The organism is Phycisphaerales bacterium AB-hyl4 (assembly GCA_041821185.1).
GTDB classification, from domain to species: domain Bacteria; phylum Planctomycetota; class Phycisphaerae; order Phycisphaerales; family Phycisphaeraceae; genus Natronomicrosphaera; species Natronomicrosphaera hydrolytica.
Map to the genome: position 1 here is coordinate 57,672 of JBGUBD010000001.1, position 56,628 is coordinate 114,299.

The 56,628-nt window shown below is 64.8% G+C and carries 55 protein-coding genes and 1 tRNA gene (2 of these 56 running past the window's edge); 18 read left to right on the forward strand and 38 right to left on the reverse strand.

The genetic code is table 11. The features are described from left to right. Positions 1-80, forward strand: partial view of a proteasome assembly chaperone family protein gene (locus ACERK3_00215; protein MFA9476704.1) — the 3' portion only. 787 nt of this gene lie to the left of the window's left edge; 80 of the gene's 867 nt are visible here — the last part of the coding sequence; the start codon falls outside the window, past its left edge; its stop codon occupies positions 78-80. A gap of 230 nt (positions 81-310) precedes the next feature. On the opposite strand, the gene ACERK3_00220 is transcribed toward ACERK3_00215, so the two are convergent. From ACERK3_00220 to ACERK3_00255, 8 genes are all read right to left on the reverse strand, one after another. Then, on the reverse strand, positions 311-1,261 hold the full coding sequence (locus ACERK3_00220; GenBank protein ID MFA9476705.1) for a phosphoribosylaminoimidazolesuccinocarboxamide synthase: 951 nt from the start codon (positions 1,259-1,261) through the stop codon (positions 311-313). 127 nt (positions 1,262-1,388) lie between these two features. After that, positions 1,389-2,405 carry a phenylalanine--tRNA ligase subunit alpha gene (gene pheS / locus ACERK3_00225; protein ID MFA9476706.1) on the reverse strand — a complete coding sequence of 339 codons (1,017 nt, stop codon included), beginning with the start codon at positions 2,403-2,405 and terminating at the stop codon, positions 1,389-1,391. 100 nt (positions 2,406-2,505) lie between these two features. Then, positions 2,506-3,117 (reverse strand): hypothetical protein, encoded by a 612-nt coding sequence (locus tag ACERK3_00230; GenBank protein MFA9476707.1) that lies wholly within the window; start codon positions 3,115-3,117, stop codon positions 2,506-2,508. A 25-nt stretch (positions 3,118-3,142) separates the two neighbouring features. After that, entirely contained in the window at positions 3,143-4,441 is a 1,299-nt protein-coding gene (purD, locus tag ACERK3_00235) for a phosphoribosylamine--glycine ligase (protein MFA9476708.1), read from the reverse strand. 103 nt (positions 4,442-4,544) lie between these two features. Further along, complete coding sequence (locus ACERK3_00240) at positions 4,545-5,780, reverse strand: lipoyl synthase (GenBank protein MFA9476709.1); 1,236 nt, start codon at positions 5,778-5,780, stop codon at positions 4,545-4,547. 49 nt (positions 5,781-5,829) lie between these two features. After that, positions 5,830-6,141, reverse strand: coding sequence for a hypothetical protein (locus ACERK3_00245; protein ID MFA9476710.1), 312 nt, complete (start codon positions 6,139-6,141; stop codon positions 5,830-5,832). Then, positions 6,138-6,431: a hypothetical protein gene (locus ACERK3_00250; protein ID MFA9476711.1), complete on the reverse strand. Its 294-nt coding sequence runs from the start codon at positions 6,429-6,431 to the stop codon at positions 6,138-6,140. The genes ACERK3_00245 and ACERK3_00250 overlap by 4 nt, the downstream gene beginning before the upstream one ends. A 7-nt stretch (positions 6,432-6,438) precedes the next feature. Further along, positions 6,439-6,711 (reverse strand): YqjD family protein, encoded by a 273-nt coding sequence (locus tag ACERK3_00255; protein MFA9476712.1) that lies wholly within the window; start codon positions 6,709-6,711, stop codon positions 6,439-6,441. Between the two features lie 290 nt (positions 6,712-7,001). On the opposite strand from ACERK3_00255, the gene ACERK3_00260 reads away from it, so the two are divergent. From ACERK3_00260 to ACERK3_00270, 3 genes are read left to right on the forward strand one after another with little or no spacing between them, the layout of a single operon-like run. Then, positions 7,002-7,457 carry a hypothetical protein gene (locus ACERK3_00260; GenBank protein ID MFA9476713.1) on the forward strand — a complete coding sequence of 152 codons (456 nt, stop codon included), beginning with the start codon at positions 7,002-7,004 and terminating at the stop codon, positions 7,455-7,457. A 38-nt stretch (positions 7,458-7,495) separates the two neighbouring features. Beyond that, the gene (locus tag ACERK3_00265) at positions 7,496-8,290 is read left to right on the forward strand and encodes a hypothetical protein (protein MFA9476714.1); all 795 of its coding nucleotides are present in this window, start codon (positions 7,496-7,498) and stop codon (positions 8,288-8,290) included. Between the two features lie 17 nt (positions 8,291-8,307). After that, on the forward strand, positions 8,308-9,594 hold the full coding sequence (locus tag ACERK3_00270) for an RluA family pseudouridine synthase (GenBank protein MFA9476715.1): 1,287 nt from the start codon (positions 8,308-8,310) through the stop codon (positions 9,592-9,594). 610 nt (positions 9,595-10,204) lie between these two features. Here ACERK3_00270 and cysC read toward each other — a convergent pair. Together cysC and ACERK3_00280 are read right to left on the reverse strand one after the other, a co-directional pair. Continuing rightward, entirely contained in the window at positions 10,205-10,822 is a 618-nt protein-coding gene (cysC, locus tag ACERK3_00275; protein MFA9476716.1) for an adenylyl-sulfate kinase, read from the reverse strand. 102 nt (positions 10,823-10,924) lie between these two features. Beyond that, positions 10,925-11,986, reverse strand: coding sequence for a tetratricopeptide repeat protein (locus ACERK3_00280; protein ID MFA9476717.1), 1,062 nt, complete (start codon positions 11,984-11,986; stop codon positions 10,925-10,927). A 57-nt stretch (positions 11,987-12,043) separates the two neighbouring features. Between ACERK3_00280 and ACERK3_00285 the strand changes: the two genes are divergently transcribed. The 4 genes from ACERK3_00285 (at position 12,044) to lpxA (ending at position 16,213) form a co-directional block, all read left to right on the forward strand. Then, positions 12,044-12,772 (forward strand): OmpH family outer membrane protein, encoded by a 729-nt coding sequence (locus ACERK3_00285; protein ID MFA9476718.1) that lies wholly within the window; start codon positions 12,044-12,046, stop codon positions 12,770-12,772. A gap of 52 nt (positions 12,773-12,824) precedes the next feature. Next, the gene (gene lpxD / locus ACERK3_00290; GenBank protein ID MFA9476719.1) at positions 12,825-13,844 is read left to right on the forward strand and encodes a UDP-3-O-(3-hydroxymyristoyl)glucosamine N-acyltransferase; all 1,020 of its coding nucleotides are present in this window, start codon (positions 12,825-12,827) and stop codon (positions 13,842-13,844) included. A gap of 100 nt (positions 13,845-13,944) precedes the next feature. Further along, positions 13,945-15,255: a UDP-3-O-acyl-N-acetylglucosamine deacetylase gene (lpxC, locus tag ACERK3_00295; GenBank protein ID MFA9476720.1), complete on the forward strand. Its 1,311-nt coding sequence runs from the start codon at positions 13,945-13,947 to the stop codon at positions 15,253-15,255. A gap of 112 nt (positions 15,256-15,367) precedes the next feature. Beyond that, complete coding sequence (gene lpxA / locus ACERK3_00300) at positions 15,368-16,213, forward strand: acyl-ACP--UDP-N-acetylglucosamine O-acyltransferase (GenBank protein MFA9476721.1); 846 nt, start codon at positions 15,368-15,370, stop codon at positions 16,211-16,213. A 183-nt stretch (positions 16,214-16,396) separates the two neighbouring features. Here lpxA and ACERK3_00305 read toward each other — a convergent pair. The 4 genes from ACERK3_00305 to ACERK3_00320 all read right to left on the reverse strand — a co-directional run bounded on the left by ACERK3_00305 (position 16,397) and on the right by ACERK3_00320 (position 18,362). Further along, a tRNA-Leu gene (locus ACERK3_00305) sits at positions 16,397-16,483 on the reverse strand. A gap of 79 nt (positions 16,484-16,562) precedes the next feature. Further along, a complete protein-coding gene (locus tag ACERK3_00310) occupies positions 16,563-17,255 on the reverse strand; it encodes an HAD family hydrolase (protein MFA9476722.1) in 693 nt (230 codons plus the stop codon). Between the two features lie 116 nt (positions 17,256-17,371). Continuing rightward, positions 17,372-17,800 carry a peptidylprolyl isomerase gene (locus ACERK3_00315; protein MFA9476723.1) on the reverse strand — a complete coding sequence of 143 codons (429 nt, stop codon included), beginning with the start codon at positions 17,798-17,800 and terminating at the stop codon, positions 17,372-17,374. A gap of 199 nt (positions 17,801-17,999) precedes the next feature. Continuing rightward, entirely contained in the window at positions 18,000-18,362 is a 363-nt protein-coding gene (locus tag ACERK3_00320; GenBank protein MFA9476724.1) for an RNA recognition motif domain-containing protein, read from the reverse strand. 355 nt (positions 18,363-18,717) lie between these two features. Between ACERK3_00320 and msrA the strand changes: the two genes are divergently transcribed. Continuing rightward, positions 18,718-19,401: a peptide-methionine (S)-S-oxide reductase MsrA gene (gene msrA, locus ACERK3_00325; protein ID MFA9476725.1), complete on the forward strand. Its 684-nt coding sequence runs from the start codon at positions 18,718-18,720 to the stop codon at positions 19,399-19,401. A gap of 65 nt (positions 19,402-19,466) precedes the next feature. Here the strand turns inward: msrA and gspD are convergent, their stop codons facing one another. The 14 genes from gspD to ACERK3_00395 all read right to left on the reverse strand — a co-directional run bounded on the left by gspD (position 19,467) and on the right by ACERK3_00395 (position 33,873). Continuing rightward, entirely contained in the window at positions 19,467-21,653 is a 2,187-nt protein-coding gene (gene gspD / locus ACERK3_00330) for a type II secretion system secretin GspD (protein ID MFA9476726.1), read from the reverse strand. A 45-nt stretch (positions 21,654-21,698) separates the two neighbouring features. Continuing rightward, positions 21,699-22,457, reverse strand: coding sequence for a hypothetical protein (locus ACERK3_00335; protein MFA9476727.1), 759 nt, complete (start codon positions 22,455-22,457; stop codon positions 21,699-21,701). Continuing rightward, a complete protein-coding gene (locus ACERK3_00340) occupies positions 22,454-23,011 on the reverse strand; it encodes a GspMb/PilO family protein (protein ID MFA9476728.1) in 558 nt (185 codons plus the stop codon). The genes ACERK3_00335 and ACERK3_00340 overlap by 4 nt, the downstream gene beginning before the upstream one ends. A 7-nt stretch (positions 23,012-23,018) precedes the next feature. Next, a complete protein-coding gene (locus ACERK3_00345) occupies positions 23,019-24,398 on the reverse strand; it encodes a hypothetical protein (protein ID MFA9476729.1) in 1,380 nt (459 codons plus the stop codon). Then, on the reverse strand, positions 24,395-25,762 hold the full coding sequence (locus ACERK3_00350; GenBank protein ID MFA9476730.1) for a type II secretion system protein GspK: 1,368 nt from the start codon (positions 25,760-25,762) through the stop codon (positions 24,395-24,397). Before ACERK3_00350 ends, ACERK3_00345 begins: the two co-directional genes overlap by 4 nt. Beyond that, a complete protein-coding gene (locus tag ACERK3_00355) occupies positions 25,759-26,445 on the reverse strand; it encodes a type II secretion system protein GspJ (protein ID MFA9476731.1) in 687 nt (228 codons plus the stop codon). Before ACERK3_00355 ends, ACERK3_00350 begins: the two co-directional genes overlap by 4 nt. Further along, the gene (locus ACERK3_00360) at positions 26,445-26,846 is read right to left on the reverse strand and encodes a prepilin-type N-terminal cleavage/methylation domain-containing protein (protein ID MFA9476732.1); all 402 of its coding nucleotides are present in this window, start codon (positions 26,844-26,846) and stop codon (positions 26,445-26,447) included. The genes ACERK3_00355 and ACERK3_00360 overlap by 1 nt, the downstream gene beginning before the upstream one ends. Before the next feature lie 73 nt (positions 26,847-26,919). Continuing rightward, positions 26,920-27,510 (reverse strand): prepilin-type N-terminal cleavage/methylation domain-containing protein, encoded by a 591-nt coding sequence (locus tag ACERK3_00365; GenBank protein ID MFA9476733.1) that lies wholly within the window; start codon positions 27,508-27,510, stop codon positions 26,920-26,922. Next, positions 27,485-27,892: a type II secretion system major pseudopilin GspG gene (gene gspG, locus ACERK3_00370; protein ID MFA9476734.1), complete on the reverse strand. Its 408-nt coding sequence runs from the start codon at positions 27,890-27,892 to the stop codon at positions 27,485-27,487. The genes ACERK3_00365 and gspG overlap by 26 nt, the downstream gene beginning before the upstream one ends. 71 nt (positions 27,893-27,963) lie before the next feature. Beyond that, entirely contained in the window at positions 27,964-29,178 is a 1,215-nt protein-coding gene (locus ACERK3_00375; GenBank protein ID MFA9476735.1) for a type II secretion system F family protein, read from the reverse strand. A gap of 124 nt (positions 29,179-29,302) precedes the next feature. After that, positions 29,303-31,027 carry a GspE/PulE family protein gene (locus ACERK3_00380; GenBank protein ID MFA9476736.1) on the reverse strand — a complete coding sequence of 575 codons (1,725 nt, stop codon included), beginning with the start codon at positions 31,025-31,027 and terminating at the stop codon, positions 29,303-29,305. Positions 31,028-31,286: 259 nt separating this feature from the next. Continuing rightward, positions 31,287-31,871 carry a hypothetical protein gene (locus ACERK3_00385; protein MFA9476737.1) on the reverse strand — a complete coding sequence of 195 codons (585 nt, stop codon included), beginning with the start codon at positions 31,869-31,871 and terminating at the stop codon, positions 31,287-31,289. 122 nt (positions 31,872-31,993) lie between these two features. Beyond that, positions 31,994-33,292, reverse strand: coding sequence for a diaminopimelate decarboxylase (lysA, locus tag ACERK3_00390; GenBank protein MFA9476738.1), 1,299 nt, complete (start codon positions 33,290-33,292; stop codon positions 31,994-31,996). Positions 33,293-33,357: 65 nt separating this feature from the next. Next, positions 33,358-33,873 (reverse strand): NUDIX domain-containing protein, encoded by a 516-nt coding sequence (locus ACERK3_00395; protein ID MFA9476739.1) that lies wholly within the window; start codon positions 33,871-33,873, stop codon positions 33,358-33,360. Between the two features lie 85 nt (positions 33,874-33,958). Here ACERK3_00395 and ACERK3_00400 point away from each other — a divergent pair, with 85 nt between their 5' ends. After that, positions 33,959-35,161, forward strand: coding sequence for a cysteine desulfurase family protein (locus tag ACERK3_00400; GenBank protein MFA9476740.1), 1,203 nt, complete (start codon positions 33,959-33,961; stop codon positions 35,159-35,161). A 137-nt stretch (positions 35,162-35,298) separates the two neighbouring features. After that, entirely contained in the window at positions 35,299-37,563 is a 2,265-nt protein-coding gene (locus tag ACERK3_00405; protein ID MFA9476741.1) for a glutaminase domain-containing protein, read from the forward strand. A gap of 44 nt (positions 37,564-37,607) precedes the next feature. Here the strand turns inward: ACERK3_00405 and ACERK3_00410 are convergent, their stop codons facing one another. Next, a complete protein-coding gene (locus ACERK3_00410; GenBank protein ID MFA9476742.1) occupies positions 37,608-38,072 on the reverse strand; it encodes a hypothetical protein in 465 nt (154 codons plus the stop codon). A 186-nt stretch (positions 38,073-38,258) separates the two neighbouring features. On the opposite strand from ACERK3_00410, the gene folP reads away from it, so the two are divergent. Beyond that, positions 38,259-39,140, forward strand: coding sequence for a dihydropteroate synthase (gene folP / locus ACERK3_00415; GenBank protein ID MFA9476743.1), 882 nt, complete (start codon positions 38,259-38,261; stop codon positions 39,138-39,140). Between the two features lie 96 nt (positions 39,141-39,236). Here the strand turns inward: folP and hisD are convergent, their stop codons facing one another. Continuing rightward, positions 39,237-40,562, reverse strand: a complete 1,326-nt coding sequence (hisD, locus tag ACERK3_00420; GenBank protein MFA9476744.1) for a histidinol dehydrogenase — start codon at positions 40,560-40,562, stop codon at positions 39,237-39,239. Positions 40,563-40,655: 93 nt separating this feature from the next. Next, positions 40,656-41,849 carry a DNA-processing protein DprA gene (gene dprA / locus ACERK3_00425; protein MFA9476745.1) on the reverse strand — a complete coding sequence of 398 codons (1,194 nt, stop codon included), beginning with the start codon at positions 41,847-41,849 and terminating at the stop codon, positions 40,656-40,658. Between the two features lie 857 nt (positions 41,850-42,706). Between dprA and nadA the strand changes: the two genes are divergently transcribed. Both nadA and ACERK3_00435 read left to right on the forward strand, forming a co-directional pair. Further along, positions 42,707-43,897, forward strand: coding sequence for a quinolinate synthase NadA (gene nadA, locus ACERK3_00430; protein ID MFA9476746.1), 1,191 nt, complete (start codon positions 42,707-42,709; stop codon positions 43,895-43,897). Positions 43,898-43,979: 82 nt separating this feature from the next. Beyond that, positions 43,980-44,213: a putative signal transducing protein gene (locus ACERK3_00435; protein MFA9476747.1), complete on the forward strand. Its 234-nt coding sequence runs from the start codon at positions 43,980-43,982 to the stop codon at positions 44,211-44,213. A 154-nt stretch (positions 44,214-44,367) separates the two neighbouring features. Here the strand turns inward: ACERK3_00435 and ACERK3_00440 are convergent, their stop codons facing one another. Both ACERK3_00440 and hpnH read right to left on the reverse strand, forming a co-directional pair. After that, the gene (locus ACERK3_00440) at positions 44,368-45,270 is read right to left on the reverse strand and encodes a serine protease (protein MFA9476748.1); all 903 of its coding nucleotides are present in this window, start codon (positions 45,268-45,270) and stop codon (positions 44,368-44,370) included. 43 nt (positions 45,271-45,313) lie between these two features. Then, the gene (gene hpnH, locus ACERK3_00445; protein MFA9476749.1) at positions 45,314-46,453 is read right to left on the reverse strand and encodes an adenosyl-hopene transferase HpnH; all 1,140 of its coding nucleotides are present in this window, start codon (positions 46,451-46,453) and stop codon (positions 45,314-45,316) included. Positions 46,454-46,678: 225 nt separating this feature from the next. On the opposite strand from hpnH, the gene ACERK3_00450 reads away from it, so the two are divergent. Then, positions 46,679-47,878 carry a type III polyketide synthase gene (locus ACERK3_00450; GenBank protein ID MFA9476750.1) on the forward strand — a complete coding sequence of 400 codons (1,200 nt, stop codon included), beginning with the start codon at positions 46,679-46,681 and terminating at the stop codon, positions 47,876-47,878. Here ACERK3_00450 and ACERK3_00455 read toward each other — a convergent pair. The 4 genes from ACERK3_00455 to ACERK3_00470 form a co-directional block, all read right to left on the reverse strand. Beyond that, on the reverse strand, positions 47,850-48,764 hold the full coding sequence (locus tag ACERK3_00455) for a metallophosphoesterase (GenBank protein MFA9476751.1): 915 nt from the start codon (positions 48,762-48,764) through the stop codon (positions 47,850-47,852). The two genes, ACERK3_00450 and ACERK3_00455, sit on opposite strands and share 29 nt — an antisense overlap. A 171-nt stretch (positions 48,765-48,935) precedes the next feature. Continuing rightward, positions 48,936-49,289 (reverse strand): hypothetical protein, encoded by a 354-nt coding sequence (locus ACERK3_00460; protein ID MFA9476752.1) that lies wholly within the window; start codon positions 49,287-49,289, stop codon positions 48,936-48,938. Positions 49,290-49,317: 28 nt separating this feature from the next. Beyond that, a complete protein-coding gene (locus ACERK3_00465; GenBank protein ID MFA9476753.1) occupies positions 49,318-50,253 on the reverse strand; it encodes a TonB family protein in 936 nt (311 codons plus the stop codon). Next, positions 50,250-50,744 carry an ExbD/TolR family protein gene (locus ACERK3_00470; protein MFA9476754.1) on the reverse strand — a complete coding sequence of 165 codons (495 nt, stop codon included), beginning with the start codon at positions 50,742-50,744 and terminating at the stop codon, positions 50,250-50,252. Before ACERK3_00470 ends, ACERK3_00465 begins: the two co-directional genes overlap by 4 nt. Before the next feature lie 318 nt (positions 50,745-51,062). On the opposite strand from ACERK3_00470, the gene ACERK3_00475 reads away from it, so the two are divergent. Then, positions 51,063-51,362: a DUF4870 domain-containing protein gene (locus ACERK3_00475; protein MFA9476755.1), complete on the forward strand. Its 300-nt coding sequence runs from the start codon at positions 51,063-51,065 to the stop codon at positions 51,360-51,362. Between the two features lie 165 nt (positions 51,363-51,527). Here the strand turns inward: ACERK3_00475 and ACERK3_00480 are convergent, their stop codons facing one another. Beyond that, entirely contained in the window at positions 51,528-52,586 is a 1,059-nt protein-coding gene (locus ACERK3_00480; protein ID MFA9476756.1) for an NAD(P)H-dependent glycerol-3-phosphate dehydrogenase, read from the reverse strand. Between the two features lie 288 nt (positions 52,587-52,874). Between ACERK3_00480 and ACERK3_00485 the strand changes: the two genes are divergently transcribed. Together ACERK3_00485 and ACERK3_00490 are read left to right on the forward strand one after the other, a co-directional pair. Continuing rightward, positions 52,875-54,290, forward strand: a complete 1,416-nt coding sequence (locus ACERK3_00485; GenBank protein ID MFA9476757.1) for a polysaccharide biosynthesis/export family protein — start codon at positions 52,875-52,877, stop codon at positions 54,288-54,290. Positions 54,291-54,768: 478 nt separating this feature from the next. Next, a protein-coding gene (locus ACERK3_00490) for an exosortase/archaeosortase family protein (protein ID MFA9476758.1) crosses the window boundary here: on the forward strand, positions 54,769-56,628 show its 5' portion. It continues 225 nt past the right edge of the window; the window shows 1,860 of its 2,085 coding nt (coding positions 1-1,860); it begins with the start codon at positions 54,769-54,771; the stop codon falls past the right edge of the window.

The following is a 56,628-nucleotide window of genomic DNA, read 5'->3' on the forward strand; positions in this document are numbered from 1 at the left end:
ACTACGACCACGAAGTCTTCGACACGCAGATGGGCGACCTGAAAGACTGGCTCGAACAACAGGGCATCCAGGTGGATTGACGGCCACCATGCCCGGCGGGCGTGGGCTTTCGTTACGCGCCATCACGTCGCCTCGTTTAACGGCTGCCCCGCAGGGGGGCACACGTGCACGCCCCGCCACGACCTTCGCACTTCAACACCTCACCGCACCCCAACCTCACGCGCAAAAAAAACGAGCCCACGCGTGGCGCGTCGTGGGCTCGTGGGGTCGGCAACATGACGTTGCCGATGTGTTTCGTGTTACCCATGTTTTAGATGTTCAATGCACCATCCGTCAAGCGTCGATAGGCATCGAGATATTTACTTCGCGTGTTCGCAACAATCTCCTCCGGCAGCTCCGGGCCCGGGGGCTCTTTCTTCCATCGACCGGCATCGACCAGCTCTTGAAGATAATTGCGCACATACTGCTTGTCGAAGCTCGGCTGATCGTGCCCCACTTCATACGAATCAGCCGGCCAGAAGCGCGAACTGTCCGGCGTGAGCACTTCGTCAATCAGAATCGGGCGATCAACCTTGCCATCCAACGGCAAGCCGAACTCGAACTTCGTGTCCGCGAGAATGATGCCGCGCTGCACCGCATAGTCATGCGCCATCTGGTAAATCGTCAACGAAAGCTCGCGAAGCTGCTCCATCAGGTCCTTACCGACCAGATCGCAGGCTTGCTCGAACGTGACGTTCTCATCGTGGCCTTCATCCGCCTTCGTCGACGGCGTGAAGATCGGCTCGGGAAGCTTTTGACATTGCTTCAAACCCTTGGGTAGCGAGATGCCGCAGACCGTGCCCTGCTTCTTGTATTCCTTCCACCCCGAGCCGGCGAGGTAGCCGCGAACGATGCATTCGATCGGGATGACCTTCGCCTTTCGGCCGACCATCACCTGCCCGCGCAGCGTCTGCACGTCGGCATCGCTGAGCCCGTCGACGTCCGCCGGGTCGGTGGAGATCAGGTGATGTTCCAGTTGATCGCCGAGCTTTTCGCCGATCATGTCGAACCAGAACTTGCTCAGTTGCGTGAGCACCTTGCCCTTGTCGGGGATGCCGTTGGGCATGACCACGTCGAAGGCGGAGATGCGGTCGGTCTGGACGATGAGCAGCACATCGTCGCCAGCCGTGGTTTTCGCATCGTAGATGTCGCGTACTTTGCCCTGGCGTCGGCCGGGCAGCGGTAGATCGGTCTGGAGCACGACAGCGTTGGACTCGGGCATGACGGTCGTCTCGTTGCGTTGGGTGATGAATGTAGAAGCTCGGCGCGCGTAGCATCGCGGATTGATGCGACCGTTGCAAGTAGTTGACGGTCAACCGCCACGCCCCCGCCTTTCGACGGGCGATCATTTAGAACTGCCGCAGGAACCGGACGTCGTTCTCGAACAGCCAGCGGATATCGCTGATGCCGTACTTGCGCATCGCGATGCGTTCGATCCCCAGCCCGAACGCGAAGCCGGTCCACTGCTCGGGGTCATAGCCCACCGCTTCGAACACGTTGGGGTCGACCATGCCGCAGCCGCCGATCTCCATCCACTGCCACTCCCCGCCAAGGTTGGTCTTGATGTACAGCTCAGCGGACGGCTCGGTGAACGGGAAGTAGCTCGGCACGAGTCGTACGTCCGCCTCCGGGCCGAAGTAGGCATGCGCGAACTGCAGCAGCGTGGTCTTGAGGTCGACCATGCTCACCTTCTTGTCGACGTACAACCCTTCGATCTGGTGAAACATCGAGTAATGCGTCGCGTCGTGTTCGTCCGGCCGATACACCCGGCCGGTGGAGATAATCCGCACCGGCGGCTTCGTATGCTCCATCACGCGAATCTGCACCGTCGACGTCTGCGACCGCATCAGGTTCGGGTTCGCCTCGTCCGGGTCGGTGATGTAGAAGTTGTCCAGCGGATCGCGAGCCGGGTGCTCCTGCGGAATGTTCAACGCGACGAAGTTGTGATGCTCGTCTTCCAGTTCCGGGCCCGTCGCGACGTCGAACCCCATTCGGCCGAACACGTCGATGAGTTCGTCCACCGTCTGCGTGATGATGTGCTCACGGCCGAGCCCGCCGGCGATCGGCGACAGGCCAGGCTCGGTGACATCAACCCGAGGCTTACGGCTGGAGGTTTGCGGCTTGTCGCCGAGCGTCTGCTTCTTGTCGTTGAACGCCTGCTCGACCTGCTTACGCAGCACGTTGGCCTTCTGCCCGAAGGCGGGCTTGTCCGCTTTGGGCACGTCCTTGAGCTTGCCCATGAGCTGCTTCAGCGCGCCCTTCGAACCGAGGTATTTGATGCGGAACTGCTCCAGCTCGTCAGACGACGAGACGGCGGCAAGGTCGGCATTCACGGACGCTTCAAGCTGGTCGATCTGTTCGAGCATAAGGCATGACAGGATAACGCAAAAATGTCGCCAAGGTTAGCCGCGAAGCGCAGCGGAGCGCGTCGCGTGGGTGTTGTCGTCTTACGAGCGCGCTTCGCGGCTAACGCAACGTGGTGGTTTCGGCCGCGGCGGCGTGTCGTACCACGGTCCCGCATTCGGGGCAGGTGTCGCCGGTGCTGCCCCGCAGGTCGTAGCGGCACTTGGGGCAGGTGTCCATGCCGTCTCCGAGTACGACGCCGATGTGGCGTTGCAGTTCCGCGAGTTGACCATCGCTCAGCGAACTGAGGTCGACGATGATCTGGTCACCGCCGAGATTCATTTCAAGCAATCGATTGTTGATCCTGGCATCGATCAGCACCTGCCATGCGTAGCTCACGACGAAGTGATCACGGGCCCCGAGTTCGACCTGTTCGTCGGTGAAGTGAACGAACATCAGCAGACGCGATCCGCAGCGCGCCACGAGTCGGCGAAGCGATCTGCGCCGCTTACGGTATGCGGCTAACAGCGACACCACGGCGAGAACGCTAAACAGCAAGGAGACTAAAAAAAGGTCTTCACCAGTGACGAACGTCAGCAGAAACAGGCACAAAATCATGCCGCCGACCAGCCCCCACGGCCGAGCCGACGATTGCACAATGTTATAGGGCGTGCGGCCCCGGCGATCCCAGAATGGACCATCGAGCCGAACGTCTTGTTCGATGAGGATGTCCATCGCGTCTCCCCTTGGTCGGGGCCGGCTACTTCATCACCCGGTTCCCAATATCCCGCCGGAAGAACGCGCCGCGGAACTGGATCTTGTCGCACGCGGCGTTGGCTTTCTCCTGCGCTTCCTTGAGCGTTTTGCCCATCGCGGTGACGTTGAGCACGCGCCCGCCGGCGGTGACGAGTTCGCCCTTGACCAGCTTCGTGCCGGCGTGGAACACCTTCACGTCCGGGTCGCTTTCCGCGTCCTCAATACCCGTGATCGGGATGCCCGTCTCATACTTGCCCGGGTAGCCGCCGGAGCACATCACCACGCAGCAGGCGACGCGCTTGTCCCAGTCCAGTTGCACTTCATGAAGCCGACCGCCCTTGGGATCACACGTCGCGGTCATGATCTGGAACAGGTCGCCCTTCAGCCGCATCATCAACGGCTGACATTCCGGGTCGCCGAAGCGCGTGTTGTATTCGAGCACCTTCGGCCCGCCAGCGGTGAGCATCAGCCCGGCATAGAGCACGCCCTGAAACGTGATGCCATCACGACGCATCGCGTCCACCGTAGGCACGAGCACTTCACGCTGGATGAGCGTCATCTGTGCATCGTCGACCAACGGCGTCGGGCAGTACGCGCCCATGCCGCCGGTGTTCGGGCCGGTGTCGCCTTCATTGACCTGCTTGTGGTCTTGCGAGGGGTCGAGCACGTAGATGTTCTTGCCATCGACCAGCGCGAGGATGGAGACTTCCTGGCCGACGAGGCGTTCTTCGATAACGACGGTGTTGCCCGCATCGCCAAACTCGCGCGTTTTCATGCAGCGGTTGACCGCGTCGATCGCCTGCTCCTGGTTATCACAAACGATCGCGCCCTTGCCCTTGGCCAGGCCTGCCGCCTTGACGACGACGGGGGTTTCGTGATTTTCGACGTAGCGGATCGCCGCTTCGTAGTCGGTGAAGATGCGTGCCTCGGCAGTGGGGATGCTCGCCGCTCGCATGAGCTGCTTGGCGAAGGCCTTGTCGCCTTCCAGTCGAGCGCCAGCCTGCACGGGGCCGAAGACGTATCGGCCGTCGCGTTGCAAGCGGTCTGCCAGGCCGTGGGCCAGCGGGTCTTCCGGGCCGATGACGATCAGGCCGACCTTGTTCTGTCGGCAGAAATAGTCGATCGCCTCTGCGTTTTTGGTGTTGACCGGCTCGACGTCGAGTTTGACGTTTTCGCCGATCGCCGCCGTGCCGCCGTTGCCGGGCGCGAAGTAGATTTTGCCCGCGTGTTTGGACTGTTTGAGCTTCCAGCCGAGGGCATGTTCGCGCCCGCCGCTGCCGATGATGAGTACGTTCGTCGCCATAGGCGAGTCAGGGTAGCGAGGGGATTGCCGATTGCCAATTTCGAATGGCTGATTGCTAATCGCTGATCGCTGATTGAGGTCCGATCCAATCAGCAATTAAAAATTAGAAATCAGAAATTCCTTTCCCCGCCGCCTGCATCTGCAACACCTGATCGTCCGCGTGATAGCTGGAACGCACCAGCGGACCGCTTTCCACGTGGCGGAAGCCCTTCGCTTCGCCGACGCGCTTGTACTCGGCGAACTGGTCGGGCGTGACCCAACGGCTGATCGGCAGGTGGTTGCGCGTCGGCTGAAGGTACTGGCCAACCGTGAGAATGTCGCAGGTCTCGTGCACGCCCGGGTAGCTGGCCTGCGGGTAGCTGATCTGCGCAACACGGCTGGCCATGTCGGGCGCCATCGTCGGCCCCGGGTGATGCCAGTGCGGGTTGGAGTGCGTGATATGCGATCCACCTCGCTTGAGCTTGTCCGGCGCGGCGTCCGGCCGAGCCGCGCCCGACACGGCATGCGCAGACTTACCCGGCGCTGGCGGCGAATCAAACCCACGGTTCGGGTTCGGCGGCAGGTGATGGTCCGCCACGTCGGTCGCAGCATTGCTCCGGCCCACGCCCGCGACGCGCGTGCCGGCGACGACGTCGTCCATGAGCTGTTCGATTTCCTCATCCGTCTCGCCGATGCCGACCATGATGCCGGTCTTCACCGTCAGCCCCTGCGCCTTGGCGATGCGAAGCAGCTCGATCGACCGCTCATACTTCGCCTGCGGCCGGACGACGCCGTAGAGTCGCGGGACAGATTCGAGGTTGTGATTCAGAATCTCCGGCCGTTCGTCGAGCACGAGTTGCAACGCATCCCAGTCCCCACAGAAGTCGGGGATGAGCACTTCCACCTGCGTGCCCGGCGACTGCCTGCGAACCTCGCGGATCGTTTCCGCCCAGATCTCGGCACCGCCATCGGGCAACTCGTCGCGATTCACGCTGGTGATGACCAGGTGTTTGAGGCGCATGATGGCGGCGGTTTCGCCCACGCGCCTCGGCTCGTCGGCGTCATACTCCGGCGGCCGACCGGTCTTGATGTGGCAGAAGCCGCATGAGCGGGTGCACACGTCGCCGAGGATCATCAGCGTGGCCGTGCCGCGCTCCCAGCATTCACCGAGGTTGGGACATTTCGCGCTGGAGCAGACGGTGTGCAGGTTGTGCTCATCGAGCATCGCCCGCATGCGCTGAAAGCCCGGGCCGCCGGGCAGCTTCGCACGAAGCCACGAAGGTTTTTTGCGCTTGACAAAATCGCCCGGCGAGCCGGGGGCGTTGTCGAGAATACGATCACTGAGGCTGAGTCTGGTCACAATAAACACAGTCTAGCACGGTTCGCCAGCCAGCACAGCCGCGGCGGACTCACCGGCCCGCGCCGCGCATCTGCTTCAGCAGATACCGCTTCGCCGCCCACACGCCGCCGGTGACGACAAGCTTTCGCAGCACCGACACGCGAGCGACAACCAGCCCCGCGCCCAGCGCCGCACCCGCGGCGACATAGGGGTGATCTCGCAAAAAATCGTTGATTTTATGGGTTGGCTTAGTCAAATCGACTTTCTCCGTGGCTGCAAGCAGCCTGGCTTTGGCCGCAGTGATTTCGTCCAGCAACGGCTCGGCTTTGGGCGGAACGTCGTCAGGCGGCGGCGGTGGGGTCATGCCCGGTTGGTTACTCATGGCTTACTCGCTTTCTTGTCTCGCAACTGCACCGCCGCCAGCGCGCCGCCGGCCGCGAGCAGCAGCATCGCGGCCCCCATCACGGCAAACGTGCCCGCGGGGGTGAGCAACTCGCTGAGCACGAGGAAGATCGCAACGATGAAAAACGCCCCCGCCGTCAGCATCAACGCCAACACCGCCACCATCACCAGCAAGGCCGCGAACAGGCGAAAAATCGCGCGCTTCGCCGCCCGCCCCTCGGCTTCGAGCAGGTCCATCACCCGGACGATGAATTCGCTGATTGCCTTCAAGTCCGGCTCACCTTCGGAAGATCATGCCCGCGACCAGACCGGCCAGAAACGCGCCAAGCACCACATGCAGCGGACGGTCTTGCACATACTGCTGAAACTGCTCCGCGCCGCTGTCCCACTGCTGCCGGGCGTTCTCCCCCGCGGCACGCGCCGAGTCTCGGCCGACGTCCACAATCGTCTGCCCCAACTCGCGCAAATCCTTCTGCACCTTCTTCAGGTCGTCACGCAGCGCGTCCATTTCATTGTTCAGATCATCGCTCGATTTATTCTTCTCAGCCATGCTGCATCTCCCTCACTTCGGTTTGACCGCCGACACATCCAGACTTATCGCCTCGCCGCACAGCAAAGCGACTGGAAGATGTTCTAGGCACGCGATCGCGCAAATTCAACCCTCATCCTACTCCACACCAGCCGACCGCGGGCCGACGAGGGGCCGACGACGTGCCAACTCTGGCAAGTTCGGTATGATAGGGAGCATTGGCGGAACCGGACCGACAATGTTGCGACAACTCCAATGTGGGCATAAACTTTTCTTCTGCCCGCCTGTATCTGTCAGCAGGAAACACGGATATGCACCGATCAGCCATGGCCATGTTGCTCGTCGCCCTCGTCGCGACCCTCGGAGCGTGCACAGAGCAGTCCGTGCCGCGTATCGCCTATAGCGACGACGGCCAATACCTCCGACCCGCCGCCGGGCCCGGGCTGGTCGCCAAAGACACGTCGCCCATCCCCGACGTGCCGCTGCCCATCGGCTTCGTCGGCGTGCCCTCACGCAGCCAGGCGGACTTCGACGGCCAGGTCCGTCACGTCCACCACGTCTACCAGGGCCGCGCCAACACCGCCGAGGTCGTCAACTTCTACCGACGCCAGCTGCCCCGCAAGGACTGGGCCTCGCTCGGCCGCGAGCAGGAAGACGACGGCACCACGGTCATGCGCTTCACCAAAGGGCATGAATCACTGAACATCCGCGTCGGCGTCCGCCACAGCGTGGTCACCGTCATCGTCAACATCGGCCCACGCAACTGACGCTCAACGCGCCTCAATCAAGCGAATTTGCCAGAACCATGGATAGCGAAGAACGCCACGAATTAAAAGAAAACGAACTTGCCGAGTTTTTCTCCAACTTCGGCGAGTGGTGGGAAAAGTACGGCAACATCGTGCTGCTCGTGCTCGTACTCGGCGCCGGCAGCTTCGCCGGCTACCGCCTGTACAACCACTGGACCTACGGCGCTCAGCAGGCCGCCTTCGGCGAGCTTGCCGCCACAAGCAGCGTGCAAGGCTACGCCCTCGTCGCCGAGGAGCATCGTCAGCCGACCGTACGATCGCTGGCGTATCTGCGCGGCGGCGACCTCGCGCTCGACGCGGCGGTCCGTCCGCAGGATGAAGCCGACGAAGATAACGACACCGGCATGGCCGCGATGAGCCGGGACGAAGCGCTCGACCGTGCCCAGGCCATGTACAGCCGTGCACTGGAAACCGCGCGGCAGGCCCCGTTCCGCGTGAACGCCCTGATCGGCCTCGCCCAGGTCGCCGAGACGCGCGACGACTGGGAGCAGGCCGTCACCCACTACCGCGAAGCCGAGCAGCTCGCCACCGACGCCCACCTGCCCGGCCTCGCACGCCAGGCCAACCAGCGGCAGGCCCTGATCGAGCAGCTACGCCAGCCGGTCGTGTTCGCCCCCGAGTCGGCCGCGCCGGAGCTGCCGGACCTCGGCCCGACGGGTAGCTTCCTCGGCGAAGACGGCGAAGAAATCGACTTCGGCGAACTGCTGCCCGGCATCGACGCCGACGAGCAGCCCGCCGACACCGAGCAGCCCGGCCAGCCTGTCGAGCCCGTGCAGCCCGACGACACCGAATAACGCTGCCGGCGTACGCCATGCCCCCCCGCTTCCATAAAAAACGAAACCTTCCCCCGCCGCGCGCGGACAAGGCCACCCTCGCCGCCGGTGTCGACGAGGCCATGGAAGCCGCCGCCGAGCTGACCCACAGCGATCTCGAAGACGAGTCGCCCGACCACCTCCGCTACCGCCTTTCCCGCGACGCGAAGGAGCGGCTCGACAAAAACCTCCAGGCCCACATCCGCCACGCCAGCCGACACCAGATCCAGAAGCTGATCGCGCTCGGCGGCGTCCGCGTCAACGGCAAGTCCGCCAAGCCCTCCACCAAACTCAAGGCCGGCGACATCGTCGACGTCATCGTCCCGCCACGTCCGACCAAAGAGTTCAAGCCCGAGCCGATCCCGCTCGACGTGCTCTACGAAGACGACTCATTCATCGTCGTCAACAAGCAGGCCGGCCTCATCGTCCACCCCGCCCGTGGACAGATGACCGGCACACTCATCAACGGCCTCGCCTACCACTTCCAGCAACAGGCTTCGAATACCCCCTCGACGCCCAAAGTCTCCCACGAAGACGGCTCCGTCGAAGGCCTCTCATCCCTCGGCGTCGACGACGCCCGTCCCGGCATCGTCCACCGCCTCGACCGCAACACCACCGGCGTCATGATCGTCGCCAAGCAGGACGAGCCCCACTGGAAGCTCGCTCGCCAGTTTGAAGACCGCACGAACCTCAAAGCCTACCTCGCCGTCGTGCACGGCTGCCCCGACCCGCCGGGCGGCGCGGTCGAACAGCCCATCGCCAAGCACCCCACCATCCGCGAAGCCATGGCCGTCCGCAACGACTCGACCGCCAAACATGCACTGACGCTCTACCGTGTCCGCGAACGCTACAAGGGCTACTCGCTCGTCGAGCTGGAACTGAAGACCGGCCGAACGCACCAGATCCGCGTCCACCTCTCGTTCCTCGGCCACCCCATCGTCGGCGATATCCTCTACGGCGGCGAACCCATCGGCGACCGCGAACTCGACACGCCCCCCCTGCCCGCCGCCCATCGCGCGATGATGACCTACGCCCGCCCCAAAGCCGAGGGCGACAAACTCGAAGCCGACGCCCTCGCCCGCGATGACATCTACATGACCACCCCCGCGCTGCACGCAGCGCTGCTGGGCATTCGTCATCCGATGCGCAACGATGAAGAAATGATCTTCACCGCGCCGATCCACTCGTCAATGCGCACGCTGATCGACAAGCTCCGCGAGCGCCCCGACGAGGGGCCCGTCGTCACCTCCGGCTACTGGGTCGACCTCGACCGGGCGCTGCCTTAAGCGCGACGACCCGTCACGATGCGCAAGCGCATCGTCAATGATCAAATGTTTAGCCCACGCGCCCACGCGTGAGCGCGTGGGCTAAACGCCGATACGTCGGTCGCCGGCATGCGCAACGGCGGCCCGCTGCCCCAAAACGCACCAGACTCATTTGACGCCCTGAAACGCGAGGCACCCGCCGCCCCGGACCGCCGGGTGCGCAGCAGCGCGACGCGGCGACCCCTCATCGAAGGCGGCGATCGCCGACCTTCTGCGACGGTTTGACGCGGCGGCGGCGCGGCGGCCGGGCGAATGCGGAAGTAGTGAATGGGCAGGACCGCAATCGCCACTCGGCGGCAACGCACCTCGGCCGATGACCGACGGGACCTCCGACCACTCGGCGACCGCGCCGAGCCGACGCCTGCAAGCCGACTCACGCGCTCACTCGCGCGCGGGCCGACTTGCAGCGAGGGGGCTTGCGTGTTGAGCCTACCTGCCCGGGCAACAGCACACCACGATCCCATGATCTTCCGTAACGGGTCGGCCAGCCGACCGTCGCATTGCAGACAACACAAAAAAAGCCCGCGCAGTTTGCGCAGGCTTTGGGGTTGCGTCATGTTGTCGATCGCGATCAGCCGTTAAGCAGGCCGCGCGATTCGAGCAGGTCGAGAATCTTCTGCACTTCTTCTTCCAGCGACAGTTGATCGCTGCGAAGCACGAGTTCCGCGTTTTCCGGCTCTTCGTACGGATCGTCGATGCCGGTGAAGCCCTTGATCTCGCCGGCGCGGGCCTTCTTGTACAGGCCCTTGGGGTCACGCTTCTCGGCTTCTTCCAGCGGGCATTCGACGTAGACCTCAAGGAACGGCAGCTTGGCTTCGTCGTGCTGCTGACGGACGAGGTCGCGGTCAGCGCGGTAAGGGCTGATGAAGCTGTTGATGGCGATGATGCCCGCGTCCGCGAAGAGCTTGGAGACTTCGCCGATGCGACGGATGTTTTCCGTGCGGTCTTCAGCGGAGAAGCCGAGGTTCTTGTTCAGGCCGTGGCGGATGTTGTCGCCGTCGAGCCGGTAGGCATGCTTACCGCGTTCGAGCAGGGCGCGTTCGAGAGCGACCGCGACCGTGGACTTGCCCGAGCCGGAGAGGCCGGTGGTCCAGATGGTGACGCCCTTTTGGCCGAGGGCGGCCTGCCGCTGGTCGCGTGAGATTTCGCCTTCGTGCCAGGTGATGTTCGTTGCTTTCTGTTCAGCCATGATGCGTCTTTCCTGCTCCGTAGGGGGTGAGTTGGGGGACAGACAGGCGATCGTAGCGTATTGACCGCCGGCTGCAATCGGGTGTCTGGTTAGGGCGGCTGGTCAAGTCTCGGGTTCGGCGGCCGTTTGCTGGTTTTCGTTGAGCCTGGCTTCCAGCGGCGGCAGGGCCGGGCTTCGGGGGTTGAGCCGACGCAGGACTTCGATGCGCTGCCGGGCCTCGTCGAACTGGCCGGCCTGGAGATGCCAGTTGGCGGCCTCGGCGGCGGCGATGTCGTCGCTGGGGTCGAGACTGAGCATGTAATCATAGTGCTCCGCCGCCCGCTCCGGCTGGCCGAGCATGACCCAACTGCGGGCCATCCCTTGCGCCACGGCGATCTGCACCTGCTGCTCGGCGGGCAGGTCGCGAAGCACAGCCAGCGCATCCTCCGGCCGATTCGCCCGCCGCAGCAACGCCGACTGCCTGAGCACATACGTCAGCCGCCGCCTGACGTCCGACTCCGGCGCCAGCTCGACCGCCCGGTCGATGTGCTCCAACGCCATGTCCAAGCGATTCTGCCGGGCATATAGGTCGGCCAGGCCCAGGTGGGCCGCGTGTTGCGACGAGTCTCGCCGAAGCGATTCCAGCAGCAGCCGACGTGCCTCGTCGAACCGCTGCTGCTCGGTCAGCGACTGGGCCAACCGGATGCGAAACCGCTCCGAATCAGGCTCAAGATCACTGCCCCGCGAGTAATGCCGTTGCGCCTGAGCGTATTGCCCGGCCTGCATGGCGGAGTCGCCTACAAGAATGCGCAGCTCCGGATCGTCGGGGTTCAACTCGGCGGCGACCTCAAGCTGCTCATAGGCACGCTCGAACCGGCGCTCGACCTGCAACGCCTGAGCGTAGAGTCGGCGGGCCTCGTAATGGTCCGGGTTACGCTGGACGAAGTCGTCCATCTCCGTCAGCAGTCGGCCGGCGTCGGCTCGGCCCTCGACCAGTTGGCCGAAGCGTTGCTCGAAGCCGAGCAGTTCATGCTCGATGGCTTCGTGGTCCGGCTCGGCGTCCGCCGCGCCATCGGCCCCCGGATCGGACCGCTCACACCCGACCGCCAGCAGCAGCATCGCTGCCGGGGCGAGGAGGAAGCTGGCACGTAACCGTTTCCACGGACTGTACGTATTGCGTATCATGGCCGTCAGCGTACCGCAATTGGCGTTCGCTGCAACGTCGCCTGCGGGCTTCCCGCCATGCCGTATGATTCTGCGAGGCGGCGCGGCGTGCCAACTGGCATCGCCGGGCCTGCCGTGATAGAACACGCGTCTGCGTTCGCCTTCCGTAACCAGATTTACCTCACCCCTTGCCTGGAGCGATCCATGCGTTTGAGCCGACTGACTGTTTCCATCTTCGCCCTCGCCTTCGTGCTGGTCGGCATCGCCGGCGTGGTCACGGCGAACAACGCCCTGCGTGCCGACCCGACCGCGATCGCCGTGGTGAACATCGAGCATGCGTTCAACGAGTTGAGAGAGAAAGTCGCCGTCGAGAACGAGATCCGTTCGCGCGGTGAGCAACTCGGCCAGGAAGAACAGCAGCGGCGGCAGCAGATCCGCCAGTTGCGCGAAGACCTCGACGTCCTCGCCGCGGGCACGAGCGCCTATCGCCAGAAGGAAGAAGAGCTCGGCCGGGCCGTCATCGAGTTGCAGACCTGGACGCAGTTCCAGCAGCAACGGCTGGCCCGCGAGCACGTGCTCCAGACCGAACGGCTGTACCGCAAGATGAACGACGCCATCGCCGAGCTTGCCCAGGACGAAGGCTACGACGCCGTGCTGTTCCGCGAAGGTGAGATCAACTTCCAGGCCGAGCAGCCGCAGGAACTCGTCGCCCAGATCCAGATGCGCAAAGTGCTCTACGCCAGCGACAACATCGACATCACGCAGCAGTTGATCCAGCGGATGAACAACGCGTACGAGGCCCAGTGAGCCCGCGTATCGCCCTTGCATTTTGCCCCTGCCCTCGCACCAGGTGAATGGTTTGAAACGGATTTCGCTGCAGGACATTGCCCAGCAGATTGACGGGGAGGTCGTTGGCGACGCGACGCTGGAAATCGACGGCGTGGCGGACCTTGCCTCGGCGCGATCGGGTCAGTTGAGCTTCGTCGGCTCGGACAAATACATCCCGCAATGGCCCGACAGCCAGGCGTCGGCGGCCATCGTGCCAGGCGAGCTTGAGCTTGCGATTGAGCCAGGCGACGGCCGGGCGCTGGTGCGGGTGGCCAATGTGGATCTGGCGATGGCGCGCGTGCTTGAGCTGTTCGCCCCGGCCTGGCCGGAGCCGGGCAAGGGCGTGCACCCCTCGGCCGTGGTCGACCCCTCCGCCGAGTTGGGGGATGACGTGCAGGTCGGCCCGGGCTGCATCATCGGGCCTCGCGTCCGCGTGGGTGCAGGCTCGATCCTCCAGGCCAGCGTCAACCTCATGGCCGACGTGAGCATCGGCGAAAACTGCGTGCTCTGGCCCGGCGTGGTCGTCCGCGAGCGGTGCACCCTGGGCGATCGCTGCATCCTCCACCCCAACGTCAGCATCGGGGCCGACGGCTTCGGCTACCGCCCCTCGGCCGACGGGGGGCACGTGGTCAAAGTCCCGCAGATCGGCACGGTTGAAATCGGCCACGATGTGGAAATCGGCGCCAATAGCTGCGTCGACCGCGGCAAGTTCGCCGCCACCGTCATCGGCGACCACAGCAAGCTGGACAACCTCGTGCAGATCGGGCACAACTGCAAGATCGGCCGATGCGTCATCATGGCCGGCTGCGCCGCCGTCGCCGGCTCGGTCATCATCGGCGACGGCACGGTGCTCGGGGGCATGGTCGCCATCAAGGATCACATCACCATCGGCAAGGGCGTTCGCCTCACCGGCTGTGCCCAGGTGATGAACGACATCCCCGACGGCGAAACGTGGGGCGGCGGGCCGGCGCTGCCCATCCGCGACGCCATCCGCGTCGTCCAAGCCATGCGCCGCCTGCCGGATCTGGTGAAGAAGTTCAAATCCCGCTAGAATCGCCCTGCTAACCGCCGCTTCCCACAACACCCAGAAACACCGCATGGGCAAGGCGGCGCTCACCGGGACGGTACCAATCTGGGGCGGATGATCGTACATGGATGTGCAGCAGACAATTGCCAAACCTGCAACCCTCGAAGGCAGAGGACTGTTCGGCGGACATCCCGCGACGCTGACCTTCCGCCCGGCGCCGACGAACCACGGCGTGGTGTTCGTACGCACCGACATGGGCAAGGCCGAGATCCCCGCACTCGTCCAGTACGTCGTCAAACGCGCCCGCCGAACCGCGCTTAAATGCGGCGAAGCCAGCATCGACACCTGCGAGCACTGCCTCTCCGCCGTCGCCGCCCTGCAGATCGACAACCTGATCATCGAGGTCACCGGCCCGGAAGTGCCCGCCCTCGACGGATCCGCCAAACCATTTTTCGACGCCCTGACCGATGCGGGCATCGAAGCCAGCAGCGAACCCCGCCAACGCCTCATCGTGACCGAGCCGGTCATGGTGCGTCATGAAGACACGATGGTCGCCGCCATGCCTTCCGAGGAGCCGGGGCTGCACCTGGTCTACGAACTCGATTATGGCAATAACGGCCCGATCGGTCGGCAACTCCGCGTGTTCGACTGCCACAACGGCAACTACGCCCACGATATCGCCCCCTCGCGCACCTTCGTGCTCGAACAGGAAGCCAACGTGCTGCGCGAGCGCGGCCTGGGCAAGCACCTCAGCCCCGACGACGTGCTGGTGATCGGCGACAAAGGCCCGCTTGGCACCAACAAGTTCCGCTTCGATGACGAGCCCGTCCGCCACAAGATGCTCGACCTGATCGGCGACCTCTACCTGCTGGGCGCACCGATCCAGGGCCGCATCGTCGCGTACAAGTCCGGCCACGCGCTGAACCACATGCTGGTGCGCAAGCTGATCAAGCAGCACCAGAGCCAGGTCCGCCGTCGACTCTCGCTGCACCGCAACGTGCTCGACATCCGCCGTATCGCCCGCATCCTGCCCCACCGCTACCCGATGCTGCTGGTGGACAGAATTGTTGAAATTGATGGTGACCGGCGGGCGATTGGCATCAAGAATGTCACGATGAACGAGCCATTCTTTCAGGGCCACTACCCCGGTACGCCGATCATGCCCGGGGTGCTTGTGGTCGAAGCGATGGCACAACTCTCGGGCGTGCTGATTGGACAAAAGCTGGAACACACCGGCAAGCTGGCAGTGCTGTTGAGTCTGGACCGTGTGAAGTTGCGTCGTCCGGTCACGCCGGGCGACCAGATCGTAATGGAAGCCGAGGCGGTGCGTGTGCGAAGTCGTATCGCGCACATGCGCTGCCGGGCATACGTGGCCGAGGAACTTGCAGCCGAGGCCGAGGTGAAGTTCATGCTCGTGGACGATGACCAGGAATGAAAGGCGATTTCGGATTTGGAATTTCGAATTTCGAATTTGCCGCGACCCTCAAACCGTCAGCGAATCAACGGTCAAATTCGAAATCCCAAATCCGAAATTCGAAATACATAGAATGCCCAAAATTCACCCCCTAGCCGTGATCGAGCCGGGCGCGAAGCTCGCGGACGATGTCGAGGTCGGGCCGTTCTGCCACGTCGGGCCGAAGGTCAAGATCGGCGCCGGCACACGGTTGATCTCAAACGTTTCAATCTACGGCCGAACGACCATTGGCAGCCACAACACGCTTTGGCCCCATGTCGTGCTCGGCGGCGATCCGCAAGACCTCAAGTTCAAAGGCGAAGACTCGCAACTGATCATCGGCGATCACAATGACCTGCGCGAAGGTGTCACCATCCACAAAGGCACCGCCGCGGATCACAACATCACACGCGTCGGCGATCACAACCTCATCATGGCCTACGTTCACGTCGGCCACGACTGCGTGCTCGGCTCGCATCTGGTGATCGCCAACGCCGTGCAGCTCGCCGGCCACATCCTCATCGAAGATCACGCCGTCATCGGCGGCGCAACCGCCATCCACCACTGGGTCGCCATCCGCCAGTACGCCTTCGTCGCTGGCATGACACGCATCGTGCAGGACGTCCCGCCGTTCATGATCGTCGAGGGCATGCCTGCCCGCGTGCGAAAAGTAAACACCGTGCTGCTCAAACGCCACCACTTCCCGCAGCCACAGATCAACGCGCTCAAAGAAGCGCACCGCCTGCTGTTCGGCGGCGTCGATGAAGAAAACCATGTGGGCAATATGACCCGCAACCTCGAAACGCTCGAAGCAAAAGTCGGAAACGACTGGGCGTTGCGAGCCCTGCTCGAAGCCGTTCGGGAGTCCACCCGCGGCATCTTCGGCCGACACCGCGAAGCCTTCCGACAAGACAACCGTTACACCAACCCCGTCCGCTGAAATGGTCAACGGCTGCGGCACACGGACGGCAAGGTGGCACGGCGGGACGACCTCGAAACCCGCTCCAACGCCACGCCCCAAATCGCGGCCATCCGAAGCCGCTTCTCAATAAATTCGCGATAGGAATCACACAGCCAACGAAAAAGGGCTTACGTCGATTGACGTAAGCCCTTGTCATTTCAATGCGGCCGAGAGGATTCGAACCTCCACGAGGGTATAAGCCTCACTAGGACCTGAACCTAGCGCGTCTGCCAGTTCCGCCACGGCCGCGACTGGCCCCCCAACCTTAGCGGGGAGCAGAGCAGTTTACGCATTCGTGCCAAACAATCAAGCCGACCCGTCATGCGCGTCAGTCGAACCAGTGCCGCAGAACCGTCGGCGTAATGCCCGCCAGCTCCGGCACGACGCGGTCGGCCTGGCGCAGCGACTCGGCCGGGCTGGTCGTGGTCAGCCCCAGCGTCCGCAGGCCCGCCGCATGCGCCGACGCCAACCCGGCTGCCGTGTCTTCGATCGCCAGGCACTCGCGCGGGCTCAGCAGCAGCTCAGGGTGCGTCTCCGCCAGCCGTTGCACTGCCAGCACGTAGCTTTGCGGTGCGGGCTTGGATCGCTCGACATCGTCCGCCGTGACGATGGTGGTGAACTGGTCCAGCCGACCGAGTTGGCCGAGGATCAGCTCGATGTCGGCCCGGGTCGCACCGCTGGCGATCGCCACCGGCATCGCCGCCGCCGCCGCGTCGAGCAACTCCATCGCGCCGGGAATCGGCTCGATCCCCTTCGCAACCCGCTGCTCGAATGCACGCTGCTTTTCGTCCATCAACTCGCGCAATGGCTCGTCCACCTCCGTCTCGCTGACCGTCTGCCCCGCCTTGGCGAGGATCGTCCGCATCGCGTCGCGATCGTCGAAGCCGATCAGGTCGTTGAGGTATTCCCGGTAATCGAACGTTACGCCCAACGGCTTGGCCACCGCGAGCATCGCCTCGTAATGCAACGGCTCGGAGTCGACCAGCACACCATCAAAATCAAAAACAATGGCTTTCAACATGCCCGCCATTCTAAACAGAACTCGCCTGCATAACACAGAAGCCCACGGCGTAACGCCGTGGGCTTCGTGTGATTCGTCATTCAATTGCCAAACGCTCAAGAAGCGCTTCTGTCGCCTCACGCGACCGCGACGAGCTCGATCTCAAACGACAGGTCCTTGCCCGCGAGCGGGTGGTTCGCATCGATCGTGATGTTCTGCTCGGACACGTCGGTCACGCGGACGGGGATGGGCTGGCCGTTGGGCTGCTGCATCTGCAACTGCTGGCCGACTTCCGGATCGAGGTTCTCAGGCAACTGGCTTCGTTCGACCTGAACGACGGCCTCTTCGTTGCGCTGGCCGTACGCTTTCTCCGCGGGGATGGTGGTGGTGGTCTTTTGCCCCGGTTCGAGGCCTTCGACTGCCTCTTCGAAGCCGGGGATGATCTGGCCTTCGCCGAGCGTGAACTCAATCGGTTCGCGTTCGACGGACGTGTCAAACACCGTACCGTCATCGAGTTTGCCGGTGTAATGCACCTTGACGGTGTCGCCTTGCTTGACCTGTGCCATGATTCTGGCCTTTCCTGGTAGTCACGATTGCTCCAGCCGCTCCGCACAAATGCGAGCGACACGATCTGCATTGTAGCGCAATGCCGTTGCTGCGCCGATCTTTTCTCGACACGACATGCGCTTCAACGAAAAACCCCCGACCGCGCGAGCGACCGGGGGCCTGATTTTCATCATGAGGCTGTGGTACAGCCGGGGTTGCTTACCAGCGATCGCGGCCACCGCCGCCACCGCCACCGTAGCCACCACCGCCGCCGCCACCACCGCGACGGCCACCGCCGCCGCCGCCACCGTAACCGCCACCACCGCCGCCACCACGCGGCTCGCGCGGACGGGCTTCGTTGACGGTCAGCGTGCGACCTTCAAATTCCTGGCCGTTGAGGGCCTCGATGGCCTCCTTGGCTTCACTGTCATTGGCCATGGTCACGAAGGCGAAACCGCGCGGCCGACCGGTGTCCCGGTCGGTGATCACAGCCACCTCGTCAACCTGTCCGTAATTGGTGAAAAGCCCCTCGAGGGACTCCTGCGTCGTCTGAAACGACATGTTGCCAACATAAATCTTCATCGCGAAACTCCAGACTTAGTGACCGTCGGAAGCTTCGCCTCGAATCTTGTAATCTTCACGAGTGGAACCTGCGGCGAGTCACGGTTGAGAAACAGCCGGGTCCATTACCCAGCTACGAAAGCCGTCGTTTCGCTGTTCACGAAACGCCGAAATACAGGTCGGCTACCAACACAGGCGCACCGTCCAACGCCCCAAGCATACCCGCAACTGGCGAAAAAGGAAAGTAATTCCCAAAAATCTTTCCAAAGCCAAAAACCCTTCCGCAACCAACAACCTGACATCCGTCCCATTTCGCCGCTCACCGACACGGCCCGGCTACAATACCCCCAACCACCGGGCCATGGAACACCACACGATGCCAGACGCGCCCTCCTTCTGGACCGGAGCACTCCTGATGATGCTGATGAGCTTTGCGGGTTTTTCCTGTGATCACCCCACCGGGCCTACCGGCGGCCTGCCCGAACCGCGAACCAACGCAGCCGAGCCCACCGACGCCGGCCCGCGCGAAGCCGTCTTCGCAGGCGGCTGCTTCTGGTGCGTCGAAGCCGTCTTCCAGCAACTCGCCGGCGTCAGCGAGGTCACCAGCGGATACGCCGGCGGCGACGCCGACTCCGCCAACTACGAACAGGTCGCCTCCGGCATGACCGACCACGCCGAGGTCGTCCGCGTCGTCTACGACCCCAACGTCATCAGCTACGCCGCCCTGCTCCGTGTCTTCTTCGCCACCCACGACCCCACGCAGCTCAACCGCCAGGGACCCGACCACGGCCGACAGTATCGGTCCGCCATCTTCTACAAAGATGAGCATCAACAACGCGCCGCTGCGGACTACATCGCCCAGCTCACCGAAGCGAACGCTTACGACCGCCCCATCGTCACCACGCTCGAACCGCTCGACGCGTTCTACGAGGCTGAGCAATACCATCAGGACTTCGCCGACCGTAACCCGATGCACCCCTACATCCGCCAGTGGGCGCTGCCGAAGGTCGACAAGGTCCAGACAAAATTCCCTGAAAAGCTGCGCGACCCCACGGATTAAATAACCAACGACAAACCCACCCCGAGGCAGAGCCGCTTAAGCTGCTCTGCCTCGTCCAATCCCACTCACTCACTCGTCTCCGGCCGCATCCGTCGCATATGCCTCTCCAACGCACCGGGCTCCACCGCTTCCGGGACGATGTCCGTATTATGCAGCTCGCGATCGCCGAGCCCTTCCAGCGTCATCGGATCCTTCACCACCTCCGGCGTGAGGAAGATCAACAGTTCCGTCTTGGTCAGCGAATCCGACGTATTGCGGAACAACGCCCCAAGCAGCGGAATGTCGCCAAGTAGCGGCACCTTGTTCACAATCTGAGTCTTGCTGTCTTCCATCAACCCGCCGATGACAATCGTCTGACCATCGCGCACCGCCACGCGCGCGTTCGCAGCCCGGCGGGAAAAGATCGGCGCCTGCACCGTCTCCGAAATCCGTATCGACGAATCCGTGATCGCCGAGATCTCCGGCGACACGTCCAGCGTCACCAACCCGTCCGGATTGATGTGCGGCGTCACCGTCAAAATAATGCCGATGTCTTCATACTCAATATCGTTGATCACCTGCCCCGCGTCCGTCGTCCGCGACCGTCGAATGAACGGCACATTGTTGCCGACGATGATCGACGCTTCCTGGTTATCGCTCGTCAGAATCGATGGCCGAGAGAGCACGTCAATCTTCGAGTCCCGCCCCAACGCGCGGATCGTCGCCTGCACGTCCGTCTCCAGCATGCGGAACACCATGCCCGCGCCAGGCTGCGTCGCTTCCTGCGCCACGTTCAAACTGGTGAACAGCGTCGTCTGCCCCGAATCGCGCGGATTGATCACCGACCACTCCGCGCCGAGTTCCAGCCCACGCTCGTGCGTCACCTCGGCAATCAGCACACGAATCACCACCTGCGGCACCGGCCGATCCAGCTCATCGAGGATGCCGCGCAACTGCTCAAAATTACGGCTACTCGTCAGCAAAATCAGCGTGTTCGTGTCCGGGTCGGCGACGATGCTGATGCCGCCATCCAGATCGCTGGCGTTTTCCAACAGCTCGGCCGCTTCCCGGTCATCGAACTGCGACCAGATCGGCGCATCCGTCATCGTTCGGCCGTCCTCGCCGTTGAGCTGCGCAAGCAACCCCGCATCCGCCAGCCGATTGTCCGGGTCCGGCAACGCATCCCCCGCATCACCCCCGCGCCAACCACCGCCACCGCCACCACCTCCGCCGCCACCGCGTCGTGGTGCGACACCACCACCGCCGCCACCGCGGACGTTCGTGCCGTTGCGCGTGACCAAGTTGGCTGTCTGAAGCAGGTTGTTGAGCACCTCGGCCATCTGCTGTGCCCGGCCGTTCTTCACCGAATAAACCATCACCGCCTGCGTCGCCGCGGGGTTCGCATCGAGGTCTTCAAGCACGCCTTCGATGATCGCCAGCGTCTCCGGCGGGCCCGTCACCACCACCGTGTTCGTCCGCTCGTCCGCCGACGCCGTCACGTTCACGCCCGGCGAACCACCGTTGTCATCCTCATCCTCAATCATCCCCCGCGCCCGCATAAACCGTCGACGCGGGTCGCGCTCCTGCTGATCACGCCTGGCCGACTGCTCGCCGAACAACTCGTTGACCAGCCGCGCTGCATCACGCGCGCTCGCATACTCCAGCGCAAATACCCGCACATCCACCGCCGCCGCCAGTCCGCGATCCAGCGAGCTGACAATCTCCACGATTCGGCGGACATTCGAACCCGAACTGGTGAGTATCAGCGAATTCGTCCGCTCATTGGCTGTCAGCGTCGCGAACTCCGGCAGCAGCGGGTTCAGGTCGTCGCGCAACTGCCGGGCGTCCGCGTGGCGGATCGGAATCACCTGCGTGATGATCTGCTCGCCCACCTTGATCGCAGCCGGGTCGTTGCCCGCGTGCACCGGCACGTCATGCCGACGCGCGTCGTTGCGACGCACGATCCGCAGCGATCGCCCCGTGTGAATCGCCGCGTAACCCTGCTCGGCCAACACGCTGTTAAGCACGTCGATCGTGTCCTCCAGCGACAACGGCTGACGACTGATCAACGTCACCCGCCCCTCCACATCCACGCTGCGCACCACCACCAGCCCCGCCTCTTCAGACAGGTAGTCGAGCACCGCATCCAGCGGCGCGTCGCGGAAGTTCAACGTCAGCCCCGCCTCCGTCTGGGCATGGCCGGGCAATGCGACGCCAAGCAACACCAGCGCCACCGTCAGCGAACACACACCCATGCGCAATTGGCTCAGCATCGTGGTTTCCTCATTGGCCGCGACCCCATCGCCGCGCGTGTACGGTCAGGCATCATCATCTTCATGCTCAGCCTCGTCCTCTTCTTCACGCTCGTACTCGGGCTCGCCTTCAGGCTCGCCCGCCACATCAGGTTCCCGCTCGTTTTCCGTCGCCCGACGTGACTCGCGGTCACCGCCCGCCCCGCCGCCGATCGCCTGCTGTCGGCGTTGACGCATCCGCTCAAGCACATCACTGCCACCCCCCGACCGACCACCCGCTCGCTCGCGATCGCTCGCCCCGTCTGCCCCGCCGCCCCGATCCGCTTGCCGCTCAACGCGCGGCGCTGCGTCGCCTGCCAGCGTCATGCCGATCGCCACTGTCTGCGTTTCGTCATCACGTTCATATTCAAGCTCGTCGATCGCGATGGCTGTGATCCGCCGACCCGCCACCGTTTCACCCACGCCAACGCGAAGCAGCCTGCCCGACCCGTCTTCGATCATCGCCACCGCCTGCTCGCCCCGCACCGCAAACCCGCGCAGCACCATCGACTGCCCCGGGTCCACCGGCTGGGCCTCACGCGGCTCCGACCGCGGCGGCGGATCGCGACGCGGCGGGTCCGGCTGCCGCCCACGCGTCGGCGAAAAAATGTTCCGCTCCACCAACACCTCATAACGCGCCGCATCGACTTCATCGCGACCGCCATCGTCGGCCTGCACCCACGACGCCATGCTCATCACCACCCCAACGCACCCCAACCACCAGGCACGACTCATTCGCCACCCGTCCGCGCCCCGACCATTCGCCTTAGTCTGTGTCCTTTTCATCGCCCTGCCCTCCCCGCACGAACCGGCCCTGACTGGGGTTGATCCGATGTGTACAACGTCGACACACGCAGATTCATCGTCAACTGCTCCCCATCGCCGCGCGACGCCAGTTGCAGTTCCTGCACCCGCACCGGCAGCTCCGCCGACGCCAGTTGCCCGAGCATGCCGACCATTTCCCCCATCGAGCCGGTCGCCACCACGCGCATGTGCACGCGTGGCAACCGATCGCCCGTTTCCACCCGGTCCGCCGACAGCGACGTCAACGACACGCCCGTGTCACTTGCCCATCCACTGACCGCCTGCGACAGCCTTGCCTCCGCGTCCGCCGCCGAGTCTGCCAGCCCCGACGCCTGCAACGCCGACCACCGCTGCTCCAGCGACGTCAGCCCGTCGTACAGCCGTTCGCCCGCTTCGCGTGCGTCGCGCTCGCGCTCGGCCGACTGTTGCAATCGCTCGCGATACGCCAGCGCCGGCTCAACAACCAACCGATCGCCAACGAACAACGCCACCAGCGTCAGCGTCACAATCGCAATCAGCTTCTCACGTCGGCTCATCTGCACGCTAACGGCCCTCCCCGCGCGGCGTGAGGTTGATCTGAAACGACACCTCCCGACTTCGCGCATCCGCTTCGCGCACGTAAACCAGCTTCGCACCGCCCATCCCCGCCGTCGCCTGCAACCGCCCGAGCAGGTCGAGCACGTCGCGCTCGTTGCGCCCGCGCCCGCTCACCGCGCCGGCCCCGTTATCGTCCAATGTCACATTCGTCGCCCACACATCGCCCCGCTCGGGAAACGCCATCGTCAACCCCAGCAGCATCTCCAGATGCGTCGGCCGATCCTCCAACCACCCGCGCGCCGTCCGCAGGTCATCCCGCAACACCGTCGCGCGGGCCAGTTCCGTCTGCCGCTGCGCCTGCCACTGCCGATGCTCGTTGATCGTCCGCTGCAAGCTCACCACATCGACCACATACCACCCCACCACCAGCAGCGCCAGCACCGCCGCCAGCAACCCCACACGCATCGGCTTCGTCACTTGCCACTTCGGTGCACGTCGCGTGCGAGCCGTGACAAAGTTGATCGCCAGCGCCTGCGGATCGCACGCCGCCAGCCGCGCCGCCGGCGCAAACCGCGGCGGCACGCTCGCGGGCGTCGCCACGCGCTGCACATCCAACGCAAGCTCCCGACCGATGCGATCGAGCACCTGCGCATCCAGCCCGATCGCATCATCAATCTGCATCGGCCCGCCCGCAGGCTCAAACGTCGCCAGCGTCCGCCTGACCTCCGCGGTCAGCGTCCGCGTCGCCGCCTCCATATCATGCGCCCCACCGTCCGCCGGCGCCACGCCGTTCAACGATGTCCCCAGATGATGCAGCAAGTGCAGCCGGCCGCCGCGCATCGCCGCCAGTTCACACCGCCCCGGCGCGAGATGCAGCACCAGCCCCTCGTCAGTCAGCACCGCCGCGCTCGGCGTCACCCCCGCCAACCTCAGCTTCGCCGCCGCCGCAACCTGCTCCAGCCACGCCAGCCGATCGCTCGGCAGCGCACACAGCAACACCTCCGGCGACCCCGTCGTCGTCGCCTCCGGCGTGTAGTCAATTACCAACCGCTCCGCCTGACCCGGAAACTCACGCTCCCCCGCCAGCCGTACCGCCCCCGCAAGCGCCTCCCCCGACGCCGGCGGCATGGCGCGTGACCGGACGGCTAACCACCGACCGGCCACACCCACCAATACCGCGCCCCCCGGCCCCCCGCCCCGCAAGCCCGTCTCGTCCAACAACCCCCGTAACGCCTGCCCCACAGCTTCCGCCGTCGACAAACCACCCCCCGCCCCCGACCCCGGCCCCGTCAACGCAAGCTCCGCCACGCCACCCGCGCCGTCGGCCACGCGGATCGCATGTTCGTCCACCACCAGCCCGAGATGTTGGCGGTAACGTCTCGTCACCGATCAAGCCTCCCGTACAACGCCACCGCCTCCTCCAGGCTCACCCCCGACCGAAGCGCCTCACGCAAGGCTGGGTCCAACGGCCAGCCTCGCTCCGTCCAGTCGTCAAACCGCACCACGCGCGGCCGATCGCCCGCCATGTCAATCACCACCCGATACCGCTTGAACGCCCGACCCGTCGCTCCGATTGCAACCACATCCACTGTGAACTGTTGCGCCCGGTCCGTCAGGTAAGGCCCCGCCTCAAACAGCCGATCGTCACCCACCGCATCCACCACCCACGCCAGCCCCCCTTCCGACGCGTCCCGCCCCGCCCGCGCGTCCACCAACGCCGCCGCCGACGCCTCATCCATCCCCGGCAGCGCCGCCAGCACCGGCTCCGACGCCGTATTCACATTCACCCGCCCCGCCGACGCTGCCGTCTCGTCCGTCGTTAACCGCGCCGCCAGTGCATCAAACTCCTCCCCCGTCAGCCCCGACCGCCGGTAAAAATCCAACATGCTCTCAAACGTGGGTCCGCCACTACCACCACGACCCCCGCCCCCGCCGCCAAACCCCAACTCCGACCACACCAGGCTGAACCGCTCCGCCGACAGCTCCGTCTCCAGCAGCTCACGCAACGCATCCCGCTCATCCGATGCGTTCACATTGATCGCATCCGCCCGCGCCGCATAGCTGTACACCGTAAACAGCTCATACAACGGCCGATCCGGTTCAATCACGTTTTCAAAGTCCATCCCCGTCGTGTCGCCGAAGTCCGCCAGCTCAAACAACCGCTCCGGCGTCCAGCCGCGAACCAGCAGCAACTCTTCCACGCTCTCCAGCGGCCCATGCTTGGGCAGGTAAGGCGGGTCCAGCATCAAATAATGCTCCGCCCCCGCCCCAGGCAGGTCCATCGCCTGCTCCTCCGGCGTCCGCCATGCCACCACATCCTCCGCCCGCGTCCGCCCCACGCCGCGAAGCTGCCCGAGCATTTCCACCGTCGCCACATTCAGATGCAGCTTGCTCGCCTCGTCCGTGATGCCCGCCACATACCCGGCCCGCCCCTCGCCCGCAGGCCGAATCAGCCAGTACGCCGCATCGCCCACGATCACCCCTTCGCTGGGCAATTCGCCTGCCGCTGGCATCTGCCCCGGCTCCCGCGCCAGCACCGCCATCACATGCCGCACCGCCCCCTCCGCCGCGTTCGCCGCCGCCATCGCCTCCACCTGATTCGCCGCCGCCCGCACCTCCACGCGCATCGTCGTCGCCAGCAGCAGCGCCGTCGCCGTCACCACCAGCAGAATCAACACCGCCACGATCATCACCGCCCCCCGCTCGCGATGACACCCCCCACGCCCACACTTGGTTCGCCCGTTCATCATCGCCGAATCCCCCCGCCTTCATCTTCCGCCCGCGCCCCCGGCACCGCCATCACCCGCCTGACCCAATACCCCCCATCCCCACTCCCCCCCAACCCCTCCGCCAACCCCAACGTCACCTCCACCGCCCAGGGCAGCGCATCGCCCCGCTCCGTCGAATCCCAGTCATCTTCCCATTGCGACCCGTCGTAAAACCGAAACGTCAGCTCCACCACCTCCAACGCAAGCACCTGCTCGTACCCCTCGTCCACTACCGGCGCAAGCAGGTTGTCCGCCACCCGCCGCACCACCGCAGGCCGATCGGCCAACAACTCATTGCTCGGCTGCGACAGCGCCCACTCCACCCGCCGCACCCCCGCCGTCCGCGCTTCGCCCGCCGTACCCGCCGTCGTGTAAAACACCAGCGCACGCTCCCCCGCACCCCGCGCCACCGAGGCATCCAACGACACGAACTCCGCCGCCAGGTACCCGCCCGGCCGAACCGCGCCGCGCAAGTCCGCACGCAGCTGCTCCAGCACCACCTCCGCCGTCCGCGGCGGCCCCACCACCCGCTCCGACCGCCGATGCGCATCAAACGCCGCCGCCAACGACCAGTACACCGCGCCGATCAGCAACGTCGACAACGACAGCGCCAGCAGCACCTCAATCAGCGTAAACGCGCTCGTCTGCCGGGCTCTCAGCGTCATCACTCCTCGATACTTGTGTCCACCAGCGTCGCCAACCGCAGCGCCTGCGCCTGTCCCCGCCGTTCCCAAGTCACCACCACCGTCAACGTCCGCACCTCATCATCAAAGTCCGCCAGCTCCACCGCGTACGCGTACCGCTCAAACGGCTCATCAAACGCCCCGCTCACCTCACCGCGATCCCAGTCCCGCAGTGCAACAATCTCATCCACCTTCGACTGCGCCAGCGACACCGCCTCAAGCCGCTGCCGCGCCATGTCCCCCGCACCCATCCCCACCTGCAACGCCCGCACCGCCACCGGCAGCACAATCGCCACCAGCACCAACCCCGCCAACACCTCCACCAACGTAAACCCCCGCCCACCGACAACCCCCCGCCCCCCCGAGCACCCCCCGAATCCCACGGCGTCACGCCGTGGGCGCCCCCCCCAACCCCCAAACCGCCCCTCAAAGCCAAAACCCCAAACCTTTCATTCATCATCGCACCCCTCCCAACCCAAGCGCCGCCGCCTCCCGCACCGCGTACCGCTCGCTCGCCGACCGCGCCGCCACCAGCACCGGCTCACCCCGTCGCCCGACCAACTCAAACACGCCCGGATCGCTTCGCCCGTTCGGATAAAACCGCACATACCCCCGCCGCAGCGTCTCGTCGTCCGCCTCCCAGTAAACCGCCACATCCCCCGGCAGCACGATCGGCCGAGCCACCGGCACCGGCACCGCCTCGTCCTCCGGCAGCTCCTCGTGACTCAACCACAACTCATGCAGCTCAAGGTCGACATGCAGCCGATACACCCGCGCCTCGCTCACCGCCAGCGACCGCGCCAGCCGCGTCATCGCCACCATCTCACCCGCCGCCGCGTGCACCTCCCGCCCGCTCACAAACGGCCGCAACGTCGGCAACGACACCCCCAGCAACACCCCCACCACCAACAACACCATCACCAGTTCCAGCAACGTAAACCCACCACGCGCCCCACCCCCCGCGCGCACCGCCCCCCATAAAGCCCACGGATCGCATCCGTGGGCACCCCCCGCCCTCACATCACCAGTTCCCAATACGCTCACCATCGCCGCCTTCCGGCCCCTCGGAGTAGAGGTCGTACCCATCATCGTTGTACCGCCCCGGATACTCATACACGTACGGGTTCCCCCACGGGTCCGTCGGCACGCCGCGACTCAAATACCGGTTCCAGTTCGGCGCATTGCTCGGCCGCTCCACCAACGCCTCCAACCCCTCCTGCGTCGTCGGGAACCGACCGTTATCAATCTCAAACGCATCCAACGCCGTCTCCAGACTTCGAATGTCCGCCCGCGCCGCCGTCACCCGCGCCTGCTCGCCTCGGCCGGTAAACCGTGTCACCACGATCCCCACCAGCACGCCCAGTATCACGAGCACCAGCAGCAGCTCGATCATCGAAAAACCCGCAACCCGTTGACCATGTCGTTTCATATTCATGTTCCTGATGTCTCTATTTCGCCGCGTTGCTCGCGACGCGCTCTCGCTCGATCACTGAATCTCGATCACTGAATCAAGTCCTGCAACGTCAAGATCGGCATCAGCATGCCGACCACCACCGTTCCCACCACTGCCGCCATAATCACCAGCATCGCCGGCTCCGCCATCGCCACCAGCGTTCGCAACCGTCGATCCAGTTCCCCTTCAAAACTGTTCGCCAGCCGCGTCAACTCACCATCAAGCCGACCCGTCTCTTCCGCCACCGCCACCATCTCCGTCACCGACGCCGGAAACAACTGCCTCGCCTCGCCCAGCGATTTCGCCAGCGATTCGCCATGCTGCACCCGCTCGATCGCCTGCTCCACCACATCCGACAGCGTCTGATTGCCTAACGCCTCCCGCGCCACGCGTAATGCACCGATCAACGGCACACCCGCCCCCAGCAGCGTGCCCAGCATTCGGCAAAACCGCACCAGCGCAAACCGCGCCAGCACCGTCCCCACCATCGGCAGCCGCAGCATCATCCGATCCCGCCACCGCCGACCGCTCTGCGTCGCCAGCGTCCGCGTCGCCCACAACCCCGCAATCGCAAGCACCACCAGCACCGCCAGCGACCACGGGCTGAGCACCGCCTCGCTCGCCGCCATGATCGCCCGCGTCAGCACGGGCAGTTCCGCGCCATACTCTTCAAAAAACCCCGCGAACTGCGGGATGAAAAACACCAGGCACGCCGCCAGCACCAGCACCGTCATCACCGCCAGCAGCGCCGGATACACCAGCGCCGCCCGCACCCGCCCCACCAGATCCGCCTCCCTCGCGCGGAAGTCCGCAATCTGATTCAGCACCACATCGAGAAACCCGCCCATCTCACCGGCCCGCACCATTGCCACGTACACCGTCGGAAAGCTTCGCGGATGCCGCGCCAGCGCTTCCGCCAACGGCTCACCGTCCACCACCGCATCGCGGATCGCCTCCCGCTGCGTCTTCTCCGCTGCCGACGACGCCTCGCGCGCGATGATCTGCAACGCCTTGCCAAGCGGCACGCCCGCCGCCAGCAGGTTCGCAAGCTCGCGTGTAAACGCATCCACCGCCGCCGCCGACACCCGCCGACCGCGCCCCATCAGCCCCGTCGCCGCCGCGGCGTGCTCTTCGATCGCCACCGGCGTCAGTCCTCGTCGCGTCATCTCATCCATCGCCGCGCCGCGACTGTCCGCCGACAGCGTCCCCGACGTCGCCTTGCCCGCCCCATCAATCGCCTTGTAAGAAAACGTCGCGCTCATCGTCTGCATCCCAATCCCGTCCACCGCACATCACCCATCACCCCGAAGCCCACGGATTCCATCCGTGGGCTTTACCCGCACCACCCCAACTCGAAACTCGAAACTAGAAACTAGAAACTCGAAACTAACCCCCCTCCCCCTCCACCTCCCGCCGTTCGTCTTTCGTCACGCGAAGCACTTCCGCCACCGTCGTCACCCCTTCGCGAACCAGTCGCCAGCCGTCGTCGCGCAGGCTCGCCATGCCGTTGCCCATTGCATGTTCGCGGATCTCGCCGCCCGACCGCGTTTCGAGAATCATTCGCCGCAATGACTCGGTCACCGGCATCAATTCAAAGATGCCCCGCCGACCGCGGTAGCCCGTGTTCTGACACGATCGACAGCCGCGCCCTTCGAACAACACGTCGGGCAATGCGTCCCCGAACTGCCGCCGTGCCTTCGCCGACTCGTCCGCAGGCAGCGCAGCCTTGCAGTCTTCGCAGATCAGCCGCACCAGCCGCTGCGCAATCACAAGCTCCAGCGACGACGCCACCAGGTAAGGCTCAACGCCCATGTCCACCAGCCGTGTCAATGCCCCCGGCGCGTCATTCGTGTGCAACGTCGAAAACACCAGGTGCCCGGTCAACGACGCCTGCACCGCGATCTCCGCCGTCTCGCGGTCGCGAATTTCGCCAATCAGGATCACGTCCGGGTCGTGGCGCAGGATCGCTCGCAGCCCTTTCGCAAACGTCATGCCCGCCTTCGTCGCCACCTGGATCTGGTTGATACCTTCCAGTTGATATTCGATCGGGTCTTCAATCGTCACAATCTTGCGGTCGATCTCGTTGATCCGCGACAGCCCCGCGTAAAGCGACGTCGTCTTCCCGCTGCCCGTCGGCCCGGTCACCAGCGCAATGCCATGCGGCAGTTCCAATATCGCCTCAAACGCCTCGCGATCCCTCGGCCCCATCCCCAGCATCTCAATGCCCAGCAACGCGCCGCCGCGGTCGAGCAATCGCAGCACCACCGCTTCGCCGTGCAGCATCGGAATGATCGACACGCGCACGTCCACCTCTCGGCCGGCGATGCGCAGCTTGATCCGCCCGTCCTGCGGCACGCGCTTCTCCGCAATGTCCAACTGACTCAATATCTTCAATCGAGACACGATCGCCGGCTGAAACCGTCTCAGCTCCGGCGGCACGTTCGCCTGCTGCAACACACCGTCAATGCGATACCGCACACGCAGCGACTCTTCAAACGGCTCGAAGTGCACGTCCGTCGCGCGACGCTCGATCGCCTCGGTGAGCACCTGGTTCACGAACTTCACGATCGACGCGTCTTCCGCCGCCGCCGTGAGGTCCAGGTCGTTCGCACCGTCATCCAGCAGCTGCACGCCCATCCGGTCCGGGTCCGCGCCGATCATCGCCTGCACCGTGTCCGCACCCACGCCAAGCTGCAACTTAAGCTGCCGCTTCAACTCCGCTGGCGAAGCCAGCGCAATCCGCACCTCCAACCCGCTCGCCAGCCGCAGCTCGTCCAGCCCCGTCGTATCGAACGGCCGCGCGGTCGCCACCAGCACCGAACCGTTCGTCTGCTCCAACGGCAACAGCGACCGCTCCAGCAACACTCTCGCCGGAAACCGCGCCAGCAGCTTCGAGTCCAGCCGATGCTCTTCCAGATTCACAAACGGCAAATCGAACTCGTCCGCCAGCGCCTTGAGCACCGCCGCCTCATCGCCGCCGGCCTGCCGCACCGCCGCCAGCAGCGCGTCGTCCAGCGACGTGCCCGCCGACCGAGCCGTGCGTACCGCCTCGGCCGCCTGCTCGTCGAGCAAGCCCAACTCCCGCAGCCGTGCCAGTACCGGATCAGCCATGTTGTGAAGTCTCACACGGACAAACAAAGAGAGGTCGCGCCGAGCCGAGCCGGGGGTTTAGCCCCGTCGCCCACGGCGGAGCCCAATAGCGCCCCCGCGCCGGCGCGTGGGTTAATTACATGACGCTTATGCTTGAGTCGCCCCCGACTAAGCCTTCGAACGAGCGAATCTGCGGAGCTTCCGGGGCATGACCTGAACAGGTACACCCGTCTCGGCAGCCCCACAGATTCGCGGCGCTCATCCGTACGCTCAGCGCTTGCTATTCGAGGATGCCCATGATCACGAATTGCGCTTCCTGACGCGGGGTCAGCACGCCACGCAGTTCTTCGCGAGCTTCCTCAAGCTGGCGCTGGTGGTCTTCGCGAGCCGAACGCAGCGCTTCGAGCTTCTCCTGAATGTCGGCTTCCGACGCGTTGTCGTCGCGCAGCGTCTGGCCAAGGTCACGGCTGGCCTGCTGCACCGGCGAAAGCTCGCGGTCGCCTCGGCCCTCACCGCCGCCCCAGCCCGGCCCGCCGCCGCCACGCATGCCGCCGCGTCGGCCCATCATCATGCCGCCGCGACCGCCCTGGGCCTGCAGCGAACGAACTTCCTCGACCATCGGCTCGAGCGCTTCCCATTCTTCCTCGGTCACGCCAAGCCGCTCGCGCATCGCTTCCTGACGGTTCGCCATCCGCTCACGCATCCGCTCGCCGTCCACCTGACGACGCTCCCCGGCCCGGTCGCCCCCCGCCCGGTCGCCGCGATCACCCCGTTCGCCGCGATCCTGCGCGACGAGCATGGCACCGCCCGCCATCATCGCGAGAACCAGCATTACCGGCACGATCTTGCTACTGAGTTGCTTCATGGCCTGTCTCCGAGCGTTGACCGCTCCATTCAGGTAAAAAACCGGACTCCAGGGCCCTGCTCAACGCATCAGGCCCCACATTGCGACAACGCGGTCGGCCGACCCTGTATTGCAACCGCCGGTCAGTTCGCCCCCACATTCGCCATTTCCGCCGCCACAAGATCATCATAAGTCTCCCGCCGACGAATCACACGATAGGCATCACCCTCAACCAGCACCTCCGCCGGCCGCGGAAACGCGTTGTAATTGCTCGCCATCGCCATCCCGTACGCCCCGGCCGTGAAAATCGCCAGCCGATCCCCACGCTTCACCGGCGGAATCGACCGCGCCTTCGCCAGCACGTCACCCGTCTCGCAGATCGGCCCGACAATCTCCACCGTCTCCAACGCCGGCAGGTCCATCGACTCCGACCGCGGCCCCGGTGCATGCTCACGGCTCACACGCGTCGGCCAAATGAAGTGAAACGCGTCGTACATCGCCGGCCGAAGCAGGTGATGCATCCCCGTGTCCACAATCACAAACTGCTTCGCACCCCCCTGCTTGCGGTACTGCACCTCCGTCAACAGCAACCCCGCGTTGCCCGCGATCGTCCGCCCCGGCTCGAGAATCACCTTCAACCCCTTGCCCTTGAGCAGCGGCACGATCGCTGCGGCATACTCGTCATACGCCGGCGACTTGCCCGCCTCGTAGTCGGCCGCATACCCCCCGCCAATATCAATCGCCTCGATCTCATGCCCCTGCCCGCGAAGCTCGTCAATCAACGCCAGCGCCTTGCGAATCGCCATCACGTAAGGCTCGGGACTGTAAATCGGCGAACCAATATGCAGGTGAATCGCGTTAAGCCGACAGTGCTCGTTCTTGCCATACGTCTCAAAGAACTTGCGCGCCCGCTCGATGTCCACGCCGAACTTCGTTTCCTTCTTGCCCGTCGTTGTCTTCGCATGCGTTCGCGGGTCCGCCACGTCGGGGTTCACACGCAACGCGCCGCGCGTCGTCTTGCCAAGCTGCTTGGCAATGGCGTCGATGTTCTCAAACTCCGCTTCGGACTCGATGTTGAACCAGCCGATGCCTGCTTCAATGCCCATGCGGATTTCGTCGTCCGACTTGCCCACGCCCGCGTAGACAATCTTGCTCATGTCCGCCCCGGCCAACTGCGCGCGATGAATCTCACCCCCGCTCACCACGTCCATCCCCGCGCCCCGCTCGGCCAGCAGCTTGCAGATATGCACGTTGCCGCAACTCTTGATCGAGTAGCAGATGATCGGGTCAAGCTCGGCAAACGCCGCCGCGATGCGGTCGTAGTGCTGCTCGAACGTGTGGCGGGAGTAAACATACAACGGCGTGCCAAGCTCGTCGGCAAGCGTGTCAAGGTTCACGTCTTCAGCGTAAAGCTGGCCCTGGCGGTAGTGGAAGTCGTCCATGGTTCAAGTCTCGTTCAAAGGAGCGAAACGAGAATTGTAACGACAGCGGGAAAGGAAAGTCGCGGTCAAACCCCCGCAGGGTCAATGCGCAGCAGCGGCTCGGTCGGCGAGCCGGGTGCGAGCACGTCGCGAACCAGGTCGGCAATCGCTTCACGCTGGCCCGGCCAGAGAAACTGGCGATCCACGTGATCCCGCGCCACCCACCGGAACCCATCATGATCCGCATCCAGCACCGGCTCGCCACCGGCCGGGGGCGGCGCGACCTCCGCCGCGAAGCACGGGCTCATCACAATCGTCTCATGGCTATGCAGAAAATACGTGTTCAACCGTTCGAGTTGCCAGAACCCCAGCAACCCCGCCCCCGGGCCGTAGCCTGTCTCTTCCTGCAACTCGCGCAACGCTGTGCCCGCCGCCGTCTCGTCCGCGTGCATATGCCCCATCACCGGCTGCCAGGTGTTCGGCAGCGAAATCTCCGGCACACGATGCAGCTGCAAAAACTCTACGCCCGCCACACGCCCCGCCGACCGTCGGCGGAACACATATACGTCCACAATATCCGTACGAATCGGCGGACCAGTCATGCCAATACATTACCACATGCCCCACCTCCTCCACCGATCCGCGGCCGCCCGCGGGATCGCTCCCCCGATCGCATAGAATAAACCCATGCAATGGGTCTACCTGGACAACAACGCCACCACCCGCCCCGCACCGCAAGTGCTCGACGCCATCGCCGAGGCCCACGACCAGCTCTGGGCCAACCCCTCCAGCGTGCACCGCTTCGGGCAGGCCGTTCGCCAGCGCCTCGAACTGGCCCGCGCGAGCGTCGCGAAGCTCATCGCCGCCAAGCCGCGCGAGATCATCTTCACCTCCGGCGGCACGGAAGCGAACAACCTCGCGCTCTGGGGCGTGCTTGATCGTGACGACGACACACCCCCCGCATTGATCACGACAACTATCGAACACTCGGCCGTCCGCGAGCCGGGCGAAGCGATGGCGCAGACAGGCATCGTCGTCGAACAGGTCGCCGTCGGCCGCACGGGCGTGGTCGATGCAACCGCGGTGATCGACGCCGCTCGGCAACACGTCGACGCCGGCCGAGTCGTGCTCGTAAGCGTGCAGTGGGCCAACAACGAAACCGGTACGATTCAACCCGTCGCCGCGATCGGCGAAGGCTTGCAAGCCCTGCGCTCCGGTCGGCGAAACGCCGTGACGTTTCACATCGACGCCACCCAGGCCGTCGGCAAGCTGCCGGTCGATGTGCACGCCGTCGGCGCAGACCTGCTCACCCTCGCCGCTCACAAGTTTCACGGGCCCAAGGGCGTCGGCGCACTCTACGCCCGGCGAGGCGTCCGCCTGCGACCACAACAGCGCGGCGGCCCGCAGGAAGGCGAGCGCCGCGGCGGCACGGAAAACACCGTCGGCGTTATCGGCATGGGCGTCGCAGCAGACCTCGCCCGGGCCTTCGTCGCCGACGCGGAACAGGTCGCGGCCCTCACCGCCCTGCGCGATCGCTTTGAACGTGAGTTGCTCGCGGCCGTGCCCGGCGCGGTCGTCAACGCCGGCGAGCCGGGCGTCAGTCGGCTATGGAACACGAGCAACATCGCCTTCCCCGGGCTGGAGGCGGAGGCGATCCTGCTGGGCCTGAGCGAAAAAGGCGTCTGCGCCTCGGCCGGGGCTGCCTGCTCCAGCGGTTCGCTCGACCCGAGCCCCGTGCTGCTGGCGATGGGCGTGCCCGAGCCGCTGGCCCATGGGTCCGTGCGGTTTTCGATCAGCCGAGCGACCACCGCGCAGGAGATCGACGCGGCCGTGCAGGCCGTGCCGGAAGTCGTCCGGCGACTCGGGCGAACCTTGCCGACCGGGGTTTGATAGAATCCTGCGGTAAGCGATCATGGTGCAACCGCCCTGCTCGCGATTGCCCGGCGGCAAGGTGTCTACGCAACGGCATGCGGCGACATAGGGTGGCAAACGGTGACGGACCGAGAAGGGATTGCTGGATGCAGTTGATGAGTTGGACGATTGCACGGCTGGGCAGTCGGTTCACCCTGCTGTTCGAACCCTACCAGCAGCGCGTCATGCACTCGGCGCTCGGTCGATTCCTCGACCAGCCGTTGGATCTCATGGTCGGCATGATCGAGCCCGACGGCACGCGTCGCGTCCTGCCGTTCACACAGGAACCCAACGCAAGCCCGCTCCACAACGCAGAGCAGTTCGAACGCCCCAACTCGATCACCTATCGCGGCTACAGCGAAACGTACGGCCTGCGCTTCGAGTTCAACGTCCATAGCGTGTTCTACCCACAGGACGAACGACTCTGCCTCATGCCCGCGTTCTACCTGGAGATGCGCGTCAACCCCGCTCCCAAGGTCCGCTGGCATAAGCCCGCCGGGCCCACACCCGACAAGGTCAAGCTCTTCATCAGGCTCCGCCGACCCGACACCGAAATCAACGCCTGCTATCACGGCGAAGGCGACGCCCGCCAAAGCTGCATCGACCTGGCCTACCGCAATCGTGTCTCACCGAAGCACCCGTTCCCCACGGATCTCGACAGCCCCGCCCACGAAAGCGATCGCGAAGTGCAGGTGCACGAACGCATCGTCAGCCTCAACCCCGAATGCGAATTGTGGGACGATGAAAACGGCCTGACCTGCGAGCTGCCCGTCACCGAAGGCGGCAGCGGCATCAAGTGGCGGCTCGTCTGGGCGACCCATGTCGCCGAGCCCGTGCTCGACATCAACCCCGGCAAGCCCGGCGACGGCGAAACCGTGCCCGCCCCCTTCCGCTACAACAGCTACTGGGCCAACCTCGACGAAGTGCTCGAAGAAGCCTTCGCCACGCGCGACGACCACCTCGCCCTCTCCCGCCGATTCGAAAAGCTCATCGAGCAAGCTCCGCTTACTCCAGCACAATACCACCTGCTTGCCCAGAGCTTCCACAGCTGGCTCGCCAATACGTTCTGGTGTCAATACGACGGCGGCGCCCCGAAGCCCGAAGACTGGTTCAGCGTCTGGGAAGGCTCGTGCTTCTATCACTCGACCCTCGACGTCGAGTACAACGTCTCGCTGGTCTACCTCTCGCTCTGGCCGCAGCTGCTCGCGCTCCAGTTCGACCAGTGGTCGAACCACGGCCACGCCCACGAAAAATCAGGCGGCCGGTTCCTCAGCCACGACCTCGGCCAGGGCGCACACATCACCGGCCAGGCCTACCCCCACCACATGCCGGTGGAAGAAAACGCCAACTACCTCCTGCTCCTGCACGCCTACACCCACTGGACCGGCGACCGCACGCCCGCCCACAAGCACAAGGCCCTCGTCGCCGACCTCGTCCGCTACCTGCTCTGGACCGACCGCGACCAGTCCGGCTTCCCCTCCGAAGGCGTCGCCAACACCATCGACGACGCCTCGCCCGCCGTGCAGTTCGGCAACAAGCAGACCTACCTCGCCGTCAAACGCGTGGCCGCCCTCCGCTCCGCCGCCGCCTTGTTGACCATGACCGGCGACGAAGACCTCGCCCTGCACTGCGAAGACACCGTCAAGACCGACCTCCGCAAAATCGAAGCCGCCGCCTGGCTGGGCGACCACTACGCCGTCTGCGTCGACGCCTCCGCCGCCGGCGTCACCGACGCCTGGACCGGCAAGCCCCTGCCTTACGACACGCTCCCGGGCTGGGACGGCTACTCGATCTACACCGCCAACGGACAACTGCTGCCCATGCTCGTCGGCGCGCCGCCCCTGCTCGACGAAGATCGACTGAAAAAAGACCTCGTCAACGCCATCCGCGAAAACCTCACACGCTACGGCTGCGGCCACACGTCCAGCGAAGTTGAAAACGTCTGGGTCAGCCAGAATATCTGGCGCGACCACCTCACACGCTACCTCGGCCTCGCCTCCGGCCTGCCCAGCTCCCACTACTGGGATATGCAGGTCATGAGCAACACACACAACCAGTCGCTCGGGTTCGTCGATACCTACATCAACAACTACCTCTGCCACTACCCCCGCGGCATCGTCAGCATCGGCTACCTGCTCGCCGGCCCGCGACTCGTGATCGATCGGCTCAGCCCCGGCGGGGCGTACATCACCGTCGACCCCGACCGCGGCCGACCGCAACGCTGGCCCCTGCTCGCCCTCGCCGACTGGAAGGCGGGCAAGATCCCCGTCTGCGTCGTCGACGACCAGGGCAACGTCACCATCGAAGGCAAGATCGACCCCATCGTCATTCAGGGCGCCGACGCCGACAGCGCCGCCGCCAATGCCGGCCTGATCGGATAACGCCGCTTCGAGTCTCTAGATTGTGGATTGGCGCGGACCGCGCGCTACTCAAACATGAAGCTGCCGCCCGCGCGATGCGTGTGCGCCAGAATACGCCGCGAATACACGATCCGCACCGGAATCAGCATCGGCTCGCTCAGCAGCGCCTGAAGGCTGACGTACAGCACTTCGCCCATCGCCAACGGCTGCTCGGTCAGCAGGCCGATGCCCGACTCGGAAAGGTCGGTCGCCCAGCCGTGACAGATCAGCTCGAACGACTGGCTGAACGGGAACCCCACCGTGCCGGGCTTCTCGCCGTCGAGTTGCATCCGCGGCGGCGCTTCGCCGCGCGGCGTGCCGATGAGCACCGGGGCCTGCACCGCCCATCGGCGCAGTCGGCGTTCGTCATCGGGATTATGCAGTCCCTCGGCTTGAATTTCGTCAAGCAGGCGAAACAGGCGGTCGCGCAACGCTTCGCCGCCGTTACCGGGCGCTGACTGGTTCGTATCGTTCCTCGCAGGCATGTTCATTGCAGCACTTCCATGATTCACCCCCCTGACCCGAACGCCCCCCCTGCCGACACTAGCCGTGAAAAAGCTGTGTAAACCCTTGGACCCGCCAGCGGACCGCCCCCACCCCTATCGACCAGATCCACCGCCTGCTTTTGCGCCCCTGCCCCAGGCGCATCAAACAAGGGAGATTCCTACACTTGGTGCATGAAGCTCACCGCCCCCCAACGCGTGCCGCTGGACCTGACGCACCCGCGTGTGATGGGCATTCTCAACGTCACGCCTGACAGCTTCTCGGACGGCAAGGCGTACGACGGCGTTGAGGCGGCCGTGTCTCATGGCATTGCCATGGCCGACGAGGGTGCGATGGTCATCGATGTGGGTGGCGAGTCCACCCGCCCCGGCGCGAAGCGCGTTTCCGCCGCGGAGCAGCGCAAGCGCGTCGTCGACGTGATCCGCCGACTGCGCATCGACCTTAACGAATACCACCCGGACGTTTGGATCAGCGTCGACACGACGCTCACAGCCGTCGCCGAGCCTGCCTTGCGCGCCGGGGCATCATTGATCAACGACATCTCCGCCGGGCGGGAAGACCCTGCCATGTTCGACCTCGCCGCGGCGCAAAGCGTGCCCATCGTGCTCATGCACATGCAGGGCACGCCCGAAACCATGCAGCGCAACCCGCGCTACAACGACGTCGTCGCGGAAGTGCAGGCCTTCCTGCTCGAACGTGCCGACGACGCCGCCGCTGCGGGCCTGACCCGCGAGCAGATCGTCATCGACCCGGGCGTGGGCTTCGGCAAAACGGTGGACCACAACCTTCGCCTGCTCGCCAGCCTGGCTGACTTCGTCGCGACCGGTCACCCGGTGATGCTCGGCGCCAGTCGCAAGGGCTTCATCGGCAAGGTCGCCGAGTCCACCACCCAGCAGGCCAAGGACCGCGTCGGCGGCACATGCGCCACCACCACCCTCGGCGTCTGGGCCGGCGTGAGCCTCTTCCGCGTTCACGATGTCCGCCCCAACCTCCAGGCCGCCCAGGTCACCGCCGCGATCCGCCTCGCCCAACAAAACACCGGCGCCGCAAGCTAGCCCAACCATGCCATTTCGCGCATCACCATTTAGCCTTAGCCGCGGTGCTCGCACTGCGCTCTTCCCCGCGCTCACTTCAGTCCTGTGATCTCAAACCTACTCACCGCGCAACCGCGCCGACGCCGCATGCGCGTCCAACCCCTCGGCGTCGGCCATGCGGGCAACATGATCAATCGCTCGCTTCGGCATGCCCTGGCGATACGCGACCGTGCCCGTGCGTTTGAGAAAGGTGTAGCAACTGATGCCACTGGTGAAGCGGGCGGTCGTGCCGGTGGGCAGGCAGTGGCTGGGGCCGGCGTAGTAGTCGCCCGCCGCGACGGGCGTCGTGTCGCCGAGGAACACTTCGCCCGCGTGACGAACCTCTTTAAGCATCGCATCCGGGTCGGCCACCGCCAGGTTCAAGTGCTCGCACGCAATTTCGTTCGCAACCGCCACCGCCTGCGATGCGTCGGCGACAAGCACGGCACACGAGTCTTGCGTCAGCGCCTTTTCAATCGCGGCGACACGCTTCCGCTCGCGCAGCTGCTTTTCAATCTGCGACTGCACATCGTCGAGCACGGCAGGCGACCAGGCAACGAGAAAACACTTGCCCGGGTCATGCTCGGCCTGGGCGATAAGGTCCGCAGCAACACGCGCGGGGTTGGCGGACGCGTCGGCAATGGTGACGATCTCGCTCGGCCCATAGAACCCGCCATCCGTGCCGGTGACGCCGGCGACCTGGGCCTTGGCGAGCTGAACGAAGACGTTGCCCGGCCCGGCGATCATGTCGACCGGCTCAACCGAGGCCGTGCCATGAGCCAGCGCCGCGACGCCTTGCGCCCCGCCGATGCGGTAAACGCGCGTGATGCCGAGCAGGTGAGCGGTCGCGAGCACGATGGGGGAGATGTCGCCGACCGCCTGATCGCCGGTGCGCGTCGGCGGCGGGCTCATTACGGCAATGCGATCCGGCGCGACACCCGCGACCTGCGCGGGCACTGCCAGCATGATGAGCGTCGAGAAAAGCACAGCCGTGCCGCCGGGCACGCACAGCCCGACGCTGTCGACAGGCGTAAAACGCAAGCCAAGCTCCGCGCCGCCAAGCTCAATCGGCTTGGGATCGCGCGGCAGGATGTGCTCCTGATATTCGCGCACCTGCTTGATCGCCGACGCGATGGCCTCGCGCAGTTCAGGGTCAAGCTCGCGCACCGCCGATGCAAGCTCGGTCGGCTGTACGCGAATGCGGTCGGCAGTGAACTGCGGGTCGGTCCACTTCTGCATGTACCGAACCAGCGCCGCGTCGCCTTCGTTGGCAACGTCGGCCACCACACGCTCGACCGTCGCGGCGGCATCGCTGCTGGAGGAAGCGGTCGCGCGCAAGCGGGCAAGGCATTGATCGTAGCCTTGCCGACCGAGATCCGTGCTGAGGTCAAATCGAGGGAGCATGGGGACAGTTTCTGGTTTGTGGTTGTACGTTTCGGGTTGGAAAAGCCCACGGACTCAGTCCGTGGGCTTTGATCGGATTGAAGTCGAGACAGTTTAGCTGTTCGATGCCCGCCGTACGAACAGGCCGCCACGCCGCTGGATCGCGCCGCGAATTTCAAGCATGGTCAGGTCGGCCTGGATCGTCTGCACCGGCAGGCCCGTGTGAGCTGCCACCTGGTCAAGCGAACATGGCTCGGCGAGCACTTTGACGATGCTCGTCTGCGTGTCGGTAAGGTTACGCTCGAACAACGACCCGTTGTTGTCCGCCGTCGCATCCGCGCTCGCGTCAGATTCCGACGGCGCATCCTCGTCGTTGAGGTTGGCTTTGATCAACTGACCCGCCTCGCCGAGGCCGTCGAGGATGTCCGCGGCGTTCGTTACAAGCGTGGCCCAGCCTTCGCGGATCATCTTGTGGCAGCCTTCCGACGCCGGCGAGTCGACGCGGCCGGGCAGGACGAGCAACTCCCGGCCGTGCTCTTCGACACACAGCCGAGCGGTGATGAGCGCCCCGCTGCGACGCGCCGCCTCAACCACGAGCACGCCCAGCGACAGGCCGGAGACGATGCGGTTGCGACGGGGGAAGTTTTCGGCAGTGGGCGGCGTCTGCGTGGGAAACTCGCTGATGACCGCACCATGCTCGCCGTCGCTGGCGACGATCTCGGCAAAGAGGTCGATGTGCTCTTTCGGGTAAGGCTTCGCAAGCCCCGAGCCGAGCACCGCGATGGTGCGCCCTTTCGCTCGCAACGCGCCGCGATGCGACGCCGCGTCAATGCCATACGCCCCACCGCTGACGATGCACAGCCCGGCTTCGGCACACTGGTAGCTGAGTCGCTCTGCCTGCTCGCGGCCGTAGTGCGTGCATCGCCTTGAACCGACCACGCCCAGCGCAAGCGCATCATCATCGCGCAACCGCCCACGCACCCAAAGCAGCGGCGGCGGGTCGGGAATGTGCTTGAGCAAGCGCGGGTAGCTCGCGTCGTTGATGCCCAGCAGCGCGACGCCTGCCTTGTCGACCTGCTCCAGTTCGCGATCCACCGCATCGCCTGCGAGCGTGTCTGCGAGCGCCGCGGCGAGCTTCGAACTCGTCTTGCCCGGGCCGATGCCCTGCACGCGAGCGAGCTTGTCCGCGGTAACGCCGAGCGCCGCCTCGGCCGAGCCGAACGCTTCGATACATCGATTAACGCGCGTGGGCCCGAAGCCCGGCGTGAGCAGCAGGGTCAACAATGCACGTCGCGGAGCATCAGGCATGAAGCGAGTTTAGCAAAGTTGAGCGTGTTCTTTACGCCAAGTCGCCAAGAAGCCAAGGCGCCAAGAAGAGAGAGCAGAGTACACGACCAATACATAGAAGTGGGATTCAGTCACAAATGCCACGGATCAGACAAAAGATTCAGATTCCGTGATTTCAATTTTCACTTTTCTATGTCCGTGCGTTTCCGTGACGCTCCCCCCCTTCCTTGCCTTGTTCTTGGCGTCTTGGCGTCTTGGCGTTGTTACGTTATGACGCCGCCGCGACGGAGATAAAAAAAGCCCGTCCCGGTACCTGACCAAGACGGGCCGTAGGGTCAAAATGTTGGAGCTGCGGTAAGGTTTGTCAGCTCCGTCGAGCAGTCTACCACAGCTCACTCCTGCGACTGCTACAACAACAGGAAGATACCACTGGACCACCTCCTTGACAGAAGACTTCCTTCCAGCCGTCACCGTCTGGAGCCGATCTCAAGGTGGCCCGCCTGCCAAGCAGCTCGGCAGTGCGTCGCACCCAGATCGGGCAGCGGCCGCCGGACTCTTACCGCCTCGCGACGTCTCACGAGGCCCATCGCCCGCCAGCGTGGTCTGTGCCAGGGAGTTCTTCATGCCACCCTGTCACCTGGTTGCCGACGGTCGGCCGAGTGAGCTTGCCGGGGTGGGATCGCAAGGGTTTTCCTCGCGTCCGCCCCAGTGCCTGCTCGGCAAAGCTATTATCGAATACAAACGCCGAAGGTCAATAGAAATCTCACGAAAAATCGCCCGTCCTGTCCAGAATCGTCGAGCCGATTCGTCCATCTCCACACCGCAGCGCAGGTGCGATATAATGATCTATTCGCCCTGAAAGGGGGAGTGAATCACCCATGCTGTGGCAACCACCATTACCCGAACGCTACGCCAAACTTTCCGACGCGGAGTTGGCCCGCGCGATCCAGGCGCGCAAGGCCGAGCTCGGCTCGGATCTGATCATCCTCGGCCATCACTACCAGCAGGACGAAGTCGTCCAGTTTGCCGACTTCACCGGCGACAGCTTCAAGCTCAGCCAGGAAGCCGCCGAGCGCGTCAAGCAGGCCGGCGCGAAGTACGTCGTCTTCTGCGGCGTGCACTTCATGGCCGAGTCGGCCGACATCCTCACACCCGACGACGTCGCCGTCGTGCTGCCGGACCTCAGCGCGGGCTGCTCCATGGCGGACATGGCCGACTACGACCAGACGGTCGATGCGTGGCGCGACATTCACGAAGCCATCGCAGGCACGAACACACGCGTCATCCCGATCACCTACATGAACTCCTCCGCCGCGATCAAGTCGTTCGTCGGCGAGCACGGCGGCGCGGTGTGCACCTCCAGCAACGCCGACAAAGTCTTGCGATGGGCCCTCGCAGGCGGCGATGAACCGTTGGCGTCGGGGCAACAGGTCAAGATCATTTTCCTGCCCGACCAGCACCTCGGCCGAAACACCGCAGCGGCGCTGGGCTACGACGTGCAGCGCGACATGGCGCTTTGGGACCCCCGCCATCCCGACGGCTTCGGCGGACTCGATGACGAAACCATTCAACGCGCGACGTTCCTTTTGTGGAAGGGGCATTGCTCGGTGCACAAGCTGTTTCGGCCGGAGCATGTCGAGCAGATTCGCGCCAAGTGGCCGGACGTGACGGTGATGGTGCACCCCGAATGCGATCACGAAGTGGTCAAGCTCGCCGACCGCACGGGTTCGACCGAGGGGATCATCCAGGCGATCGAGAGCGCGCCCGCCGGCAGCCGATGGGCCATCGGCACGGAGGTGCACCTGGTGAACCGTCTCGCGAAGCAGGCCGAGCAGCGCGGCGTCACCGCCCGCATTCTCAGCGACTGCCAATGCCTGTGCACAACGATGTTCCGCATCAACATGCCGCAGTTGCTCTGGACGCTCGACCAGCTCGCCAGCGGGAAAGTGGTCAATCAGATCAAGGTGCACCCCACGGTGCAGAAGTGGTCGCTGGTCGCGTTGGACCGCATGCTGGCGATCACGGGCAAGACGCCTTCGTCCAGCGCCGCTAGCGCCGCCACGGCGTGAACGGTGTGAGAAGATGCGCTACCTCGCGCAGCTCGGCTACAATGATGGTGGAACGGTTGTCCACTTCTGCGTGAGGTGCAGTATGTCCAACACCGATGACATGATCGTCGTTTACGAAGCCGGCAGTCTCGCCGAGGCGCAGTTGCTCAGCGACCGCCTCGCGTCGGCCGACATCAGCAACCATGTTGCCAACGTGGACAGCCCGTTCGACGGCCTGGTGGCAGGGCATCAGACCGTGCCCGTGCGCGTGCTCTCGCACGACGCGGAGCGTGCAAGGCAGATCGTGGATGAATTCATGAACGAGCACGCGGACTGACGACGCGTGGCGATCACACCGCGCCGACCATCTCACCATTTAGCCGCGTCGCTTGCGACGCGCTCTTCTGCGTTATGAGTCCGCCACGAAGGTCGACACCCGCCGCTCGCGGTTCGCAATACGCTTGAGCGCGTGATTCACGCCTTGGCAAATCTCACTCGGCCAGACTACTCCCGCGGTCACTTTCGATAAGCTTCATCAATATGTCCGGCTCCGGACGCAGCACCGTATTGCGGTGTTCTAGCGTCCTCTCGACACGCTTCGATTTGCCAACGACCCGGCGACGCGTCGTAGTCAGGCGCGTCTGACCCCGAACAGTAATACCGACCAGTCGACCGTCGGCCAGCATGATCGGTCCGCCGCTGTCGCCGTGACCAATCGGGACATCGTGCTGAATGAATCGAAATACGAACTCACCCGCTGCGCACGCCTCGCGGTTAACCGCCGTCGTGATCTCGTTCAACCGACCCCCCGAAGCGATTGGCGGCCAGAAACCCGTCCCACCCATTCCCACCAATGGGGTCTCGACCTGCAATTCCTCCTCCACAGCCCATTCCGCGGCCACTTCCAACGTCAACGGCGCATGGATAATGGCCAGATCCAGCACACCATCCGCCAAGTAGTCACCCTCGGCCCCTCGCCATACTACTCGAACAGGCGCAATCACAGCCTCGCCCGTGTGCCAACTCATCACGTATATCGGTTCGGGCAAAAGGTTCACGACATGCGCAGCCGTCAGAAAATATCCATCCGCCGTCAGGGGAACAGCCAGCCCCTGGCCGTACGTGCCGGAGCCGTCCGCAGACTCAAACCGCGTCCCGTTTTCATCAACCACCGGCACCAAGTTCCCGGCCAATCGAAACGTGAGCGCCCGCAGATGCGTTTCCAACGGCACGCCATCCACCGTCCTTGACGCCAGTTCCTCAAAGGATGCGGCCCGCTCGTCTGGGCTCGGCGCAGGAGGATGCTGCACATCATGCCATCGACAGCCGGCCAACCCCAGCATAGCGCTCGCCAGGGCCACAACCATCAATCGCAAAGCTGTTTCGCCTGCCATAGGGTGTCCCCCTTTAACGCTGCTCCGGCCGGGCTGCCCCCCTTCACGCCGCGTCGCTGGTTTCCAGCACCGGCTTGCCGTCGATCGTCACGCCCTGCAACTGCGCCAGCGGGCCGTGCGGCTTTTTCGCTTCCTCATCGAGCTTGCGCTTCGCGGAGGGGTTGGCGTATTTATTGAACAGGGTCGCTTTCGCGGTCGCCCAGAAGCCGCCAAAGCTGCTGAACGTGTGGTTGACCGCCGACGACTCGTAGCCGCAGTGGACCATGCACTGCTGGCAGGACGGGTTGCCGGACGCTCGGCCGTAGTTGCTCCAGTCCGTCTCGTCGATCATTTCCTGGAACGTGTCCGCGTAGCCGTCCTGCAACAGGTAGCAAGGCTTCTGCCAGCCGAAGAGGTTGTACGTCGGCATGCCCCAGGGGATGCATTCGTAGTCGCGCTTGCCCATGAGAAACTCAAGGTAAAGCGGGCTCTGGTTGAACTGCCACCGCTTCTTGCGGTTGGAGAAGATCATCTCGAACAGCTCGGTCGTCTTCTTCCGCTCGCGCAAAAAGCTCTGCTGGTCGGGCGCTTTGGGGTACGCATAGCCGGGGCTGACCATCATGCCCTCGACGCCGACGTCCATCATTTCATCAAAGAACTGGCGAACCGAGTTGGGGTCGGCCCCGTCGAACAGCGTTGTGTTCGTCGTCACGCGGAAGCCGCGCTCGACGGCCATGCGGATGCCGACCATCGCCTTTTCATACGTGCCTTCACGGCAGACCGCGAAGTCGTGGTGCTCTTCCTGGCCGTCCATGTGCACGCTGAACGTGAGGTACTTGCTCGGCGTAAACAGGTCGAGCTTTTTCTCCAGCAGCAGCGCGTTCGTGCACATGTACACGTACTTCTTCCGCGCGACGAGGCCTTCGACGATCTCTTTGATCTGCGGATGCAGCAGCGGCTCGCCGCCGGGGATCGACACCATCGGGGCGCCGCATTCGTCCGCCGCCTGGAAGCATTGCTCGGGCGTGAGGTTCTGCTTAAGGATGTGCGGCGGGTATTGGATCTTCCCGCAGCCGGCGCAGGACAGATTGCAACGGAAAAGCGGCTCGAGCATCAGCACCAGCGGATAGTGCTTATTGCCCTTGAGTCGCTGCTTGATGACGTAACTCGCCACGGTCCACATCTGTGAGATCGGCACGGCCATGCTGTTCCAACTCCCTGTCTGGTCTGGGTGACGGCGCGGAATCCCCCCGCCGCGTGCTGCACACTATCTGCCCGCCGTCGGCCGGGCAAGTCGCCACGCGCCCGAGAGTCACGCCGACCGCGAACGCTTTGCCCCCGACGGATGGAATATCATGCGACACCATTGGGTTTGTCCGCATACAGTAAAAGGGCGACCCGACAGACGTGCCCAAGCGAAAGCCGTTGCATGACCCGTACCACCCTCGCCGCGCCGTCCCTTGTCTCGCAATCGGCCGAGCGGGTCGTTCACATGGTCGGCCTGGGCACGCACCACCCGCCGGGCCTGGTCCGGCAGGCCGAGTCCGCCGAGATCGCCACCCAGCGCTGCTGCGACAACGACGAGCAGGCCCACTGGCTGCATCGCGTGTACGAGCAGAGCACGATCGAGCGTCGGCACATCGTCGTCATGGACGACGGCCGAGCGGCGCATGACGCGTTCTACCCGCCTCGCCGATCGCCCGACGATCGCGGGCCCGGCGTGCAGCAGCGCATGCAGGCGTACGCCCGCTTCGCCCCACCGCTGGCCAGCGCCGCCGCCCGGCGAGCTCTCGCGCAAGCAGGCGTGCGACCGGCCGACGTCCGCCAACTCGTCACCGTCTCGTGCACCGGCTTCGCAGCGCCGGGGCTGGACATGCGATTGATCGAACTGCTCGGCCTGTCGCCGAGCGTCGGCCGAACCGCCATCGGCTTCATGGGCTGTCACGGCGCGGTCAACGGCCTGCGCGTCGCGCGAGCGCTCGCACACGAACACCCCGGCGAACCCGTGCTGCTGTGCGCCGTCGAGCTGTGCTCGATGCACTTTCAATACGGACATCACCGCCAGCGCATCATCGCCAATGCGCTGTTCGCCGACGGCGCCGCGGCCTGCGTGTTGCAGGCAAGCGATCACGAATCAGCAACGCCCGCCGCTACGCGAGCGCCCAACCCCGCGCCGGCGCAGTGGTCGGTCGTCGACACCACCTCATGCCTCCTGCCGAACACGCAAGGCGTCATGACCTGGACCATCGGCGAGCACGGCTTTCGCATGACCCTCTCGCCACGCGTGCCGGCGCTGGTCAAACGACACCTGCGCGACTTCCTCCAACCGTGGTTGGCCGAGCATGGGCTCGCTGTGGCAGACGTCGGGCAATGGGCGGTGCACCCCGGCGGCCCGCGCGTGCTTGATGCGGTCGAACAGGCGCTCGACCTGCCCGCCTCGGCGATGGCCGCGTCGCGCGACGTGTTGCGCGACTACGGCAACATGTCTTCGCCAACGGTGTTGTTCATTATCGAACGTTTGCCTTGCGTCGCGGGCGATGGCCCTTGCGTCGTGCTCGCCTTCGGGCCCGGGCTGATGATCGAAGCGGCATTGCTCATGCCTACATCACCACCGACGCCAGCGGGATAAGCTGCATCACCAGCTCGTCGCGCGTGTAGCTTTTCGAAAGGTCGATCGGCAACGCCATGCCATGCTCATGGTCCGACGCGAGCACGAGCATCGTCTCGCCTTCCTCGTCGTAGCCCATGTCCGCAGGCTGATGCCCCATCACGAACACGGTCGCGTCCCACGCCTGGGCCAGTTCGTCCGCGATCTTCTGGTTGTGATGCCGACCCCACACCATGTGATACGCCGGGCCGTCGATCGCCACGTCTTCCGCCGTCGGCACGCGATCGAGCACGGTCTTGTCAAACGTCTCGATCTTGCGCGGCGAAGGCAGGCTATGCGAACAGAACACGCCGTTGGCGCAACGAACCGCCAACGGCAGCGAACGGATGTACTCGTTCATCGCATCGCGTACCGCGTCGGCCTGATCGCCATAGAGAAAATCGACGCCTTGATCGAACGCATCAACCACACTCACGCCATGCTTGGAGATGCCTTCGCCGCCGAGCTGGGCGAGGTCGTGGTTGGCCATCAGCGGGATCACCTGCTTGGGATATTCCAGTTGCAAAGCGACCGCGCGGGCGAGGGTGCGGATGGACAGGTCGCGGCCGTTGATTCGGCCGGGCCCGTGAATTACTTCGTGCAACACGAGGTAACGGTCCGAGCCGCGGTGCAGGCGGGCAAGTTTCCACAAACGCTGGAAATTCAGGCCATGGTCATGCAGGTCGCCGGTCATCAGCAGTCGGCCGCGCCTGGGCAGATGGACCACCGCGCCCTTGCGGTCGGGGTGTTCGAGGTTGGCTTTGGCGGCGCGTTGGAACAGGTCGATGATGACGTCGGCGTCCTGAAGATTCAGGTCGCTGCCGGGCGGGGCGGGCTGGCTGGGGGGCGTGCCGGTGTCAGATGTCATGGCAAGAGTATCGCCGGGGGGTGAGCGGATGACAAGGTGCTGGGCCGTGATAGGTTTCGGGTGCCACGGCTTTTAAGCCGTGCGCTGCACAACCCGGCACGGCTTGAAAGCCGTGGTACCCGATCAAAACAGCCACTACGTGGTGTTGTGAGATTCACCTGTGAAACGCAATCATTCTTTCGGATGTTCCGACGGGTCCCAACGGAAGTCGATGTCTTTGTCCTTGTGGTACGTCTTCGCGGCGAGGCGGACGCAGGCCCAGCAGATCGCCCCTTCGGGGTTTCGGCCGGGCAGGTTGCCAGGCGACGGATGCACCCACCATCGCGTGCCCGGCTGATGCTCTTGCAGACACATTGTGCATGTAAACGCATCTTCCGCCGGCTCGCCTTGCGCCAGCGCGAGGTTCAGGCAGTCCAGGCAGAGCACCGAGCCTTTGTGTCCCTCGACCATGGCGCGCTCTTCGTCCCAGTCCACGCCACAGAAGTCACAAGAAATCACAATGCCGCCATCTTCATTTCGTTGCATATTGGTTGCCAATCAAGGTTGGTTGTCGTCAATCAGGATGGTCGTGCAGAAGGTACTGGATCTGGATCACCACATGCGGGTCAGCGGCGTCGATCTGCTCGCCCTCAGCTCGCCAACGGTACAGGCTCGTGAGGATCGTGCCATCCCAGTCGGCGTAGCCTGTGCTGCGGACGACCTCCGCGCGATCGACACTGCCTTGTGCGTTGAAGTAGATCCGCACCGTCGGATTGCGCGGAAACGCCGTCCGCAACGACGCGCGAAGCTGCGGGCGGGCCGTGCGGATTTCGATGCCCGGGCCGACGATCACACGGCCGGTGCGCCACTCCAACTCGCGCGGGTCGAGCTGCGTCGCGTCCGCTTCGGCATCGCTTCGCGGCGCTGCGGTCGGTCGGGCGTCAGGCGAGGCCGACGCGGCGTCCGCCTGCTGCGCGGACTCGGCCGGTGCACGGTCAGGCTCCGCGACCTCATCCGTCGGCTGAGCCTCGGGGTCGGGCGGGGGCAACTCGCCCACCGCGTCAAACTCGGGCAACGCGGGCGGCTCGGCTTCGGGCTCCATGTCCAGAGGCGGCTCGTCGAGTTCCGCCAGTTCCGCTGGCTCGGCCGACGCGTCGTCCGCGGCCGTGGGCGCGGGCGGCGTCGGGTTCATCTCCAGCGGCGCTTCGTCGGCCGGGTCCACCTCCTGCTGCAACGCAGGCTGCTCGGTGGTCGCTCGCGGCGCGACCAGCTCGCGATAGTCGTCGTATGAAATCCACGCCACGCTGGGCGTTCGCGACTCCGGCCGACCGAGCTCCACGTCCCGCTCAGGCAACGGCCGATCCACCGTCGGCTCACGCCCACGATCCGCCGCCGCCGTCGGCCGACCCGCCAGCGACAACAGCGTCGGCCACGCCAGCACACCCGCGTGCACCAGCACCGCCACCGCTGCACAAATCACCAGCACACGGTTCGACCCACGCCCACTCATGGCCCACCCCCGCCCCCGGATGCGCCACCACCCGCGCCACCGCCGCCGCCGGGCTCACCCACGATGACAAAGTCGTACAGCCCGGCCCGCTGCACGCGATTAATCAACGCCACCAGCATCGGCCCGCGGTCGACAGCCGGGCCCGCCGCGGCGTCGCCATCGAGCGTCGACTCCATCGCCAGGAACAGTCGCGGCGGGTCGTCCGCTTCCGCCAGTTCGCTTAGCCGACTGTCGAGCGTGTCGTTGTCGACCGGCTCGCGGTTGAGGTAGATCTGGCCCGCGCGGTCGATGGTGATCGCTTTCACCGTGCCCGTCTGCGCCGCTTCGCCCGTGCCGACCGGCACGAGTTCGACCGGCAGCACCTCCGCGCGCACCATCACCAGCAGGCTGTAGATGAAAAACGTCAGCAGGAGGAAGATGACGTCGAGCATCGGCAGCATTTCCACGCGCGGAGTGAGGTCGTGTCGGCGAACGTGAAGGCGTTGTCTCATCAACTCCATGGTAGCCCGCGATCGGCCGATGTTGCAGGGCCGAGCCATCGCTAGCCGAAAGTAATTACAAAGGTTTTACTGATCGACCCTTGACGAATGCTGCGCGGACCCGACAATCGATGCTGTCGAGCCGCGGTCACGGGGCCGGGCCGGAACGCATCTTTCACCTGCGAGGGGTTCGAACGCCTCCAAGATTGGGGAACACACACCATGACCGACCAACCAAACGAACCAGGCAATATGCCGCCAAACGAAGACCCCACCACGCCGCCGATCGACGGAGGCGACGCCATTCCGCCGACGCCGGATGAAAAGAACATGGCGCTGGTCGCTCACCTGCTGGGCATTCTGCTGAGCGTCATCGGCCCGTTGATCATCTGGCTGATCAAGAAAGACGATTCCAAGTTCGTCGACGATCAAGGCAAGGAAGCGTTGAACTTCCAGATCACGATTCTGATCGCCTACCTGATCAGCTCCGTGCTGACGACGGTGCTCATCGGCTGCCTGCTGCTGCCGATCGTGATCATCGTCAACATTGTCTTCTGCATCATCGCCGCGATGAAGTCCAAGGAAGGCATCCGCTATCGCTACCCGTTCGCGCTGCGGCTGATCAGCTGATTCGCATGCCCATCCAAACGAATAACCGCAAAACCCGGAGACGCGCGTCTCCGGGTTTTGTTTTGCGCGCTGCGGCAGATTTGAGTGGGAGGGGTGATCGATGGCGAAGCCCACGGCGTGACGCCGTGGGCTTCAACCGCACCCGAGAATCATGCTCGATCCGTATTACCCCACCCGTTCCGGTTTCAGCTCACGTGTCATCAACTGGCTGATCGCTTCCAGCGGGTCGAGGCCTTCGAACAGCACCTGATGGATCGCAGCGGTGATGGGCATCTCCACGCGATACTTTTCCGCGAGGGTGACGACGGCCTTGGTGGTGGGCACGCCTTCGACGACGCCGGGGATTTCTTCGAGCACCTCGGCGAGCTTTTTACCCTTGCCCAGCGCTTCGCCACAGGTGCGGTTTCGGCCGGTGGGCGAGAAGCAGGTGGTGGCGAGGTCGCCCACGCCGGCGATGCCGAAGAAGGTTTCCTGCGATGCGCCCATCGCGACGCCGAGGCGGGTGATCTCCGCCAGGCCGCGCGAGAGCAAGGCGCTCTTGGCGTTATTGCCCGCCTGCAAGCCGTCGAGGATGCCCGCCGCGAGGGCGATCACATTCTTCGTCGCGCCCGCCAGTTCGACGCCGAGCAGGTCCTTGTTTGTGTAGACGCGGAACCAGTGGGTCGTGAAGGTTTGTTGGAGCAATTCAGCGAAGGCGAGGTCATCCGACGCCGCGCAGACGGTCGCGGGGAGGCAGCGTGCCAACTCGCTGGCGACCGACGGGCCGGAGATGCTCGCCATCGGCCGAGCAGGTTTATCCGGATCGTCAGTGGACTTGTGCAGTACGTCGGCAATGATCTGCGTCGGGCGGAGCATGGTGTCCTGCTCGATGCCCTTGGCCACGGAAGCCACGGGTACGTTATCGGGCAGATGCTCAGCGAGGCGGGCCCAGACGGGGCGAATGTATTGCGTGGGGATGGCATTGACCACAAGGTCGGCGTCGCGAAAGGCTCCTGTGTCATCCGCGGTTAAGCGAACCGCCTCAGGTAGCCGATATCCGGGCAGGTAGCGGGTGTTTTCCCGCGTCTGGATCAGCTCGGCGACGTGGTCGGCGAATGGGCCCCAGACCGTGACCTTGAAGCCTCGGCTTTCGAGCAGGAGGGCACAGACGGTCGCCATCGAGCCGTCGCCGATGATGCTGATACGTTCCGGGGCGTTGGGAGCGGGGTTGTTCTGGGAAGGCATGGGCGTCCTGGCGCTGGGGTGATACTTACCTAGGTGGAAGTCGGCCACACGTTGGCGGCGGATCACCCCAATTGTGGCGGGTATGGCCTGCCGAGGCAAGGCGGCGAAGGTTGCCAGACGGGTTGTCGTTTGACGGGACTCGTTACTGCAAGGTAGCTTGCAGCCCCAGTACGCCGACCGATCCGGGTGGATTGGGCTGGTTGAACGCATGCGGATGTCGCGTCGCGGAGTCGGATCCTGATTCAGGAGCGCGTTGTGGAAACAAGTCATCGGACGTTGGAACGACCCTTGCGACGTGTATGGCGGTGGTCGCTGTTTGGCTTGCTGGCCGTGGTGCTGGTGGGCTGCGAGGTGGACTCGTTCTTCGACCAGTCCGTGGTGGGCCGGTGGGAGCGGACGCCGGTGACGCTGCCGATCCTCGATCGGCTTGACGTGATCGACGAGCAGGCGGGCCAGCGGCTCGACGTGACCGGCGTGCAGGCCGAAGACCTCGTGCCGGACGTGCGCGAATACGTCGTGGGCTCGGGCGACCTGATTACCGTGACCATTTTCGAACTGATCCGCCCCGGCGAAGACGCGGTGCAGACCCGGCGTATCGACGAAGTCGGCCGCTTTCGGCTGCCGATCGTCGGCGCGGTGCGGGCGTCGAACATGACCCCCACCGAGCTTGAGCAGCACATCAGCGAAGTGCTCGAATCCGAAGGCGTGCTTCGTAACGCCGAGGTGAGCGTGATCGTGCAGGAGGCCCGGCAGAGCACGTTCAGCGTGCTGGGCGAGCCGGCGCAGGGCGGCACGGCCGTGGGCACGTACACCATTCCCAAACCCGACTTCCGACTGCTGGACGCACTGGCCATGGCACGCGGCGTGCCGGGGCGAACCAAGCGTCTGCTGATCTACCGCCAGTCGCCTTTGACCGACGAGGTCGCCGGCGTGGTGCGTGACCGCGACGATGAAAACGGCGAGAACGGCGATCCGGGCGAGGCCCAGCAAGACGATCCGGCGGATCTGATCGACGAACTGCTGCGTGGCGAAGACCGCGACACCAACCGTAGCGTCAACGGCCAGCCCGAGCGTCGCGAGGCGCCGCGCGGCATCGACGACGGCCTGGGGACGGACGAAGGCCGCGCACCCTGGGTATACGTCGGCAGCGAATGGGTCCGGGCCGACAGCCCCGCCGCCCGCGCCGGCCGACGAACGAGCGACCGTGACGACCTCGCCGCTCTCAGCGAGATGATCACCCAGCGCATCATCGAGATCCCCTACGACCGCCTGCTCGAAGGCGACATGCGCTACAACATCGTCATCCGCCCCGGCGACGTCATCCGCGTGCCCGCACCCACGGCCGGCTTCGTCTACATCATGGGCGAAATCAACCGCCCCGGCGCGTACGTCGTGCCGGGTGAAAACGACCTGACGCTCAAGCAGCTGATCGCCTCGGGCGGCAACCTCGGCCCGCTGGCCGTGCCCGAACGCGTCGACCTGACGCGTCGCGTGGGCACCAGCCAGGAAGCGACCGTTCGGCTGAACCTGCGAGCTATCTTCAACGGCACGGAGCCCGACCTCTTCCTCAAGCCCAACGACATCGTCAACATCGGCACGAGCTTCTGGGCACAGCCGCTGGCGATCTTCCGCAACGGCTTCCGGGTGACGTACGGCTTCGGGTTCCTGCTCGACCGCAACTTCGGCCCGGACGTTTTCGACTAAAAACAGCATCGGACGCACGCTCGCGGCTGACCGCCGTCAGCATCGCTACCGATCACCTGGTTTAACCCCGAGCCCGCGCCACCCGGCGCGGGCTTTTCGTTTCCGACGGGGAATAGCCCTAAACGTCCACCGAGGGAAAACCGATACAAACTAAGTCTGCAACATGGTTTGCCTTCGACTCGCCGGCGATAATCCGGCTCGGCCCCGTTGTCGGCGGTTGCTGCGGACAGGTCCATCGGCGACAATGGTCGGGCTATGGCGCCCAGTCGGCATAACTGCGCCGAAGCCGGAAAACCTGCGGCGTCCAGAGTAGAACGGTTGAACCTGGCCCCTCGTTGTGGCGTAGGATCTACTTCTGCCAAGGGTGGTTCTCTCCCCTGGCGACAGACATCTTGCCGGCCGAGCCGGCGACCCAGGGGGACGGGGCGACCCGAGCCGAATTCATGTTGGCCTGGCAGGAGGGCGAAGCCGAACCGGTATGACCAGCACGACGCTGACTAATCTCGACCGCAGCCAGACTGCACGGCCGCTGATCTCACCCGCCGGGTGGGTCTGGCTGATCGCATTGGGCCTGCTTTTCGCCCTGTTCCACTACGTCTTCCTTCGGCGAACCATGCTGTTCGCGTTGAATGACAACAACTGGTCCCACGCGATGATCGTGCCGCTGATCAGCGGCTATTTCATCTACCAGCATCGCCAACGCCTTCAGGCCATCCCTGCCAAAGTCTGCTGGTGGGGCTTGCCCATCCTCTTCGTCGGCCTCGCGGGCTACGCGATGGGCATCTACCCCGTCCGCAACGATATGGCCCAGGGCTATGCCATGATCGTGGGGCTGTTCGGCCTCGTGCTGTTCCTGCTGGGCACGGGCATGATGCGCGTGCTCTGGTTCCCCATCCTCTACCTCGTGTTCGCGGTCAAGGTCTCCGACCGGATCTGGGAGCAGGTCGCGTTCCAGCTCCAGCAGATCGCCGCGGTCGGGGCGACGTTCGCGCTCCAGTTTTTCACGCCGTTCATCGACGGCTTCCACATCGACTACCGCGGCTCGACGATCGAGCTGACCTACCGTGGCGAGACCAACCCGCTGAACGTCGCCGAGGCCTGCTCGGGGCTGCGGATGCTGATGGCCTTCCTCGCGCTGGGCACAGCCATGGCGTTCCTGTTCGACCGCCCCTGGTGGCAACGGATTGTCATGGTGAGCATGGCCGTGCCGATCGCCGTGCTCGTGAACATCGGGCGCGTGACCGCCATCGGCCTGCTCTATCTGATCGACCCCGGCTACGCGCAAGGCGACTTCCACACCTTCGTGGGCATGCTGATGCTCATCCCGGCGGCGCTGCTGTTCCTGCTGCTGGGCTGGATCATGGACAAGATCGTCATCCAGGACGAGTCGCCTGCCGACGAGACGGCAGCCACGACATCGCCTGCTGCCAAGGCCCCGGCGCCCCATGCCATGTCCGCCACGGCGGAGGGCGACCTCGGGCTGTTTCGCCGACATGCCGGCCTGATCGGCCGCTTTGTCGGACTGGGCATTCTGCTGGCCGGCGGTGCGGTGACGATCTACATCGGCGGGCTCATGGGCATACGGCCGGACCTGATCGCCGAGGGGTTGTCGCCGTGGGTGGGCTACGTCGTCGGCGGTGCGGCATTGATCGGCGTGGTCGTATTGAGCCTCTTCCTGCCGCGCTGGATGCCGGGGCAGGACAACCGCGCGGGCCTGTTGCGATTCACCGCGGCGGCGGCGCTGGTGGCCGGCGTGCTGGCGGCCTCGCTGGTGGGCCAGCAGACGGTGCTGGCGATGACCCAGGCGGTGCTTTTCAAAGAGGCCGTGCCGCTGCGTCACCGACTGATTCACGTGCCGGACCACCTCGGGCCCTGGCAGCTCGTGCGTGAAGACCCGCCGTTGAGCCGGGAGATGATCGAGGAGCTGGGCACGGATACGTACCTCAGCCGTTGGTACCAGGACACGAGTTGGAACGACGACCAGCCGGGCGGGATCATCCGTCTGCACGTGGCGTACTACACGGGCACGGTGGACACCGTGCCGCACGTCCCCGAGCGGTGCTTCGTCGCCGGCGGACTGGAGCATCGCGGGCGCGGTCTGACGATGCTGGATCTGCCAGGCGACCGTTTCGAAGCGGACCCGGTGCATGGCGGTTATCTGCACCCGGCCAGCATTGAGCCGATGGTGCGGATCCCCGAGCGGAATTTCCGTGCGACCTATTTCACGTTCGCCGCGCCGAACCGGCAGGACCAACAAGAAAACGTGATCTACTTTTTCGTCGCCAATGGCAAGTACCTGGCCACGCCGGACGAGGTACGCATTGAAGGCTTCAATCCG

Bases quoted from the DNA above. Each gene is read 5' to 3' on its own strand.
- folP (MFA9476743.1), top strand. From the start codon at position 38,259: ATGAAGCTCACCGCCCCCCAACGCGTGCCGCTGGACCTGACGCACCCG.
- ACERK3_00450 (MFA9476750.1), top strand. From the start codon at position 46,679: ATGACCCGTACCACCCTCGCCGCGCCGTCCCTTGTCTCGCAATCGGCC.
- ACERK3_00455 (MFA9476751.1), bottom strand. From the start codon at position 48,764: ATGACATCTGACACCGGCACGCCCCCCAGCCAGCCCGCCCCGCCCGGC.
- ACERK3_00395 (MFA9476739.1), bottom strand. From the start codon at position 33,873: ATGACTGGTCCGCCGATTCGTACGGATATTGTGGACGTATATGTGTTC.
- ACERK3_00480 (MFA9476756.1), bottom strand. From the start codon at position 52,586: ATGCCTTCCCAGAACAACCCCGCTCCCAACGCCCCGGAACGTATCAGC.
- gspD (MFA9476726.1), bottom strand. From the start codon at position 21,653: ATGCTGAGCCAATTGCGCATGGGTGTGTGTTCGCTGACGGTGGCGCTG.
- ACERK3_00265 (MFA9476714.1), top strand. From the start codon at position 7,496: ATGGATAGCGAAGAACGCCACGAATTAAAAGAAAACGAACTTGCCGAG.
- ACERK3_00335 (MFA9476727.1), bottom strand. From the start codon at position 22,457: ATGAAAAGGACACAGACTAAGGCGAATGGTCGGGGCGCGGACGGGTGG.
- ACERK3_00475 (MFA9476755.1), top strand. From the start codon at position 51,063: ATGGCGCTGGTCGCTCACCTGCTGGGCATTCTGCTGAGCGTCATCGGC.
- ACERK3_00315 (MFA9476723.1), bottom strand. From the start codon at position 17,800: ATGGCACAGGTCAAGCAAGGCGACACCGTCAAGGTGCATTACACCGGC.
- gspG (MFA9476734.1), bottom strand. From the start codon at position 27,892: ATGAAACGACATGGTCAACGGGTTGCGGGTTTTTCGATGATCGAGCTG.
- ACERK3_00435 (MFA9476747.1), top strand. From the start codon at position 43,980: ATGTCCAACACCGATGACATGATCGTCGTTTACGAAGCCGGCAGTCTC.
- ACERK3_00280 (MFA9476717.1), bottom strand. From the start codon at position 11,986: ATGATACGCAATACGTACAGTCCGTGGAAACGGTTACGTGCCAGCTTC.
- msrA (MFA9476725.1), top strand. From the start codon at position 18,718: ATGCCAGACGCGCCCTCCTTCTGGACCGGAGCACTCCTGATGATGCTG.
- hpnH (MFA9476749.1), bottom strand. From the start codon at position 46,453: ATGGCCGTGCCGATCTCACAGATGTGGACCGTGGCGAGTTACGTCATC.
- ACERK3_00385 (MFA9476737.1), bottom strand. From the start codon at position 31,871: ATGAAGCAACTCAGTAGCAAGATCGTGCCGGTAATGCTGGTTCTCGCG.
- ACERK3_00245 (MFA9476710.1), bottom strand. From the start codon at position 6,141: ATGAGTAACCAACCGGGCATGACCCCACCGCCGCCGCCTGACGACGTT.
- ACERK3_00460 (MFA9476752.1), bottom strand. From the start codon at position 49,289: ATGCAACGAAATGAAGATGGCGGCATTGTGATTTCTTGTGACTTCTGT.
- ACERK3_00270 (MFA9476715.1), top strand. From the start codon at position 8,308: ATGCCCCCCCGCTTCCATAAAAAACGAAACCTTCCCCCGCCGCGCGCG.
- lysA (MFA9476738.1), bottom strand. From the start codon at position 33,292: ATGGACGACTTCCACTACCGCCAGGGCCAGCTTTACGCTGAAGACGTG.
- cysC (MFA9476716.1), bottom strand. From the start codon at position 10,822: ATGGCTGAACAGAAAGCAACGAACATCACCTGGCACGAAGGCGAAATC.
- ACERK3_00220 (MFA9476705.1), bottom strand. From the start codon at position 1,261: ATGCCCGAGTCCAACGCTGTCGTGCTCCAGACCGATCTACCGCTGCCC.
- ACERK3_00400 (MFA9476740.1), top strand. From the start codon at position 33,959: ATGCAATGGGTCTACCTGGACAACAACGCCACCACCCGCCCCGCACCG.
- ACERK3_00285 (MFA9476718.1), top strand. From the start codon at position 12,044: ATGCCGTATGATTCTGCGAGGCGGCGCGGCGTGCCAACTGGCATCGCC.
- ACERK3_00405 (MFA9476741.1), top strand. From the start codon at position 35,299: ATGAGTTGGACGATTGCACGGCTGGGCAGTCGGTTCACCCTGCTGTTC.
- purD (MFA9476708.1), bottom strand. From the start codon at position 4,441: ATGGCGACGAACGTACTCATCATCGGCAGCGGCGGGCGCGAACATGCC.
- ACERK3_00230 (MFA9476707.1), bottom strand. From the start codon at position 3,117: ATGGACATCCTCATCGAACAAGACGTTCGGCTCGATGGTCCATTCTGG.
- ACERK3_00465 (MFA9476753.1), bottom strand. From the start codon at position 50,253: ATGAGTGGGCGTGGGTCGAACCGTGTGCTGGTGATTTGTGCAGCGGTG.
- ACERK3_00410 (MFA9476742.1), bottom strand. From the start codon at position 38,072: ATGAACATGCCTGCGAGGAACGATACGAACCAGTCAGCGCCCGGTAAC.
- ACERK3_00440 (MFA9476748.1), bottom strand. From the start codon at position 45,270: ATGGCAGGCGAAACAGCTTTGCGATTGATGGTTGTGGCCCTGGCGAGC.
- ACERK3_00320 (MFA9476724.1), bottom strand. From the start codon at position 18,362: ATGAAGATTTATGTTGGCAACATGTCGTTTCAGACGACGCAGGAGTCC.
- lpxC (MFA9476720.1), top strand. From the start codon at position 13,945: ATGGATGTGCAGCAGACAATTGCCAAACCTGCAACCCTCGAAGGCAGA.
- ACERK3_00355 (MFA9476731.1), bottom strand. From the start codon at position 26,445: ATGACGCTGAGAGCCCGGCAGACGAGCGCGTTTACGCTGATTGAGGTG.
- hisD (MFA9476744.1), bottom strand. From the start codon at position 40,562: ATGCTCCCTCGATTTGACCTCAGCACGGATCTCGGTCGGCAAGGCTAC.
- dprA (MFA9476745.1), bottom strand. From the start codon at position 41,849: ATGCCTGATGCTCCGCGACGTGCATTGTTGACCCTGCTGCTCACGCCG.
- ACERK3_00255 (MFA9476712.1), bottom strand. From the start codon at position 6,711: ATGGCTGAGAAGAATAAATCGAGCGATGATCTGAACAATGAAATGGAC.
- ACERK3_00365 (MFA9476733.1), bottom strand. From the start codon at position 27,510: ATGGTGAGCGTATTGGGAACTGGTGATGTGAGGGCGGGGGGTGCCCAC.
- ACERK3_00380 (MFA9476736.1), bottom strand. From the start codon at position 31,027: ATGGCTGATCCGGTACTGGCACGGCTGCGGGAGTTGGGCTTGCTCGAC.
- lpxA (MFA9476721.1), top strand. From the start codon at position 15,368: ATGCCCAAAATTCACCCCCTAGCCGTGATCGAGCCGGGCGCGAAGCTC.
- pheS (MFA9476706.1), bottom strand. From the start codon at position 2,405: ATGCTCGAACAGATCGACCAGCTTGAAGCGTCCGTGAATGCCGACCTT.
- ACERK3_00350 (MFA9476730.1), bottom strand. From the start codon at position 25,762: ATGATGAACGGGCGAACCAAGTGTGGGCGTGGGGGGTGTCATCGCGAG.
- ACERK3_00375 (MFA9476735.1), bottom strand. From the start codon at position 29,178: ATGAGCGCGACGTTTTCTTACAAGGCGATTGATGGGGCGGGCAAGGCG.
- ACERK3_00470 (MFA9476754.1), bottom strand. From the start codon at position 50,744: ATGAGACAACGCCTTCACGTTCGCCGACACGACCTCACTCCGCGCGTG.
- ACERK3_00310 (MFA9476722.1), bottom strand. From the start codon at position 17,255: ATGTTGAAAGCCATTGTTTTTGATTTTGATGGTGTGCTGGTCGACTCC.
- ACERK3_00260 (MFA9476713.1), top strand. From the start codon at position 7,002: ATGCACCGATCAGCCATGGCCATGTTGCTCGTCGCCCTCGTCGCGACC.
- nadA (MFA9476746.1), top strand. From the start codon at position 42,707: ATGCTGTGGCAACCACCATTACCCGAACGCTACGCCAAACTTTCCGAC.
- ACERK3_00340 (MFA9476728.1), bottom strand. From the start codon at position 23,011: ATGAGCCGACGTGAGAAGCTGATTGCGATTGTGACGCTGACGCTGGTG.